The organism is Capnocytophaga sp. oral taxon 903 (genome assembly GCF_013394785.1).
Taxonomy (GTDB): domain Bacteria; phylum Bacteroidota; class Bacteroidia; order Flavobacteriales; family Flavobacteriaceae; genus Capnocytophaga; species Capnocytophaga ochracea.
Map to the genome: position 1 here is coordinate 835858 of NZ_JABXYW010000002.1, position 57671 is coordinate 893528.

Genomic DNA, 57671 nt, shown 5'->3' on the forward strand with positions numbered 1-57671 from the left:
CGAATTACGATTTTTTTAATGAGGGGGTGAAAAGAAGAATGTTAATTGTTAGAGAAGTGTTATTGAATAAAAATGGTGTATAGTAGCAATAAGATTGAAGAAAAAATGTTAAAGTTTGTTATATGGTAGATTTTTTTTCAGTATTAAACAAGGAAAATACTTTTAGGTACTTTATACTATAAAACATATTAATCAGTTGTAAAACAAACAAATAAATGTTTTACGCTTTCTGAAGAACAAGCGAACCTCAACCGAAGGTAAAGCGAAGCTAAGACGAACCTAAGACGAAGGAAAGACGAAGGAAGGGCGTTAGTTAGTTGAATTTCAATTGGTAAAAAGAGGGAATTTACTTATTGAAAAAAAAGTGTTAAAGGAGAACGATTTTCTTTTTAATTATCTTGAAGGCTACTGTTCGATATAGAGATACAACTGCAATCGGGCGATACGTTGTTTATCAAAACCCTCTATTTGTAAAAGGTCGTCGAAGGATTTGAGCGTACCGAGCTCGGAACGCAAGCCTACAATCTTCTTGCCTTCTCCGTATTTCACATAAGGAATTTTGCTGAGTTCGTACATATTGAGAGTATTGATGTCCTTCTTCTCTATCACGGGTGTTGTTTGTACCTCAAAGCGCTCGGCTACTCGTTCGTACACTTCCTTTTCGAGTCCGTAGACTTCTGCCACTTGGCTGATATAGGTAAAGCCGTGCAACTTGTTGCGGTATTTCAAGATGCGATTGGAAAAGCCTTCGCCTATACCGTAGATTTTCATCAGTTCTTCGGCAGTTGCGGTGTTGATATCTTGTTTGGGAAAGTGTTTTTGGGGGTATTTTTCATAGACATAAGAAGAAGTTCTGCGGTTTTTCACCCATTCGGGGAACTTAAAAGAAGGGGCTATTTTGTGCAGAAGACTATCAGGCACACCGGTTACTTGTTGGAACTCTTCGGCAGAATTGACATACTTATTTTGTGCGCGAAAAGCTTGCAAGCGGTCGATTTGCTCTGGAGTGAGTCCGAGTTTGAAGCCTTTGTAGTCTGTAATAAAATTGGGATTGAAGGGGTAAATGGTATCTTTTTTAGGCAAGGAAACAAGAGCTCTTAGCGAGTCCATCTCCCGTTGAAGTACAGTAGTTTCAGTAGGGACGAAAGTGCGATTAAAGCTGAGATTACGAAAGGCGAATTGTAGTGCTATGATGAGCAATAGCAAAAAAAGGACACCTCGGGTTTGTTGGCGGTTCATCGGTTTTAGGAGATAGGGGTTGGAGAATTAGAGTCGTTGTTTGAGAGCTTCGTACAAGAAAACAGCACAAGCTACCGAAACGTTTAGCGAACTAATATCGCCTACCATTGGCAATTTGGCTTTGCTATCTACTACTTTGAGTACTGCTGGCGATACCCCGACATCTTCCGCCCCCATAACAATAGCGGTAGGTACCGTAAAGTCTTCGGCGTATAGCAATTGGCTAGTCTTTTCGGTCGCTGCCACTACCCTAATGCCACTGCCTTGCAGGTAGTAGACCGCATCTACAAGGTTTTCGACCTTGCAAATAGGCACGCGAAACACAGCCCCAGCCGAGGTTTTGACAGTATCGGCGGTGATGCTTACACTGCCACGCTTAGGGATGATAATCCCCGAAACGCCTGTACACTCTGCCGTGCGGATAATCGCGCCAAAGTTGCGCACATCAGAAAGGTGGTCTAACACGAGGAAAAGTGGTGTCGCTCCGCTTTCGGTAACTGAGATTACCAAATCCTCAAAATTGTGATAATCTACGGGGGAGAGGTTCGCCACTACCCCTTGGTGGTTTTTCTTGGTAAGGCGGTTCAGTTTCTCAACGGGCACATACTGCACGGGCACTTGGGCTTCTTGCAGTAGAGGCATTAGCTCTCTAAACAAACTACCTTGTAAGCCTTTTTGCAAGAAGACTTTATCGATGGTTTTGCCTGCTTTAAGGGCTTCTATCAGGGCACGAATGCCGTATATTTGGGTTTCTTGCTGCATCTTTCAAGATGAGGCTTGCGCCTCAGAAATTTTACAAATCTTTTTCAAAATCAAACAAAGAATGATTGAGGGGACAAAGGTAGTGTATAATTAGCAAATGAGCAAATTTGGTCATTTGCTAATTAGTAGCGAACCAAAGCTGATATCACAAAAACGATGGGGAGGTTTATAACCATTTGATTATAAACCTCCCCTTATTCACATACTCACCTGCGCCAGCTCGCTGACTTCCTCAAAGAGGGGGAATTGTAGTGACTAAAAGTGACAACCAAGCTTTTTATGATACCTTATAGAGTGCTACTACGCATTGGCTAATTTACTCATTTTTAAATTTGCTAACTTCTTTGATGTCTTTCCTCTTGGAATAAGCTACGGGCTTCGCATAGCCGATGCGCAAGAGGATTTGTGGATAGGCTTTTGCTATGGGTAAATCGGCTTGCAGTTGCGCACGGAGTTCGGGCACTTCACACGGTTGATTGAGGTAAGCATTGGCGATGCCTGCTTCGGTAAGGACGAGCAAAAAACGTTCTAATAAACGACCTGTATTTATCCAGGTGCGGATATCGTCTTTCTCAGAAGTGATAAGCACTATATCGGAGGAAGATTGTATCTTCTTCAAGTCGGTTTTGTTTTGCTTATCGGCTTTTAGTGATGCCTTTACAATGGGCTCGGTTACCCAACGAGGGAGATTGGGAGCGCCGAGCACTGCGTAACTGAGTCCGTCGTGAGTGCTTTCAGAATGCTTTTTGTTGAAGCGTATCCACGAGAGGAGTTCGTTCTTGAAAGCGGGGTCAGCCATTTGCACGGCATTGCCTTGCATTACTGCTTCGGTGAGTGTTGCAAAAAGCGGAGAACCATTGGCGAAAGTGTAGAGCTTTGCCCCTGTATCGTCCATAGCTTTGCTTACTAAACTTTGGAGTAAAGAAGCGTCGATGCGTTTGCCGTCGTATACCGAACGGTTGGTTTGGCGTTTAGGAATGACAGCGGCTAAGGAACTGGGAGTTACATCTTCTCGTTTTTGCAAAAGCACGGTGATGACACCTTCGCTGGTGAGTTGTACCTGGGTGTGATAGTGCAATTCGGTGGCTTTTAGGCAAAGGTTTTCCAGAGCACAGCCCAAGCTCATAAACAGTTCGCGGTGTTTACCGTCTACGGCAGGGAGCGCTTTGGTAAAATCGGGCGTAATAATGATGCGGTTGTTCTCAACAGTGAAGAACCAAGGTTGAGAATTGTGACCTGAAGGGGCTTGTGTAGCCGCAGTGACCAATGTGAGGAGGTCAGGATTTTGACCGTTGGACTTTAAGGCAGTCAACGTCATAAGAAGTGTGATACTAAACATTTTTAAGTTCATTTTTAAGTTGTTTTTGTTTTACAGTGCAAAGTAACGGTGAAAAAGCGATGAAAAAATGAACTTGGGTTAAGAAATGCGTGAATGGCAATGAGAGAATTAGAAAATGAGGTGCGAGCCGCACAGGCAAAAACTTTGGCAAAGTGTATACCCCTAAAAGTGACATATCTGAACTATCGAAAGGAAACGGAATTTTTCAGAAGGAGGCTAAGGGGGTTTTTGGTGAAAAAAGGCTGTTAGGAGGGTGGGGTTAGCTTATAGAGAGCTTATACGAAGCTTATACGAATCTTGGACGATTGGTATAGAAAGGGTATATAAGTTGTTGATAGTGAATAGTTAAAAGTGAGTGGTTAGAGGATGAAAAGTGAGAAGAAAATCGAAAGAAATCGGTATTTATAAATAAAGAATATTCATAAGAAGTAAATGGATTAAAAAAAGCTGCTCCAATTATAGAAGCAGCTTTTTTGTTAATTGTTCATTATGAATTGTTCATTAAATTAAACCACGCCTTGATCGAGCATCGCGTGCGCTACTTTCATAAAGCCTGCGATGTTAGCACCTTTTACGTAGTTAATATAACCATCTTCCTGACCATATTTGAGGCAAGCGTTGTGGATAGACTCCATAATTTGGTGTAACTTAGCATCAACTTCTTCAGCTCTCCACGCGAGGTGCGCTGCATTTTGAGTCATTTCAAGACCTGAAGTAGCCACCCCTCCTGCATTCACTGCTTTACCTGGGGCAAAAGGCAATTTAGCATCTTGGAACACTTTGATAGCCTCAGGAGTACAACCCATATTCGATACTTCGGCTACGAGTTTTACACCATTTTTGATAAGCATTTGAGCATCATTGCCATCTAATTCGTTTTGGAATGCACAAGGCAAGGCAATATCGCAAGGGATAGTCCACGCTTTTTTACCTGCGGTAAACTTACTTTCTTTAGCAAATTTTTCGGCAAAAGGAGCTACAATATTGCGGTTAGAAGCACGAAGCTCCAATAAGTAGTTAATCATTTCGTGAGTCATACCATTGGGTACTTCTACACAACCATCGGGGCCTGAAAGTCCGATAACTTTGGCACCCAACTGAGTTGCTTTTTGTGAAGCACCCCACGCTACGTTACCAAAGCCTGATACTACTACGCGTTGTCCTTTGATATCTCTGCCAAGTTTTTTAAGCATATGGTCTACAAAGTAGAGTGCACCATAACCTGTAGCTTCTGGGCGAATGAGCGAACCTCCCCAGTTGATACCTTTACCAGTGAGTACCCCAGTGTTATACTCGTGGGCTAATTTTTTGTACATACCGTACATATAGCCTATTTCACGTCCGCCTACACCCACGTCGCCAGCAGGCACGTCGGTATCAGGGCCTATGTATTTCCAAAGTTCAAGCATAAAGGCTTGGCAGAAACGCATAATTTCGGCATCGGATTTACCGGTAGGGTCGAAGTCAGAACCCCCTTTAGCACCTCCCATAGGCAGGGTAGTGAGTGCGTTTTTGAAAGTTTGTTCAAAACCGAGGAATTTAAGCATTGAAGGGTTTACAGCTTTGTGGAAGCGGATACCGCCTTTATAAGGACCTATGGCAGCGTTGAACTGCACGCGGTAACCGAGGTTGCTTTGCACTTCGCCTTTATCATCAACCCAATCCACGCGGAAGGTATGAATGCGGTCGGGCTCTACGATGCGTTCTATAATTTTAGCTTTGGCAAATTCGGGGTGCTGGTTATACACCTCTTGTACTGATTCAAGCACTTCGTGTACTGCTTGCAAGTACTCTTTTTCTCCTGGGTGTTTTGCCTCTAAGGAGGTCATTATTTTTTTTACGTCCATAATATATTTAATTAGTTATGAATTATGTGTTAATGAATTATTTAGTTACGCAAATATATTAATGAGCGACAAAAGTAGTTAATATTATTGAAATGCACAAAGAAAACGAAAGAAATTTTTATTAAAAAGATTTATTTTCAAAAGAAAATGAAGTTTTACCTCACATATAAAAAGCCTTTTTGTTGTTCTTCTTTTCCGTGCTTGCTGTAACAAACGATATAGAAATAAGTGCCGTGAAGAGCTTTGTTATTCCCTATAAAACCTTTGGTATTGGCATAACCTCTAAAATAATCGCCTTTTTTGCCATAATGCTCGTTTTCATATACTTTTAACCCCATTTGACCAAAGATGAGGAGATGAATAGGACTATTAGCTTCTGCTCCTTCTGGCAATTAGTAGTTAAAGAAAAACTCCCCCTACTTGATAGTAAGAGGAGTTTTAACTATGTCATTTAAATATATAAATTACAAAGCTACGCGTTTAAAAGCAGTAATCTCTACATTTTTAGATTTTACAAAATCGGATACTTTTTTGCTTTCATCGTAGATGTACACTTGGTCGAGGAGAGCTTTCTCTTGGTCGAGGGTAGTGTTATCGGAGATGAAGCGTTGTATCTTACCAGGAAGGATTTTATCCCAAATTTGTTCTGGTTTACCTTCAGCTTTCAATTCAGCTTTAGCATCGGCTTCAGCTTTAGCTAATACTTCAGGAGTGAGTTGTGCTTGTGAAACGTATTGAGGTACGTGTTTGAGCGGTTTGCCCAAGCGGTGTAACTCTTCGTTTTCTTTTTCGATAATTGCGATGCGTGCTTCAGTTTCTTTAGCGATGTACTCAGGAGAGAAATCTTTGTAAGAAAGGGTTTCAGCACCCATAGCAGCGATTTGCATCGCCAAGTTTTTACCTACTTCAGTAGCATCGGCGACAGCTGCTGATAAGCCTACGATTGCAGCGATTTTGTTACCGTGGTGAATATAAGAACCTACAAAAGGCGCTTCTACTTTTTCGAAAGCCCCGAGTTCTATTTTCTCACCGATAACGCCTGTTTGTTCGAGGAGTTTTTCGGCTACGGTAATACCTTTGTAGTTAAGGGCAAGAAGTTCGTCTTTGCTATTTACAGTAAGAGCGAGATCAGCTAAATCTTTAGCGAGCGCTACGAAATCGGCGTTTTTAGCTACGAAGTCGGTCTCACAGTTGAGAGAGATGATAGCACCTACAGTGTGGTTAGCATTCACTTGTGCGATAGCAGCCCCTTCTTTAGAATCGCGGTCAGCGCGTTTAGCAGCTACTTTCTGACCTTTTTTGCGCAATACTTCGATTGCTTTATCGAAATCGCCTTCGGCTTCGATGAGGGCAGCTTTACAGTCCATCATACCTGCGCCGGTAGCTTGGCGGAGTTTATTTACGTCTGCGGCGGTAATATTTGCCATTTTTATTAATGTTTAATGATTAGTGATTAATGATTAATTCAATGTTTAAATGATTAATGGCTAAACGCTATTAACCATTAATCATTTAAGTATTAATCATTGCTTTCAGCTTCTTTATTAGCTTCGGCTGTTCTACCTGAAAGACCTTCGTTTACAGCTTCGGTGATGTAAGAAAGTACTTTTTCGATAGCTTTAGAAGCGTCGTCGTTAGCAGGGATAGCAAAATCCACCTCACGAGGGTCGGAGTTTGTATCTACCATTGCGAAAATAGGAATGTTTAATTTTTGCGCTTCTCTTACAGCGATGTGTTCACGGAGTGTATCTACTACAAATAGAGCACCAGGGAGGCGAGACATATCGGCGATAGACCCTAAATTCTTTTCGAGTTTTTCGCGCATACGTTCTACGTGTAGTTTTTCACGTTTTGAAAGGGTATCGAAAGTACCGTCTTTTTTCATTTTGTCGATAGACGACATTTTCTTTACAGCCTTACGGATCGTTACAAAGTTAGTAAGCATACCACCAGGCCAACGCTCGGTGATGTAAGGCATTTTTACTGAAGTTGCTTTTTCGGCAACTACGTCTTTTGCTTGTTTTTTAGTAGCCACGAAAAGCACTTTTTTGCCAGAGGCTACGATTTTTTTGAGGGCTTCAGCAGCCTCTTCAATTTTAGCAGCGGTTTTGTACAAGTTGATTACGTGGATACCGTTGCGTTCCATATAGATGTAGGGAGCCATATTAGGATTCCATTTGCGGGTAAGGTGACCGAAATGTACGCCTGCATCTAATAAATCTTTAATTTCTATGTTATTTGCCATTTCTTTTTAAATAGTTTACGTTCCTACTATTAGCAATAGCTTGGAGAGGTTTTGTAAATTTTAAAATAACCGCCTGAGCCATTTGGATGCTAAACTAAGGAGCAAATTGTTTTTTTAGGTAAGAGATAAGAGGTAAGAGATAAGAATAAACATTCATTTTTAACTCTTTTCCTTTAACTATTAAATATTCACTAATACTAGCGTTTAGAGAATTGGAATCTCTTACGGGCTTTTTTCTGACCGAATTTCTTGCGTTCAACCATACGAGGGTCGCGTGTTAAAAGCCCTTCGGGTTTCAATACGGCGCGGTTTTCAGCGTCGAGTTCGCAAAGTGCGCGAGCGATAGCCAAACGAACGGCTTCGGCTTGACCAGTGATACCACCACCATACACGTTTACTTTTACATCGTAAGCATCTTCAGCACCTACAAGGCTGAGGGCTTGTTTTACTTTGTATTGTAGTGTAGGGGTAGTGAAATAATTGTTGAGTTCGCGTTTGTTTACGGTGATAGTACCGTTACCTGCTTTAAGGTAGATACGCGCTACGGCGGTTTTTCGTCTACCAATGGTGTGAATTACTTCCATTATTTCAAATCGTTTAAGTTAATGGTAACAGGTTGTTGAGCTTCTTGTTTGTGCTCGGTACCTGCATACACTTTTAAATTACGTAAAACTGCTGCACCCAATCTTGTTTTTGGCAACATACCTTTTACAGCTTTTTCGATGATACGTTCTGGGTGTTTGTCGAGGAGTTGTTTTACTCCTGTGAAGCGTTGTCCTCCTGGGTAACCAGTGTGGCGAAGATAAGATTTATCTTCCCATTTGTTCCCTGTAAGGTTGATTTTCTCGGCGTTGATAACAATTACGTTATCACCACAATCAACGTGAGGGGTAAATTCGGGTTTGTACTTACCGCGAAGTAGCTTGGCTACTTTAGAGGCAAGGCGACCCAAAGTCTGTCCATCAGCATCTACCAAGACCCACTTTTTGTTTACAGTGGCTTTATTGGCAGAGATGGTTTTGTAGCTTAATGTGTCCACTCTTTGTGATTTTTATTAAAAATTAAACATTCCTTGATAGTGTCATCAAACGACACTTTTATTTTTAGGGCGCAAAAGTACGACAAATATTTGAAACTGCAAAATTTTTGAGAGGTAAGAGGTAAGAGGTAAGGGGTAAGAGTATGGTAATTAGCAAATTAGGGAATTAGCAAATTAGCCAAAATTTAAATTAATACGAGGTCGGGGTAAGAAATCTAAAATATTGCATTTTATTTGTTAAAAACTCTATTTTATGATTTTTTCTTCAATAATTTATGAAGCACATTTCTTCTATTGATATTCAATATACTAACGTCTTTCCTTCGTCTTAGCTTCGCTCTTCCTTCGGTCAAACTCCTATTAAACGACAAAGAAGATATTCTTTTTATTTTATTAATATGCAGTGTTTTAGCCTTTTTGAACCCACAAAAGACCATTAAGTGTTCTGTTTTCTAAACTTTAAAATATTTTTAGGGATTTAAGAATCATTAACATTTTTCTAATATCTAAATTAGCAGTTAGTAAAAAAGAGCTTTTTTAAACAATAGAAAATTCAACCTTTTTATATTTAATCATTTATCATAAACATTAAAAAAAGCCGTTCAGAGAGTCTGAACGGCTTTTTTCGTTATAATTAAATGAAGTGTAAAACAATTTTATTATCGTATCAGTACCTGGGCTAAGCCAATCCCTACCAAACAGGCTACTGCTACACCAATGAGCCCTGGTATCATAAAGCTGTGATTAAAATAATACTTGCCTATTTTGGTTGTACCTGTGGGGTCGAAATTGACTGTGGCAATATCCGAAGGATAGTTAGGGATAAAGAAATACGCATAAGTAGCGGGCATTATACCGATGAGCAGTGGCACGGGTAAATTCATAGCAATAGCTACTGGTAACATCATCTTGGCAGTGGCTGCCTGACTGTTTACAACTACTGACACTGCAAAGAGGGCAAAGATAAACGTCCACGGATAAGCTTGTACCATTGCAGTAATACCATCTCGGAAATAAGGCATCGCATAAGAGAAATAAGTATCACTCATCCAAGCAATACCAAAGATGGCGATACACGCCACCATTCCCGATTTGAACACTACCCCTTCGGGCACTAACTTCACTGGGGTTTTACAAGTGATGAGAATAAAGCCTCCAAAGCAGAGCATTATCATCTGGATAATAATCCCCATTGGCACGGTAGTAGAGGTTGCTACACCATCTTCCATCACTTGAAAAGTACGCACTTCGGGCAAGAGCGCCAAAGCTACAATCACTACAATAGACGATAGGAAGATATACACTGCATTTTTAGACGATTGAGGAATGACGTCGTTCAAGGTTGTTTTACTGCTGTTGAGAATCTGTTCGCGATATACAGGGTCTTGCAAACGACGTTGGTACTCGGGGTCGTCTTCGAGCTCTTTACCACGGCGCAAACTGTAGAGCGACATTGCAAGCATTCCGATGAAAGTAGCAGGAATAGTAACTGAGAGAATGTTCACCAAAGTGAGATTGTGCCCTCCTTGCATATGGAAGAGATCGAGCAGTTCTTTGCCTAAATAGACGGTTACTACTGCCGAAATAGGACTGGCAGTAAGTGCCAGCTGTGAGGCTACAGAAGCTACTGCCATTGGGCGTTCGGGGCGTATCTTGTTCTTTAAGGCGATGTCGCCAATGATAGGCATCAGTGAGTAGACCGCGTGTCCTGTACCCAGCATAAAGGTGAGCATATAAGTAGCCATAGGACCTAAGAAGGTGATTTGCTTAGGGTTTTTCCTAAGTACCTTTTCGGCTACTTGAAGCATAAATTTCAGTCCGCCAGCAGCCTCTAATATAGAAGCACAAGTGACGACTGCTAAGATAATGAGCATTACCTCAATAGGGGCTGAAGCGGGAGGCATCCGGAAGATAAATACCTCAACAATGAGTCCTACTCCTGAAATAACTCCTAAACCAATTCCTCCGTAACGGCTACCAATATAGAGCATTACCAAGAGGAAAAGAAATTCGAGAACTAATACGTATGTATCCATAAAACCATTATTTTTATAGAAAGATAATTTCTTTCGTTAAGTTACTTTTTCAAGCAACAAAAGTATAAAATAATTACGAAATACGGATAAGAAAAGACGAATTTTTTCTGTTTTTATTTTTAGTTTAAACTAACACTTCTTCTATTACTTTTGGAAAATATTCATATTCTAATAAGTGAATTTTTTTGGCTAAGGTGTCGGGAGTATCGGTGGGGAGTACGGTTGTTTTGGCTTGGAAGATGATATTACCTTCGTCGTAATGTTCGTTTACAAAGTGAATGGTGATGCCACTTTCTTTTTCAGCATTGGCAATGACGGCTTCGTGCACGTGTGAGCCATACATTCCTTTGCCACCGTATTTGGGCAAAAGCGAAGGGTGTATGTTGATGATTTTATGAGGATAAGCCTCAGTGAGATAAGCAGGTACTTTCCACAAGAAACCTGCCAGCACGATAAGGTCGGGGTGCTGGGATTTAAGGATATTGAGGACGATATCCGACTCATAAAACGCTTGTCGGTTGAAGACTAAAGAGGGAATGGCTAAGCGTTTGGCACGCGTGAGCACGCCTGCCTGAGGGTTGTTGCAGAGTATAAGGCTTACCTGCGCAGTGCCTTTTTGGTGGAAATAGGTAGCGATACGTTCGGCATTGGAGCCTGAACCTGAGGCAAAAATGATAATCTTTTTCATAGGGGGTGATTTAAACATCTGCCTAACCCCTCTTCAAAGGGGGAAGGTGGAGCGCAAAAGCAATGGGTTATTCTTGGGTGAGTTGATGAGAAAAATCTTCTATGAGTTGGGTTACGGATTTATAAATAGTGGCGTAATCGGTGAGTTCTTTCCCTATATAGAGAAAGGCAAGGGCATACTTTTCGGTTTTTACGGGCAATAGGTGTTTTTGGAGTCGGTAGCTTTCGCGCAGGCGTCGTTTTAGCAAATTGCGATGTACTGCGCGCTTGAAAGTGCGTTTGGGCACACTGATAAGCAGTTGGTAAGGAGCTTCTAAACTGCTAACAGGGGCGTACAACAACCTAAGCGGATAGCAGGTAAATGCCTCGGCTTGGGCAAAGAGTTGCTGAATGGCTTCACGCTTGCAGAGTTTTTCGGTTTTGGGAAAGGTAGGCAAAATAAAACATATTAAATTCGACGGCAAAGGTAAGAAAGAATTAACAAATGAACAAATGAGAAGAGTGCTCTTAGCTTATAGAAAGCTTATAGGAAGCTTATACGAATCTTGGACGATTGGTATAGAAAAGGCGTTAATTTGTTGAACATCACGTGTTAAACAAATGTTAATAAGAGAAGATAACAATCAAGGGAAGAGGTAAGAAACGAAAGGGTGGTAGATAGCTGAAAAATCTTTTTATTGCTATTTGCTATTTAATTTGTACATTTGCACCTTAATTGTTAAACTGAGATATTTAAGCATATGAATTTAACACCAGCAATCAGAAAACAATACACTGCTGAACAAAAAACGGCTTTGGAAGCTCAGCGCTTGGCTCAAGAGATTGCTTTTGCGCCTGTGGTGTTCCAAATATCACATCTAATGGTAAAACTCGACGTGTTCGAGGCTTTGTGCAATGCCCCTGAAGGATTGACAATGCAGGAGGTGGCTACTAAAACACAGCTGAGTGACTATGCTGTGAAAATACTTTTGGAGTCGTCGCTTTCCATAGGTACGGTACTCTTGAAAGAGGGTGACCGCTTTGCGATATCGAAAGCAGGTTGGTTTTTGCTTCGCGACAAGAGCACCCGTGTGAATATGGAATTCATTCAAGAGGTGTGCTACGAAGGGTTGTTTCACCTTGAAGAAGCCCTTAAAGAAGGAAAACCTGCGGGACTTAAAGTGTTTGGGTCTTGGCCTACGATTTATGAGGGGCTCTCACAATTGCCTCCAAAGGCGCAAGAAAAGTGGTTTGCTTTTGACCATTACTATTCTGATTACTCTTTTGAAGATGCTTTAAATATCATTTTTAAACGCCCTGTAAAGACGCTCTTAGACGTGGGAGGGAATACAGGACGCTTTGCGTTAAAGACCGTGAGCTTTAACCCCGATGTGCAGGTAACCATTATGGACTTGCCTCAGCAACTGGGTTTGATGAAAAACAATATCGCAGGCAAAGAAGGGGCTGACCGTATTGGAGGCTATCCGGCTAATCTGTTGGATGCTTCTGTGCCTTTCCCGAAAGGTTTTGACGTGATATGGATGAGTCAGTTTTTGGATTGCTTCTCAGAGGAGGAAGTAACGAGTATTCTCAGTAGGGCTGCTGCTGCAATGGACGCTCATACCGAGTTGTATATTCTGGAAGCCTACTGGGACAGACAACAACACGAAACGGGGGCTTATTGCCTTACCCAAATCAGTGTGTATTTTACGGCAATGGCAAACGGCAATAGCAAGATGTACTATTCGGGCGATATGATAAAATGCGTAGAACGCGCTGGACTAAAGGTAGTGGATATCTATGACAACTTAGGCAGTGGCAATAGCCATACGCTGTTTAAGGTAGTGATTAATGGTTAATGGTTAGTGGTCAATGATTAATAGTAGTTGCGCGACAGGTAGGTGGAAGCCACACGGGTGATTGATTTGGCAAAGTGTGTAACGTAAAAAAGATTGTAAGTCAGTGTTATATTATATCGAATTGATGTTAAAATAAGATTATGAAGCAAGAGATATCAAGTAGTGCTTTAAACAATGTTTTTCATAAAGCTGTTCAGAAAGCAATTCGTGAAAACAGAGCTTTAGGCCTGAGTAACCTCACAGTGAAAGACGGAGAGTTGGTGGAAGAAAAACCCGACGGTACTATAGTACATTTGGGTAGGAAACCTCGTTTTGGAATGGTGAAAGTAAAGAAGAAAAAATTTACTTTGAAATAGGTATGAAGCGCTTTAGAATGTTTGCAGGGCCTAATGGGTCAGGGAAATCTACCTTAATAGAAGATGTAAGAAAGGTGTGCCATATAGGGTATTTTATTAATGCTGATATCATTGAAGTACAATTAAAGGCTAAGGGATTTATAGATTGTGAAGATTACTTACCCGTTAAAGTTACTCAAGAAGATTGGTTTACCTTTCTAACAACCACTATTGAAAATAAGAAGATAGAACTGTTAGCCCTTGAAGGACTTCGCCTTGTAGATAATATTTTGGTGAGTGCTACTACTTTTTTTGATAGCTATGTAGCGGCAGTGATAGCTGATTTCTTTAGGAATAGATTATTGCAAACAGAAAGTACTTTCTCATTTGAAACAGTAATGTCTCACCCTTCAAAAGTAGATTTTTTGAAGAAAGCAAAAGCTAAAGATTTTAAAACTTACCTATACTTTGTGGGGACACAAGACCCTTCTATCAACATAGAACGGGTGGGTTTGAGAGTGTTAAAAGGGGGGCATAATGTTTTGGCTGATAAAATAACTAATAGATACTACCGCTCAATGGAACAATTAGCAGAGGCTTTTCTGTTAGTGGATAGAGCCTATATTTTTGACAATACACTTTCCAATAGTCGGTTTTTACTACTTGAAAAAGATGGAAACGAAGTGAAAATGCACTTAGAAACTGTCCCTGAATGGGTATATACTTATCTTTTGGAGAAAATAGATGTATAGGAATATTATAAAACCAGCGTTAGACTTTCTTATAGCACTGATTGCCTTTATTGTGCTGAGTCCTATCTTTGTGGTGGTGATGGTAGGGTTGTGGTTTGCTAATGACGGGAAGCCGTTTTTCTATCAGTTACGACCTGGGAAAGGAGAACGCATTTTTAGGATTATCAAGTTCAAAACAATGAACGACCGCTGTGATGCTAACGGGCAGCTTTTGCCCGATGCTGAGCGACTCACGAAAATAGGGGCTTTTGTACGGAAGACTTCGCTTGATGAGATACCACAGTTGCTGAATGTATTGAAAGGGGATATGTCGGTTATAGGTCCGAGACCGTTATTGCCTCAGTATTTGCCTTTGTATAACGAGACTCAGAAGCGTAGGCACGAGGTAAAACCAGGTATCACTGGTTGGGCGCAAGTGAATGGACGCAATGCTATCAGCTGGGAAAAGAAATTTGAGTTGGACGTGTGGTATGTAGACCACCAATCATTCGTATTAGACCTTAAAATACTGCTTCTCACGATGAAGAAAGTGTTTATACGCGAAGGGATATCGCAAGAAGGACAGGCTACAATGGAGGAGTTTAGAGGGTCGTAGCACGACAAGTAGTTTGTGGCACGACAAGTATTTTTTATAAATGAAAGAAGAAAATAACAAACCCAATATTATACTGATAGGAGGAGGAGGTCATTGTCTTTCTGTAATTGATGTTGTTGAACAAGAAGATAAATATAATATCAAAGGAATTTTAGACGACACAAAGGAAGGAGATGTTTTAGGTTATCCTATTTTAGGCAATAGAGATTTAGTGAAGGAATTATCTACTGAGGGAGTATTTTTCTTAATAACAGTAGGTCAAATCAAATCATCATCTGTAAGAGAAGATATTGCCTTGTTATTAGACTCTTGTAAAGCAAAATTAGCCACAGTGGTATCTCCTTTAGCCTATGTTTCAAAATATGCTACTATAGGCGAGGGCACAGTTATAATGCATAATGCCATCATCAATGCCAAGGCAAAAGTAGGGAAACATTGTATTATCAACACAAAAGCAAATATCGAACACAATGTGCAAATTGGTGATTTTTGTCACATTTCTACTTGTGCTACAGTTAATGGAGATACTGTAGTAGGTAAAGGGACTTTTATAGGTAGTAATGCAACCATTTCAAATGGCATAACAATTGCTGAAAAGAGTATTATAAATGCTGGAAATTTTATAAAAAGATAATAGTATGAAAGAAAAAATATGGTTATCTTCCCCACATATGGGGGGGAATGAACTAAAATATATCCATCAAGCCTTTGAGGAGAATTGGGTAGCACCCTTAGGTCCTAACGTAAACGGCTTTGAGGAGGATTTACAGCACTTTTTAGGCAATGGAGTGAAAGTATCGGCACTTTCGGCGGGCACGGCAGCCTTGCACTTAGCTCTTATAGAGTGTGGGGTGCAAGCAGGCGATGAGGTGCTCTGTCAATCGATGACTTTTTCAGCTTCTGCTAATCCTATCGTATACCAAGGAGCTACACCCGTGTTTGTAGACTCGGAAGAGAGCACCTGGAATATCTCTCCCGTTTTCTTAGAAGAAGCCATTGAAGACCGCATCAAAAAAGGCAAGAAGCCCAAAGCAGTGGTAGCTGTATCGCTCTACGGAATGCCTTTCAAAATAGAGGAGGTGCTCACTTTATGTAAAAAATACGACATTCCCTTAATAGAAGATGCCGCTGAAGCCTTAGGAAGTACTTATAAAGGCAAGCCTTGTGGCACCTTTGGTAGGTTTGGGGTTCTTTCGTTCAACGGCAATAAGATTATCACTACCTCAGGAGGAGGGGCATTGGTATGCCACAGCCAAGAAGAGAAAGATAAAGCCGTATTTTTGAGCACCCAAGCGCGCGACAATGCTCCTCACTACCAGCATTCGCACATAGGGTATAACTACCGTATGAGCAACATTACGGCAGGCATAGGTCGCGGACAGATGGAGGTATTGCCACAACGCATTGAAGCCCGCCGAAAGATGTATGCTTTTTATCAATCATTGTTTAAAGATATGGGGGGTATACAGTTACAGAGTGAGCCTAACAGCGATTTCTTTTCTAACCATTGGCTTTCGGCTATTACTATCGACAAGGCAAAAACAGGATTTGATAGAGAAGACTTGCGATTAGCCTTTTTGGAAGAAAATATTGAAACGCGCCCCTTGTGGAAACCTATGCACTTGCAACCTGTGTTTGCTACCGCCCCTTACTACGGTAAAAAGACCTGCGAGCGCCTGTTTGACAATGGATTATGTTTGCCCTCAGGTTCTAATCTTACTGATGCAGACCGAGAGAGAATAAAAGATGTTTTTAAGAAATTATAAAAGTATCTCTATAAAAATTAAAAAGAATTTTGTACCTTTGTGCAAAATTCCCCATTTATATTAAACAATGCCTCAAGCACATAATACATATAGTGATAGCACTTTGGTAAACTTAGCTACTGCTCGTTACACCCCACGTTGGATCGTGGTGTGTATGGAGGTGCTTTTGCTATTTATAGCTCTATTCTTTTCCTTTTTTGTAGTAGAACGCTTGGGGGTATATATTCCCGACAGTATTCCTCTTTACAAACGCTATTTATTAGTTATCGGGGTGAATATCTTCTTTATGTTCATCTTCCGTACTTATTCAGGGATTATACGGTATTCTACTTTTAGAGATTTGTTTCGCATTCTGCTTTCAAGTGGGTGCACGGTGATAGCAATGTTTATTGCCAACAAGATAAGTCTCCACGTTATAGGCGAAAAAGTATTGCTGAACCCTATTCTACTGATATATTTTACTGTATCGTTCATCATACTATTTGTATTTAGGTTATCGGTAAAAGAGTTTTTTTATTTGGTAAAAGAAATTAATAGGCGTACTTCTAAGAGGCGTATTCTTATATTGGGGGTAGATGATGAAGCAGTTGCTTTTGCCAATGGAATTATAGGTAATGCTGTGATTCCTTATTCGGTAGTAGGTTTTCTTACTGGGCGTACGAATCCTAAGCAGGCTACACTGTTGGGTAGACCCATTATCTCAAAAGATAAATTTATAGATACTCCTTGTGAAGAATTAGAGGCTGATGGGGTGCTCATAAACAAGAACCATCTTTCAAAAGAAGAGATTACTTTTTGGGTGAATGTGTGTTTAGAAAAAGATTTGCAAATACTCAAAACTCCTGCACTACAGAAATTACGTCCAGAAAAAGAAGGATTTAACCTTCATAAAATACAAATAGAAGACCTATTAGGGCGTAGACAGATAGTATTAGATAACGAAGAAGTACGAAAAAAACACTATCACAAAAATATATTGGTAACAGGAGGAGCAGGGTCTATTGGTAGTGAGTTGATACGACAGATAGCTACCTTCACTCCTGCCTTAGTAGTTGTGCTCGACCAAGCAGAAACGCCTCTATACGACATAGAGTTAGAACTTAAAGAGAGCTTTCCGGACATCGCTTTTGAGTTTGTTTTAGCCGACATTACCAACCGTGAACGTTTAGAAAGTGTGTTTAAAGCGCATAAGTTTTCAGTAGTCTATCACGCGGCTGCCTATAAACACGTACCGATGATAGAAGAAAATCCACACGAAGCAGCTTTAGTGAATATACAAGGCACCAAGAATGTAGCTCTTTTGGCTAACAAGTATGAAGTACCTCACTTTGTTATGATATCCACTGATAAAGCAGTGAACCCCACCAATGTAATGGGTGCTTCAAAGAGGGTGGCAGAGCTTTTTGTACAAGCCTTACAAAACAAAGAAGGCAACAAAACAACTTTTATCACCACTCGTTTTGGCAATGTGTTAGGTTCTAATGGGTCGGTAATTCCTCATTTTAGGAAACAGATAGAAAAAGGAGGTCCTGTAACCATTACCCACCCTGATATAGTACGCTACTTTATGACAATAACCGAAGCGTGTGAGTTAGTTCTCCAAGCAGGGACTATGGGCAAAGGTGGCGAGATTTTTGTTTTTGATATGGGTGAACCCGTGAAGATACTCAACCTCGCTACTCGTATGATTAAACTATCAGGCTTTGAACCTAATGTAGATATCAAGCTTGTGTACACAGGTTTGCGCCCTGGTGAGAAACTCTATGAAGAACTACTAAGCGACAGTACTAAAACAATGCCTACGCACCACAAGAAAATAATGATTAGCAAAGACCCTTCAATGTCGTTTACCGAGATAGAGGCACTCACTGTCCAAATGTATGAGGTAGCTACGCAAGGCGATAAGACAGAAGTAGTGCGTTTATTAAAACAAATAGTAAAGGAGTTTAAAAGCAATAACTCCGAATATGAAACCTTAGATAAGAAAATAGAATGAGAATAGCAGTCATAGGCAGTGGATATGTGGGGTTAGTATCAGGGACTTGTTTTGCTGAGATGGGCAATAAAGTAACCTGCGTAGATGTAAACACTGAGAAAATAGCGAAACTCAAACAAGGTGTGATTCCTATTTACGAGCCAGGCTTAGAAGAAATGATATTGAGCAATTTAGCTAAAACACTATTTTTCACTACTGACCTCGCGGAGGCAATCAAAGATGCTGAGATAGCTTTTATAGCTGTAGGTACTCCTATGGGTAATGATGGGTCGGCAGATTTACAATATGTGCTTTCAGTAGCCCAAGCCATAGGCGAAACAATGCAAGGAGAACTTATAGTAGTAGACAAATCGACCGTGCCCGTAGGTACTGCCGACAAGGTACGCACTACCGTGCAAGCTGCCTTGGATAAACGCGGAGTGAATTACAAATTTCACGTGGTGTCCAACCCCGAGTTTTTAAAAGAAGGTAAAGCAATTCAGGATTTTATGAAACCTGACCGCGTGGTAATAGGGGCTGATAGCGATGAGGCTTTTACTAAGATGAAAGCCCTTTACTCATCCTTTTTCTTACAACACGAACGCTTTATCACGATGGATATTCGTTCGGCAGAGATGACCAAATACGCCGCCAATACGATGCTGGCTACTAAGATTTCGTTTATGAATGAGATTGCCAATATCTGTGAGCGTGTAGGGGCTGATGTAAATAAAGTGCGTATAGGGATAGGCTCTGATAGCAGGATAGGCTATAGCTTTATTTACCCAGGATGTGGCTATGGAGGTTCTTGTTTCCCGAAAGACGTATTGGCACTTAAAAAATTAGCAGAAGAGGTAGATTACAAAGCAGAACTGATTGAATCAGTAGACAATGTGAATAACCGTCAGAAGATAGTGATCGCACAGAAAGTAGTTGCGAAATACGGGGAAGACCTCAGTGGTAGGACTTTTGCGGTATGGGGGCTCTCATTTAAGCCCGAAACCGATGATATGCGCGAAGCACCTGCGATTTACATCATCAAGGAACTCATAAAACGCGGTGCCAAAGTACAAGCGTATGACCCCAAAGCGGTACACGAGGCAAAGGTATGTTACCTAAAAGATATACCCGTTATTTATGTAGAGAGCAAATACGAAGCTCTTAAAGGTGCGGACGCTTTGTTGTTGCTCACCGAATGGAAAGAGTTCCGCGTGCCGGATTTCAACGAGATAGCTAAAATGCTAAAAGAAAAAGTAATCTTTGATGGCAGGAATCAGTATAATGCCTTTGAGTTACCAAGCAAGGGGTGGGAGTATGTACAGATAGGAGTTTAAGAAAGATAAGACGACATTATTTATAAAATATTTTGAGTAAGTATACCATACATTTAAAAAACGACAAATCTTATCCTTGTGATGAGAATACCTCTTTGCTAAGAGCCGCCTTAGATAACGATATCAGTTTAGAATATTCGTGCTTTCAGGCACGTTGCAGGAGTTGCCGTGTAAAAATACTTGAGGGTGAGGTAGAGAATTTGCAAGACGAACAAGTCCTTACAGCAGAAGAAAAAGCAGCAGGTTATGTACTCTCGTGCAATGTAGTACCTAGATCAGAAGTAGTATTAGATGTAGAAGACTTGGCAGTAACATTGCCTAAACCACAAGTAACACCTTGCAAGATCAATAGCATTACAGCAGTAGCCCCTCATATAGTAGAAGTAATTTTGCGCTTGCCCCCTAAGGTCAATTTCCAGTTTTTAGCAGGACAATATATAGATATCATCAGAAACGGACAAAAACGTAGCTATTCTATCAATCATAGCCAATGTGAAGGCAATGAACTAAGATTGTTTATTCGCAATTATGAAGGAGGTTTGTTTAGTCAGTACTGGTTTAGCGAAGCTAAAGCCAACGACCTTTTGCGAATAGAAGGTCCTTTAGGCACCTTTTTCTACCGCAACAATCCCGCTTGTGAAGAGATTGTACTGCTAGCAACAGGTACGGGGATTGCACCTATCAAAGCAATTTTAGAGCGGTTGCAATCTACACCTGAATTAACAACTCATAAAAAAATATGGTTACTTTGGGGAGGAAGAAAAAAAGAAGACCTCTTTTGGCAACCCGAAACAACGCTACCTAATTTCACCTATATACCCGTACTCTCTCGCGAAGAGCAGTGGCAAGGTGCTAAAGGTTATGTACAAGAAATAGCATTACAGCAACCTATCCTTTGGCAAAAAGCACAAGTATACGCTTGTGGTAGTGAAGTGATGATACAAAGCGCCCAAAAACTCCTCACCCAACAAGGATTAAAAGAAGAAAACTTCTTCTCCGATGCCTTTATATCAGCAAATTAACAAATTGACAAATTATCTTTATGAAAGCAGTAATATTAGCAGGCGGTCTTGGTACACGACTCAGTGAAGAGACCGTTGTAAAACCCAAACCAATGGTAGAAATAGGAGGAATGCCCATCTTATGGCATATCCTCAAAATTTATTCGCATTATGGCATCAATGAGTTCATCATCTGTTGTGGCTATAAAGGCTATATCATCAAAGAGTATTTTGCCAACTACTTTATGCACCAATCGGATATCACTTTCGATATGGCAAACAACGAGATGCACGTACACCAAAAACGTGCTGAACCGTGGAAAGTAACCCTCGTAGATACAGGAGAACACTCTATGACCGGAGGACGCCTTAGAAGAGTATTGCCTTATATAGCCAATGAGGAAGCTTTTTGCTTTACCTATGGCGATGGGGTAGCTGATATTGATATTGCTAAATTACTAGCTTTTCATAAAGCTCACGGCAAGCAGGCTACCCTCACTTCTGTCTACCCCCCAGGTCGCTTTGGAGCTTTAGATATAGTAGGCAATCAGATTATGAAGTTCCAAGAAAAACCAAAAGGCGATGGTGCTCTCGTAAACGGAGGTTTCTTTGTCCTTTCTCCCAAAGTGATAGAGCGCATCAAAGACGATAATACAATTTGGGAACAAGAACCTCTCAAAGGATTAGCTGCCGACGGACAGTTGATGAGCTACAAACACGAAGGATTTTGGCAACCTATGGATACCCTTCGCGACAAAATGCTCTTAGAAGAATTATGGCAAAACAATAAAGCTCCTTGGAAAGTATGGCAATAGGAAAAGTAAATCCACAATTTTGGAAAGGCAAACGCGTATTTGTTACAGGGCACACGGGCTTCAAAGGTTCGTGGCTATCCCTATGGCTACAGCTGATGGGTGCTGAGGTAAAAGGATTTTCTTTAACTCCTCCTACCCAACCCGCACTCTTTGATGTAGCTAAAGTAGGCGATAATATGCAAACTGAAATAGGCGACATTCGCAACCTGCAACAGCTATCGCAAAGCATTCGTGCTTTCAACCCCGATGTGTTGTTACACTTAGCAGCCCAACCTTTAGTGCGACTTTCCTACAAAGAACCTGTAGATACGTATAGTACCAATGTAATGGGCACTGTAAACGTTTTAGAAGCAGCTCGCCATACTCCTAACCTAAAATCAGTGGTAGTCATCACAACCGATAAGTGTTATGAGAACCACGAATGGGAATGGGGCTACCGCGAAAATGAACCTATGGGGGGGCACGACCCTTATAGCAATAGCAAAGGATGTGCTGAGTTAGTAGTGTCTGCCTATCGCCGTTCGTTTTTTTATACTAACGATACCGCAGCTGTTGCTTCAGCCCGTGCAGGTAATGTGATAGGAGGTGGCGATTGGGCTGACGATAGATTGATACCCGATATCTTGCGCGCTTTCGAAAAACAACAACCTGTAATCATCCGCAACCCACTATCCACCCGTCCGTGGCAACACGTTTTAGAACCCCTTTCAGGCTATTTAGTATTAGCTGAACGATTGTATAATGAGGGCAAAGCTTTTGCCGAAGGTTGGAATTTTGGACCTAAGGACGACGATTGCCAATCAGTACAATGGATATTAGAGAAAATGGTAAAATTTTGGGGCGAAGGAGCTCGTTATGAATGGGACAAAAGCGAACAGCCTCACGAAGCTAATTTTTTGAAACTCGACTGTTCCAAAGCTACTACCCGACTCAAATGGCATCCTCAATGGCGACTCGCCGATACTTTAGAGAAAATCGTACATTGGCATCGTGCGTGGCTACGAGGAGCAGATATGCAAACCCACTGTCTTTACGAAATCAAAGGCTATATGGAATCCTAAAACTATCAGCGTAAGCTGAAACATTCATGAAAATTCGTGCAATTCGTGGGCAAACCCATCAGCGCAAGCTGAAAACTTTTATAATCAAAAAATAAAATATGTCATTAGAAACAATCAGAGAAGAAATAGCAAAATTAGTAACCCAATATGCCCAAGAGGCTTACAAGCCCAAACCCTTTGAAGCAGGAAAAACCGTAATCCCTCCTTCAGGAAAAGTAATCGGTGAGCAAGAACTCCAAAACATGGTAGCTGCCTCTTTAGAAGCTTGGCTCACCACAGGACGATTTAACGCTGCTTTTGAACAGAAATTGGCTGCCTTTTTAGGGGTAAAATATTGTATTACGGTAAATTCTGGTTCTTCAGCTAACTTAGTAGCCTTTAGTGCACTTACTTCACCTAAATTAGGCGAACGTGCTATTAAAAAAGGTGACGAAGTAATAGGTGTAGCAGCAGGGTTCCCTACTACGGTGAATCCTATTATTCAGTTTGGGGCTATACCAGTGTTTGTAGATGTAGACTTACACACACATAATGTAAATGCTGACCTTATAGAGCAGGCCATTACCCCTAAAACAAAGGCGATAATGCTCGCCCATACCTTGGGGAATCCTTTCAACTTAGAGAAAATAAAAGCTCTTTGTGAGAAATATAACCTTTGGCTTGTAGAAGATTGCTGCGATGCTTTGGGTGCTACCTATAATGGACAAAAAGTAGGTACTTTTGGTGATATTGCTACCCTGAGTTTCTATCCAGCGCACCATATCACAATGGGTGAGGGAGGAGCAGTATTTACTAATAATGCAGAGTTAAAAACCATAGCAGAGTCTTTCCGCGATTGGGGACGGGATTGCTATTGTGCACCAGGTTGTGACAATACTTGCAACTGCCGTTTTTCGCAACAACACGGCGATTTGCCTTTTGGGTACGACCATAAATACGTGTATTCGCACTTAGGTTACAACCTAAAAATTAGTGATATGCAAGCAGCCTGTGGCTTGGCACAGTTAGACCGAGTAGAAGAGTTTATAGAAAAACGCCGTAAGAATTTTGCCTACCTCAAAGAGCGACTACAAACACTTACTGATTTTCTATACCTACCAGAGGCAACCCCTAATAGCGACCCTTCTTGGTTTGGCTTTCCTATTACCCTCAAAGAAGAATCAGGCACTACACGTGTAGATTTGCTTCGCTTCTTAGACCAACAGAAAATAGGCACACGCCTGCTCTTTGCCGGTAACCTTATCAAACAACCTTATTTCCAAGTAGTAGAATACCGCGTAGTAGGCGACCTTACCAATACCGATATCACAATGAATCAAACCTTTTGGGTAGGTATCTATCCCGCCTTAGGTGAGCAAGAATTAGATTACATAGCGGAACAATTAGAGGAATATTTTGGAGTAAATTTCTAACTTTAGCACAAATAAGTAAGAACTGATGAATCGGTTTCTTTACGATATCAACCCCATCAGCGCAAGCTGAAACGTGCCTTTCGTAGGAGCTTTCAATCCTACATAGAGCAAAAAATTGAAGTAGCAATATAATTATGACAGTACTTTTAACAGGCGCAACAGGATTTCTCGGCAGTCATTTGCTGAAAGCCTTGGTAAGCAAAGGGTATAAGGTAGTAGCACTCAAACGCTCCACCTCCGATATATGGCGTTTAAAAGGCTTTGAAAACACTTTTAAAAGCTATAATATAGACCAAGTACCTTTGGAAAAAGTTTTTGAAGAGCAGCCTATAGATACTATCATTCATACAGCTTGTGTGTATGGTAGGAAAGGTGAAAGTATGCAACAAATACTTGAGACCAACTTAATGTTTGGTATAGAGTTGCTTAACACCGGGACCTTTTTTAACACCGGAACCTTTTTTAACACCGGAACCTTATTATATAAATATTTAAATTATTACGCTTTATCGAAAAAACAATTTGAAGAGTGGTTGCAATTGGCGTCTGATAAAATACAAGTGGTAAACTTAAAATTAGAACATATGTTTGGAGAACAAGATGGCAATGACAAATTTACCTCTTGGATCTTGAATGAACTCCAGCAGGAAAAAAACATCATCCCACTCACCGCAGGCACACAAAAGCGTGATTTTATTTATATAGATGATGTGGTAAGTGCCTACCTTACTTGTTTAGAACAAGCTCCACAACTAAAATCCTTTAATGATATAGAGGTAGGTACAGGTGTACTCACCCCCGTAAAGACTTTTGTAACACTTGTAAAAGAAACATTAGAAAAAATCAAGGGCAGCCCTATAGAAACACAGTTGAATTTTGGCGCTCTCCCCTACCGAGAGGGGGAGATTATGGAGCCCCAAGTAGATAATAGTAGGTTGTGCTCTTTAGGGTGGCAACCTAAAAGAAGTTTAGAAGAAAATATAGAACGATTTGTAAAACACGAGATACAATGAAATATTTGATAACAGGCGGTTGCGGCTTCGTAGGAAGCAACTTAGCTCAAGAAGTATTAAAACGAGGAGAAGAATTGGTAGTTTTAGACAATCTTTTCCGTTATGGTAGTGCCCAAAACTTAGATTGGCTCAGAACGCTCGGTAAATTCTCTTATTATCCTTATGATATACGCAACACCAATGATGTAGAAACTGTGATCAAAAAAGAACAGCCTGATATTGTGTTTCATTTGGCTGGACAAGTAGCAATGACTACTTCTATTGAAAATCCACGTTTGGATTTTGAGGTAAATGCAATGGGTACCTTCAATTTATTGGATGCTATTAGAAAATATTGCCCTAATGCTTCCATCTTATATTCATCAACCAATAAAGTGTATGGCGATTTTGCTAACCTTACCTTCAAAGAAGAAAAAATGCGCTATACCTGCCAAGAGTACCCCAATGGATTTCCCGAAACTTATCCTTTAGATTTTCACTCCCCTTACGGATGCTCTAAAGGAACAGCCGACCAATATTTATTAGACTTTCATCGTATCTACGGACTCAAAACAGTAGTATTCAGACATTCATCAATGTATGGAAGTCATCAGCACGCTACCTTCGACCAAGGATGGATAGGGTGGTTTGTACAAAAAGCTATTGAAATTAAACAGAATATAAACCACGAACCATTTACCATTTCTGGCAATGGCAAGCAAGTACGCGATGTGCTTTATGCCGAGGATGTAGTAAACCTTTATTTTCAAGGAGTGAAATATTTAGAACAAGCCAAAGGGCAAACTTTTAATATAGGAGGAGGCATTGAAAACAGCCTTTCTCTATTAGAACTCTTTGCTATGTTAGAAAAACTTTTAGGTATAAAAATGCAATATAAAGAGCTCCCTTTTAGAGAGAGTGATCAATTAGTATTCGTAGCCGATAATACTAAAGCTCAAAAAATATTACAATGGCAACCTAAAATGACCTCTGAACAAGGTATAGAAAAAATGGTAGAATGGGTAAAGAAAAAATAGATGAATATAAAAAGAATACGAGAGGTTGTCTTTGATAAATTAGGAATAGATGGAGCTATACTCTACACCACTTCTGCAAGGATTATCCAAGCAGGAGGGGGTATTGTTACTGCTTTTCTGATTGCTAAGTTCCTTTCAAAAGAAGAACAAGGGTTCTATTTTACTTTTGCTTCTGTATTAGCTATTCAAATATTTTTTGAGTTAGGGTTAGGAGGTATCCTTACCCAATTTGTAGCTCACGAAATGGCTCATATAAGAATAAAAAATAATACTTTTGAAGGGGACAAAAAACACATTTCTCGATTAGCTTCTATTTTACATTTTTCACTAAAATGGTATACCGTTTTTGCTTTCTTATTGCTATTAACACTTACTTTTGGAGGGGGCTATTTTTTTTATAGAAACACTGTGGGTATCGAGCATATCCAATGGAAGGCTCCTTGGCTAATAGTAGCTTTTTTTGCAGGAAGCAATCTGTTGCTATCTCCTATAATGGCTATTCTGCAAGGAATGCATAAAGTAAAGGAAATGGCTCGGTTAGCACTCATTCAGCAAATTACAGTAATGAGTATTTCTTGGTTGAGCTTACTATTGGGTGCGAAATTATATGTAGTGGCGATCAATGCAATGGTAGGGTTTATAGTGCTTGTAAGTTTATATTTAGGAGGGGGTTATGCTAAAATCCTATATACATTGTGGAAGCAACCTCTCTTTGAAAAAATAAGCTATTGGCAAGAAATATTTCCATTGCAGTGGAAAATAGCTCTTAGTTGGGCAAGTGGCTATTTTATTTTTCAGGCTTTTAACCCTATTGTTTTTGCTTTTTATGGACCAGTGGTAGCGGGACAAGTAGGGATTACCCTCACTATTCTGAATGCTATTCTCTCGTTAGTAGTAAGTTGGACGTCTACTAAAATACCTTTGTGGTCTTCTTTGATTGCTAAAAGGGAATATAAAGAATTAGATAATTCTGTAGAGAGGACTCTTATCAAATCGAGTTTAGTGGCTATGTTAGTAATCTTAGGGGCGCTTGTTTTTATTGCGGGACTACAATATTTTGATTTCAGTTTAGGATATCGTTTCTTGCCTTTACCGTTATGTACTGTGTTTTTTCTATCAGTACCTTTTAACAATATCATTAATACGTGGGCAACAGCTTTGCGATGTTTTAAGAAGGAGCCTTTTTTGTTCCAAGCCTTTTTTATTGGGCTCTGTTGTGTATTTGAAATGTATTTTACTGCTAAATATTTTACTATTGAGGCACTTATTTGTGGATATCTCATAATAGTAACTTGTGTGAGCTTGCCTATGAGTTACTATATTTTTAAAACTAAAAAACATAAGTACTATGAATCAACATAAAAAAATATTGAGTATCTGTATTCCTACTTATAATAGGGCAAAGATATTAGACAACGCTCTAAAAGCTATACAAAAGGAGTTGAAAACAATTGATTGTAGCAAGATAGAACTTATTGTATCTGATAACTGTTCTCCTGATAACACTGAGGAGGTAGTAGAGAACTACATTCAAGCGGGAATGCCTATCGTTTATAGCAAAAATCATACTAATTTAGGTATGGATGGCAATTTTGTACAGTGTTTTAAAAAAGCAAGCGCTCAATATGTTTGGGTATTAGGGGATGATGATTTTTTAAAAGAAGGCGCTCTGTCCTTCTTATTGGCTAGCCTCAAGAATACTGATTATGGATTGATTCACCTCAAGGTTTTTCCTAAAGGAAATGAAGAAATACAAATATATCAAACTATTGAAGAATATTTGAGCGATATCAGCTATTGGATAACTTTTATAAGTGCCAATATTGTAGCTACTAATTTTGTACCTACTATTGACTTTGAAAAATATATGGGGACGTGGTTTACCCTTATTCCTCTTTATATAACAGCAGCTAAAGAAAGTTCCAAAAACCTTATGATTAATAGACGGATTTTTGAAGATGCTGCTGATGGGGCTACTAATGGTGGTTATAACTTTTTTGAAGTATTTGTGGTAAATTACCTCACCATTCGCCGAGAAATGTTGGCAGACACTAAAAATGAAATGTATTACTACAAGAAAGAAAAGAAACGTTTGTTTAATGAATTTTTGTTAGGAAATATATATAGATTTTATTTCAAAAAAGATATAGGGAGATATAAAGTAGAAGGAGGTTGGAAAATCTTATTCCAGTACTTTGGAGGAAATTTCTATTTCTATAAAGGAATATTGAAATTGACAATTAAGAGATTATTTCCCCCTCAAATTATACAAAGAATAAAGAAGATGTTGTCATAGTATATGCGGGTATCTATTATCATAATTAACTATAACACTAAAGACATTACACTGAATTGCTTGAAATCTATCTATGAACATACAATAGAGATAGATTTCGAGATTATTGTAGTAGATAATGCTTCCTCTGACAATTCAGTAGAAGCTATAAAGGCAAGTTATCCTTTGGTGAAAGTAATAGAGTCTAATAAAAATTTAGGGTTTGGTAGGGCTAATAATCTTGGAGCAAAATATGCTCAAGGTGATTATTTGTTTTTGCTTAATAGTGATACTTTACTCATAGAGAATAGTATTAAAAAATTATATGATTTTTATGTAGAAAATCAAGAAAAACTTCATATAGGAGTCTTGGGATGTACTTTAGTTGATAAAGAGCTAAATTTAATACACTCTGGAGGAGATTTTCCTACTATTTGGAGATATATTTTTGATAATCCATTACGAGTTCTAAATAAGATTTTTAAAACAAATAAAAGTACATTTAAAAAAAATTCTTACGATGACACCTTGACTAAAGTAGATATGGTAACAGGAGCTGATATGTTTCTATCAAAAAAAAGTTTTGATAAGGTAGGAGGATTTGATGAGCGCTTTTTTCTTTATTATGAAGAAACAGATATGGAGTACAAACTTATGAAGTTAGGATACTCTCATTATATTACAAATATTACAAAAATAATTCATTTGGAAGGTGGAAGTATGAGTTATTCCAATTGGAAGCGAAAGATTGTTCAAAATAGTCAAACACTTTATTTTAAACTTAATCATTCAAAGTTTTTTTGGTTATATGGACTATATGAGTTTTTGATAACTCCAATAAGATTTTTACAATTCAAATATTCTTTCAAAGATAATTTAGACTTTGTCAGAAGTAATATAAAAAATATTTTTTAAAATTAAAATAGTACAAGTTTGATAAAAAAAGAGGAAGCATATAAGGGAGTACGTGTTATTTTCTACTTAAATGTTTTTTACATTTTAGTAAGTTATCTTTATGCTATATTTGTAGGCTCTTATAATGGTGATTTTTTGAATGTTTCAGTAAATTTAGGATTAAATTTTTTAACCCTTATAGCTTTTTTTTGCATATTACCTTATTGGGTTCAATGGAAGATTTACAAATATTTTAAAAAAAAGGTAAAGAATAGAAAAAGTATATATATTGATATCCACTATGTCAAGAACTTTGTCTACATAATTTTATTATTACACGTATTTATAACTATTATTTTTGGTGTAAATAGAGTTGGCGCTCCTCCATATGAAGCTCCAGCAGTTATTAAGATTTTTATACAAATTCTTTTGAGGTTCAATTCTTTTTTATGGGGCTCTTTTCTATTTTTTCTACTCCCTAAAAAAAACAAGGGAGCTTTGATTTTAACAATATTTTTAATGCTTTCAATAGGTGTATTGAGGGGCTCTTTTGGGATAATCTATAATATATTTTTATTGTTTTTAATAAAATACTTCAATAGTATTATAAGAATTATAAAGAAAAAAATGATTTTTATTCTTATGGGGATTGCTTTTTTCCCAGTTATTGTGGAATTTGCTTATTCACAAAGAGATATCATAAGGAATAGTAATGAAAAAAAGATAGAAAATGAAAGTCTTATTGCAGGAAAATTGATAGGAAGAATGTCTAGCTTTTCTAATACTGCAATTTTAGTAGATAATGTTTTTGTATATTTTTTGTTAGCTCGAACATTTGATAATTATTTTTATCAAAAAGGAATGCTTGTTGCTATAAGCACTTCCTATGAAGAAAGAGGGTTTAAACCTCCTGAAAAAGTTTTGTTACCTGATACTCCTGATGGGTCCTCATTTATGTTAGGGACAACTGGAATTCTAATTTTTTCTTTGTATAATTCACCAATAGCTTTTATTTTAAATCTTTGTTCTATCATCATTGTATCGCTAATAATATATGGGATTTTATTAAGAATTAAATTTAAATACAATAAAGAGCTAGCATATCTATTATTAGTTGCCCCTACATTAAGTGGTGTAGCAGGGGAATATGCTTTTAATCTGATAATAGTAGTCATATTTTTTATAACTTTATTTATATTTAGATTTTTACAAAAACTTATTAAATATGAGAATCAAATATATAGACACGATCTGCACAAATAAGATGCATGTTATTTTTAATGCGTCACTATTGGCTATGTTAATCAATTTGTACTCTAATATTATTTTTTTTGGTGAAAAAAGAAATGTGAGTGATGTGATAAGTATTTTGAAAGAAAACTATATTGATGTTGAGAAAGTTAGAAGAAGAAATCTATATCTAATTACAACTCTCTCTGGTATTCGTACCTTTCTAACATTTTGTTTAAGTTTTTTTTACAATTTATATTTCATAATTTTCAGTAGAAAAAATGATCTTTTGGTATTTAATTATAATAATTTATTTTCTGTAAGAAGTATAAATTTTTTCAATAAAATTTTTAATAGAAATATTCTTATTTTTTGTCATGGTGAAATGGAGTTCTTAATATCTGACACAAAACAATATGGACTTCTAAATACAATTCTGACTTATTTTGGAAAAAATTTTTTCTTAAATAAGCAAATACAAATACACCCAAAAATAAAGTTTGTAGTAATGGGGGACTCTATATTATTAAACATAAAAAGTGTAATTCCTAATAATATTTCAAAATCTTTTATCGCTATAGATCATTCTTATTTCTTTAGAAGAAAAGAAAACTTAGATCTTTCATTTAATAATAAGAAAATAAAAATTGGAACTGTTGGTACTTTTTCAAAAATAAAAGGAGGCGAAGACTTTTTTAAATTATATAATCTAATAGGCCCTGATAAAGTAGAATTTTCTATAACAGGCAGAATCTTCTATGATTCATACATTATTGATTCTATGAAAATAGATATCCCTAAAAATAAGGGAAAAAATATGATACCAAGAAATGAATTAGAAGAAAGAATACAAAAATTAGATATTATCTTATTTTTTTATCCTAAAACTTCCTATAAATTAATAGCTAGTGGAGCTATTATGGATGCAATAAATATGAGAAAACCTATTTTAGCTATTAAAAATGATTATTTTGACTATATTTTTAGAAAATTTGGACGTTTTGGTTTTTTAGTTGATTCCGTTGAAGAAATGGCGACAATTTTGAAAAGAATTAGAAAAGAAGATTTATTATTTGATTTTGATTCTATACAAAAAAAAATGAATATTTCTAAAATAACCGAACAACTTGAAAGAAATCTTATTGATATTAATTTTTTTAGGAAAAATTACAAGTGTTACTAATTGATGCTATATACATAAATACTGGAGGAGGAAAAATTCTCTTAGATTATCTCATCGAAGAATTAGAGAAAACAGATAAGCAAATTTTTTATCTGTTAGATAAGCGTATTGAAAAGGAAAAATATGTTGTAAAATCTACAAATGTTATACTATATTTAAAATCAGGTTTTTTTGATAGGATAAATTTTTACAAAAAAAACAAAAAAAAATTTAGTAAAGTGTTTTGTTTTGGCAATATCCCTCCTCCTATTAAATTAAAAAGTGATGTTCTCACATATTTTCAAAATATAAATTATATTTCTTATTCTAAGAAAGATTTTTCTTTAAAAAATAGATTTCTTTTTTTCTTAAAAAGGAAAATTCTTTCTCTATGGAAAAACAACACTGACAAATGGATTGTACAATCATTGTATGTACAGCAAAAAATGATAGAGAAGTATGGAGAAAACAAAAATAAAATAGAAATCATTCCTTTCTTCAAATCTATCAAAAAAAAGAAAGATATTAATAATCTTGATAAAATCTCTAATTCCTTCTTATATGTAAGTAATGCTTATTCTAATAAAAATCATATACGATTGATCGAGGCATTCTGTAATTTTTATGACAAGTATAAGATAGGAAAGCTAACACTTACTGTAAGTGAAAAATTTAATGAAATAAAAAAACTTATTGATAGTAAAATTCAACAGGAGTATCCAATAGAAAATTTAGGATATGTATCTCAAGATGTACTGATTAAATCTTATATACAAAGTGAATTTGTCATTTTTCCATCAACTTCCGAAAGTTTTGGATTGGGTCTTATTGAAGGGATCGAATTTGAATGTAAAATCATTAGTGCTGATTTACCTTATACTTATGCTGTATGCGAACCTTCCATTGTTTTTAATCCTTTAAGTATTGAAAGCATTGAAAAGTCATTTGATTTAGCAATACATAATAATGTAAAAAATTCTATATTAAAAACTAAAAATAGTATTAGTGAACTCATAAGCCTATTAAAGAGTTGAAATGAAAGAAAATTTAGTATCTATTATTACCCCAATGTATAATGCTGAAAAATATGTTGGCTTGACTATTGAGTCTGTAATTGCTCAAACATATAAGAATTGGGAGATGATTATCGTAAACGATGGTTCAAAGGATAGTTCAGCTAAAATCGTAGAAGACTATGTACAAAAAGACTGCCGTATTAAACTAATCAATCAAACCAATGCAGGCTCTGCTACGGCAAGGAATAACGCCTTAAAAAATGCACAAGGTCAATATATCTGTTTTTTAGATGCAGATGATTTGTGGGACGCTGTTTTTTTAGAAAAACAAATTAACTTTTTAAAAGAGAAAAATGTAGCTTTAGTTTTCTCTTCTTATAGAAGAATTGATGAACAAGGAGAACAAAAATTAGAGCCTTTTATAGTCCCAGAGTCTGTAACATATAAAAATTTGCTTAAAACCTGTTCTATTTCTTGTCTTACCGCTTTATACGATAAAGAACAAGTAGGGGAACAATACTTTAAGGATGAATTAAAAAGTCTAAGAGATGACTTTGTTTTTTGGTTACAAGTACTTAAGAGAGTTAAAATTGCCTATGGAAATAATGTTATTTTAGCTTCTTATCGTGTTTTTGCAAGTAGTACTACAGGAAACAAAAGAAAAGTAATTAAACCTCAATTTATGGTTTATTATAAAGTTGAAAAATTAAGTTTTATAAAAAGCTTATATTACTTAGGGCATTGGGCAGTAAATGGATTTTTTAAATATAGGAAATAAAATGGATTTAATAATAGGTGCTGGAGTGTCAGGCATCTCGTATGCTACATTCTCAAATAATGACTATTGTATAGTAGAAGCCTCTGATGAAATAGGAGGCTATTGTAAAACTGTAAAAAAAGGAGAGTATATATGGGATTACTCAGGTCACTTCTTTCATTTCAGAGATGAAAAATTAAAAGAGTTAGTATGCCGACATATCGACCCTAAAACCCTAAAGATAGTCAAAAAGAATACCAAAATCTTGTATAAAGGTAGGTATATTGACTTTCCTTTTCAAAAAAACATACATCAGCTTGAAAAAGAAGAGTTTATAGACTGTCTGTATGATTTGTTCAAAGCAGATGACTATGGAAATATAAAGTCTTTCAAAGATATGGTATATGCTAAATTAGGCAGAAGTATTGCTGAAAAATTTCTCATTCCATACAATGAAAAACTTTATGCTTGTGATCTAAATAGTTTGGATGCCGATGCCATGGGAAGATTCTTCCCTAAGGCTAATAAAAAAGAAATCATTTTAAATTTCAAAGAGCAAGGAAGCGCTTCCTACAATGAATATTTTGTATATCCAACAGGAGGAGCTATTGAATATATTAGTTCTCTTTATAAAAATGTAGATGATGCTAAAGTCTCCCTGAATGAAAAAGTAATAAAAATAGATATTCATAACAAAGTTGCTTACACAAACAAACGAGAAATAAAGTATGATAACCTAATTTCCACTATACCTTTTCCTTTATTATTAGAACTTTGTGATATTTCCTACATAAAAGAATATTTTACTTGGAACAAAGTATTAGTTTTCAATTTAGGTTTCAATAAAAAAGGATCTGACACAGAAAGTAGTTGGGTATACATTCCTGATAAAGATATTTGTTTCTATCGTTTGGGATATTATGATAACATCTTAGATACTTCAAAAATGTCCCTATATATAGAAATGGGATTCCCTAAAAATTTTATCATAGAAGATGAACAGAAGTATCTACATAGGGTACTTGAAGATCTGAAAAAAATAGGTGTAGTAAAAGATGAAGAACTTATAGATTATCACTCTATGGTAATGGATCCTGCCTATGTACATATTAATCAGAAAGGTATACAAACTGTAGAAAAATATAAAAAACAATTGTACCAAGATAATATTTATTCTATTGGGCGCTATGGAAGCTGGACATATTGTTCTATTGAAGATAATATTATAGAGGCAAGAAGTTTAGCTGAAAAAATAAAGATTTTACACTCCTATACAAACTAAAACAATATTTTTAAAGATGATTTATAAATTTCTTAGAAAAATGTGGTAAGCCTTCAAAAACATTTAGTGTATGAAAAAATAAAGAACCTGCCAGTTTTAGGTAGTTTTTCTATAGGTAGGAGGTAGATGTTTATACCAATGGGGTAAAAACATTCTGAGAAGTTATCGTAATTAGAATATTCTTTGTAACTTCACACCTTGAATAATATAATGTCAGTATGATACAACAGAATATTGATTTACAACTATATTTACATCACAATCCGTATAAATCTATGTCATCTGTGCAAAACGTCAAAAACAGTCACAAAGTTGCCCATCTATCTCTTATCTCTTTCCTTAGAGTAACCTTGGAGCAACCCTATCAAAATATGGTACCATCATCAAAACAGTTACCTTATGGGGTATACCATCAAAGAACTTGCTTATATGATAAAGGAAGTTATTAGCTATCAAGGAAAAATAGTCTTCGATAGCACCAAACCCGATGGCACAATGCGTAAACTCACCGATCCTACTAAGCTACACCAACTAGGGTGGAAACATTCCATAGAACTCCAAGAGGGAATTAAGTTAATGTATGAGTATTATTTGCAAAATCAAAACTTCTTATAATTAATTTTTTTCATATTCTTTAATATGAATTTGGACTAAGAATTTTAAGATTTTGCTTAAAAAAGATATGTGAAACGATAAAAAAGCTGTCCTGAGATAGGACAGTTTTTTTATCGTTTTAATAGATATACTATACTATTTGATAGCTTCGTAAGCACGAATAGCTTTGTCGAAACGGTCGTTTACACTTTCTAACGTGTAGAGACCATCGGCATTAGCTTTCACACCTTTAAGCTTTAGAGGGAATACTACTGGTGGATTTTGCATATCCAATAGTTCCATTCCACGCAATTGCTCGGTGGTTTGGTATACGATGTTTACTGATACAAACTCTTTACCGCTGTTGTCTACCCATTTTTCAAATACGAGTTTGCTTCCTATTGGGGTCTTCTTCTCAATAGATTTAGGCAAACTGTATTCTTCTACTTCCAAAGCGGCATTCACGCTGGCAATGTTAGAATCGTGACCACAAAGAAATGTGAATTTGCGGTTTTTGGCGTTGAGTTCGTCTTTCATATACACCAATAGTGGGTGCGCTACGTTCACCGCTACAATAGGAGCGGCGAAAAGCACATCGCCATAGACATCTTTTACCTTAGCGATTTTCTCCCAATCGGAGGTGGTGAGGTTGTTGCCAAATGCTGCTTGCACAGGGTCTTTATCTTCATAGTATTGCAAAATAAAAGCATCGGAAGCGGAGTTAGCTAACTTCAACGAACCTTTCATATTAGGTTCATCACCTTTTTCGAGTTTCAACTGGGTGTTGTAATCGTTGAAAGCACACACTTCACCGGATTTACAAGCGGGTGAGTTCTTCAAATCGAGTACTTTTTCCAAGAGTTGGTAAGAGTCTTTCAACCCCTCGTTGATGCCTACAATGCCTTTTTTACCTCCCATAGCAGCAATTTCTTTTAAGGCTTGTGCTTTGAAAGCAGGGCTACTTTTGGTAAGCGCAGGGAAGAACACAGGGTCCATTTTGCTGGGGGTAAAGCGGTGGTTGATATGCAAATTGGCTACGGGCATAAATCCTGAGGAGAAATATTGTGCCGTCGCAATGGTGCGTTGCATACTATTAGCATAGAAATTCACTTCATCAACAGAGGGAACAGCGTTTTCAGTAAAAAGTCCTTCGGCTACTGTCCATTTGCGGAAAAACTGACCCATAATGGTTTCGAGTGCTCCTCCACGAAGGGTGAGTTCACTGGGGGCTGCGCTCCATTTTATCCACTCGTGAGGCGTCATTTTTTGCAAGGTACTCCCGTTCACTGATAGTGAGGAGCGAATGTTATGACGGCTGAGGATCACCACTTCTTTGAGCTTGTATTGGTTTTTGAAGCTTTCGGAGCGGTTGAGTTGTGCCATCGCTAAGAGCGGACACAAGAGGAGTAGTAATGCTTGTAGAGTTATGATTCTTGTTTTCATACCGTATTTTAATTAGAAAATTTGTTAGGTTCAACTTTGCCAAAGTTTTAATTGCTCGTCGTGCTACGACCTTTGGCAAAGTTTTAATTGCATCTCGTGCTACGAGCTTTGGCAAAGTTTGTGACTGCTATATGGTGGGAGGTCTTTTATAACTATATGATAATAAACCTCCCCCGTTCCCCCTCCAAAAGGGGGACAATCCACAATTATACCTCTATAAAAACTTTTCAAACAGTCCCTTTGCAATTGCCCGTGCAATTCACACTTAGAATTTAATTTGCAAACGTGTTTCGATAAGACTTAGATTGGTGTCGGGAACTCCAGCACGGTAAGTAACACCGGTGTAGGAAGCACGTACACGCCAAATCATATACTTATTGATATAGTAGTTGAAAGTGAGCGAATAGTCGTTGAGGCGACCTCCCAAAATACCTGCTTTAGGGTCGGATAAATCGGTATAGTTATAATCGGCAACGAGTTCTAACGCGCCAGGTCTGGGGGTAGCAATACCTCCATCGATTTCATTGTACTCATAAGGATTTCCTTTCACAATAGCGCGGAACATTCCATACCCACCACTTGCTTTGAAATTCTCAAATCCACTCTTGCGGTTTATGTTCACATAGTAATATTGCGCTTCTACACCAAAACGACCCCGTGCAAAGAGCAATTCAGGAGAGAATTTGTAGAGGAAAGTAGCGTTGTCAATAGTTGCTTCTTGGGCAGTCACTTTGGCGATACGAGTAGGGAAAGGGGTTTTGAGCACATAAGAACTGTGGTTAAGGGCAACATCTTTGTTGTAACGAGGGGTTTCAAAAGCACCTGAAAGTCCTACGTGAAAAATTTTACCTTCTTCGCGTTGTGGGCGATAGAGCAAGCGCGACATCATACCCATTCCTTGGTCGCCAGTAACATCGGGACTTTGTTTCATTGATTCACTTTCGGCAAAAAGGCTAAGTGTACCCATAAAGTCGTTCTTTTGGTGCAAGAGCATCAACCCGACGAGACGAGAATTGAAGAAAGCCTCGTTACTTTGGGGTTCTTCCATCGATATTTTGAAAGAAGAACTGGTAGCGCTTTGCATACCAAATTGGTGTACGAAATAACCTCCGCGCAAGAGCGTATGTTTACTGAAACCGTATTCAATAAAGATATCCTTAGGAGAGAGTTTTCCGTAGGCATAACCTATATCTACTTTGGCTTTCCAATTGCCATAGCGCACGCCTAATCCCATACGCATATCGGGGATGGCCATCCCACTCACAAACATATCTTTTTGTTCATTGGCATTGAAATAGCCAGCGTCTATCAAGATACGTCCTCCGGGTTTTACTTCTAACTTTTCTTCGGGTTTAGGAGCTTCTTGTACAGGTGTAGCGGGCATAGGTTCGGTGGTATCGGTAACGGTGGTTGGTTCTTCTTGGGCATAGGTATAGCCCACAGCCATTAGGCTGAACATCATAAAATATATCTTTTTCATAGTTTTAAATTTTATTTAGTCATACGTTCACTTTTCTTTACTTTGCCTTTCTTTACAAGTCCTTCAAACTCTTTTTTAGCTTTTTCGAGTTGTTTCATAAAAGCTTCATTGGCGTGCAAACGTGCTACTACGGCACTGGCTACAAGGCGTGCCGCATCTACATCACTTTGGAAGTGGTAACCACAAATCACGCGACTTTGTCCCATTTCATATCCGCGTTTGAGGATTTCGTTTTGTCTATCCACGTTGATTTCGGCAAGCACCAAAGCAGTAGCCCACCCGATAGCGGTGTGTCCTGAAGGATAAGAACCATTAGTAGAAAGTTCTTGTTGTTGCTCGGGGTTGCAAGTGGTCTTTTCGTAGAAAGCAAACGGACGCACGCGCATATAGTGTTCTTTGGCGGCACGAGTAGCGAGATCGCCAGCATCTTCGCGCATATTTACTACGAGTTTGTAGATTTCGGGAGTGGTTTCCTTAGAAATCTTGATGCCAAAAGCTTCGGAAAAAGCATTAGGCACGCCAGGACCGTCTACACGGGCATCGGATGCGGCTTGCTCACCACGAGGGGTACGGCGTTGCATTAAGCCCCATTGGTATTGGGCTTGGTCATTTAAAAAGAGGATACTACCTGGTTGAGGAGGAGGAGGTAAGAGTTCAAGGCTATTTGCCACATCACCTATTTGCAAGAAATAGAGGTCGGGTTTGGTTCTTACGTCTTTAATTTTCTCTTGTGCGAATGTAGTTGCCATCACCGATAGCAAGGCTACGAATAATAATGTTTTTCTCATCTTATTATACAGTTTAAAATTATTGTATTCTCTTTCGGTAGTCTTTTAGGCTTTAAAAGACTCTACAAATGTAGGGAGGAAATAATAAATATGCAAATTATTTCAAAAAAATATTTACTAAAAAAGAAAGAAAGAAAAACAAAAGAGGTGATTTTGTGGTTTTTAGGTGCGAGGTCGGTCGTAGCACGACAGGCATTTATTAATTAGCAAATTAGAAAATGAGAGAATGAGGAAATGAGGAAATGAGGAAATTAACAGATTAGTAAATGGAGTAAATGTCAATAATACCAGAAATGTCAATAATTCCAGAAATGCCAGAAATGCCAATAATACCACCAAGGGGAATAGGCGGGGTGGGCTTTTCAGATGAATCGGACAGTTTAGAGGAGGGGTTAGAGAGTTCGGAAGGAAACGGAAATGAACGGAAGAGAGCTGAGAGAAGATTTGGTGAAAAAAGGGTGTAAGATGGGTGGGGTTAGCTTATAGAGAGCTTATAGGAAGCTTATACGAATCTTGGACGATTGGTATAGAAAGGGTGTGTGAAAAATTGATTAATAGCTTAATACAACAATGCCAAAAATGTCAAAAATGGGGTTTCGAGGCGAAAGAAAAGGAATCCTCACCCCGTTCACATACTCTCCTATTCGGAGACTTCTCCCGAGGAGAGGGGGAATGTAGCGACGGAAAGGAGAAAGTATAATTAGAGAATTAGCAAATTTGGAAATGAGAAAAAGGGGAAGCGTGAGGTCTTAGGCAATAGGCACTAGGAAGGAAACATCCCCCTAATCCTCTTCAAAGAGGGGAATGTGGTGACGGAAAGGCGAGGCTAAGGCAAAGTTATTGCTTGTAAAAAAGCCTTAGTAGCGCCTTGTTTTTCGTTTATATATTGGCGATTGATATTGCCTATGGCGAAGCGCTTTTCGGGTGAAGCTACAAGGTTATTCATCACCTGGGCAAATTCTTCTTTACTGCTTACGGAGAGAACGCCTCCTAAGGTGACTAACTCCCTTGCTTCATTGAACTTTTCATAATTCTTACCGATGATTACAGGTATCCCAAATACGGCGGGCTCTAAGACATTGTGTAAGCCCGTAGTGCCCATTCCGCCTCCTACATAGGCTATATCGGCATAGCTGTACACTTTGGTGAGAATGCCTATGGTATCGATAATGAGTACGTCGTAATCAGAAAGGTTGAGAGAGTCTTTCTCGGAGAATAGGGCAACTTTACGGTTTAACTTCTGCTGGTTGTGTTTGAGTTCTGCGATATCGGTAGGGTGAATATTATGAGGGGCAATGATGAACTTCACTGGGGCAGTGCAAGTGTTGATATACTGCAAGTAAATGTCTTCGTCGGTAGCCCACGAACTACCGAAGACCACACATAGATTGTTTCCTTTGAACTGCTCTACAAAATCTAAATGGTTGTCTCGTTCCAATATTTCAGCCACACGGTCGAAACGGGTGTCACCACTGACAGTTACATTATTGAAGCCTAAGTTTTTAAGTAGTTGTTGAGAAAGCTCGTTCTGCACGAAGAAATGAGTAAAGCAATGCAGGGCTCGGCGCATCATTCCGCCGTAAGGCTTGAAGAAGATTTGATTTTTGCGAAAAATACCGGAGAGCAAATAAGTGGGTACTTGTGCTTTTTTGAGCTCGGTAAGGTAATTGACCCAAAACTCGTATTTCACAAAAATAGTCATTGCAGGATTTACCATTTGCACGAACTTGTGGGCATTAGCAGGTGTATCAAGCGGAAGATAGACCACTATATCGGCATCGGGGGTGTTTTTGCGCACCTCGTAGCCTGAGGGAGAAAAGAAGGTAATGAGTATTTTATAGCCTTGTTTTTTCAGGGCTTTAACAACGGGCAAGCCTTGTTCGAACTCGCCAAGAGAAGCGGTATGTATCCACACATAGCGGGTATGAGGGTCGAGTTTCGCGGTAAGGGTAGTCCATACGGTTTTACGTCCGCTTACAAAGAGGTGTATTTTTTTGTTGAATAGGGCAACGAGGGGGAGGATTGCCTTGACGATATAAAGAGAGAATGTATACATTTTAATGACGAATTACGAATGAGAAATGACGATACAAGGCGCAAAGGTAGTAAAAAAGTAAAAAGTATCGTCTTTTTAGTATTATTTTGTACTTTTGCAATCTCAGAAAGCGAATTGCTTAAACTCTATTGATAGATGAAAAAATATCTTTTTGAAATACTGTTATTGCTCTTTTCGGTAGCAATACCGTTGGCTTTAGATATGAACTTAGCAGTCTATGGAATGCTTGCTACTTTCTTGCTTTTTTTGACGCTTAGGCAGTTAAACTACTGGTTGTTTGCTATTATCTTTAGTTTTGTACTACTCACTTGTGTGCTCTTCCTACCTCAAATTATCTGGTTTGGTCATCCGCCTGCTACGATGATTGGCGCCTTCTTTGAAACAGATTTCCAAGAGTCTAAAGAGTTTATGCAACAATTACCTTTTTATTCCTATGGAGTATCGGTACTTACTTTATTATTTGGGAGTTTTATTCTTTACTTAGGCAAGAAGAAAAAGCCAATATACAATCGCCAACAGTGGTTTATTACTTTGGGAATAGCTACAATAGGGCTGGCACTTACAGCCTACCGTCCTTTTACAAAGATTCAGGAGGTGGGCGGTTTCCAATGGCAAAACACGCGCACAGCACCTATTGCGTTCTATGCTTCTATCTATCACAATGTGAAGAACTACAAACAATTGCGCAAGGAGCTGAACCAAAGCATTGAAGGCACGCCTTCTTGGCAGGTGGTGAGTGCCAAACCTAAATATATGAACTATGTGCTTGTGATAGGCGAGAGCGTACGGAAGGACTATATGTCGTTGTACGGATTTCCAATAGAGAATTCCTCTTTCTTGAAGAGTGTTAAGGGGACAATAATAGATGGCTATACAGCCACCGCTCCCAACACTACTACTGCCCTCTTGCGGATGTTCTTAAAGCAAAAGAACGGTGATTTTGTTTATGCTGATAATCTCATCTCTTTGGCAAAAATGGGAGGTTTTGACACCTATTGGTTTTCAAATCAAGGGTCAGTAGGCGAATGGGATACGCCTATTGCTAAGATAGCCTCGCTATGCGACCACAAGGTTTTCACAAAGAAGGGTGATTACTCATCAATGAATATCTACGACACGGCTTTACTACCCGTACTGCAACGCTTTTTAGAAGAAAAGAGCACACGCCCGCGTTTGTTTGTACTACATATTATGGGCTCGCACATTTACTTTCCTGAACGCTTAGAGCAATCGGTACATTACAACTATTACAACCGTAATTTTTCGGCTTACTTACAAACGATTGAGCAGACTGACAAGTTCTTACAACGCGTTTACGAGCTTTTAGAAGCACAACATCGCCCCTTTTCTATGCTTTACTTTGCCGATCACGGACTGATGACCAAAGACCGATCGTCATCGTTTTTTGCCACTCTTACTCACGGCGATACTCATCCTAACAAAGCCGTTTACCGTATTCCGTTTGCTTTGCTAAGCAGTGACGACAGAGAGCACAAGGTAGTAAAAGTTCCTAAATCGGGTTTTTACTTTCTAAAAGGTTATGCCCACTGGTTAGGAATAGACGAGCCGACACTTAGAGGATATGAGTTTTTATCAGCGACGCCTGATTCTTTAAAAGTATTCAACCAATATGAGAATGTTCCTTTTGAGAGTTTAGAAGAAGACAATATAATAACTAATAACAAGTGAAAAAGCGCAAGCCGACGGCTTGCGCTTTTTCACTTGTTTTATTTATCTGTTTACAATGAGTTTTCTTTAGTGAATTTTACGATTTCGGAAATACGTCCGAAAGCAACGCCCACTACTGTATCGGCAGCACCGTAGTACACTGCTACTTTGTCTTCTTCGATAGAATGCAAGGCAGCGCAAGGGAATACTACATTAGGCACATCGCCGGTAGTTTCGTAGAGAGTGGCAGGCGCCAAGAGATAAGGCTGTGTACGAGCTATTACCTTGCTTGGATTGTTGAGGTCTAACAATGCAGCCCCCATAGAGTAGCGGAAACCATTGCAAGTGTTGATTACTCCGTGATAGAACAATAGCCATCCGTCTTTTGTTTTGATAGGCACAGCTCCTGCTCCTATTTTGGTACATTGCCAAGCGCTATCTATAAAAGGCGTTACTTTCATCACGCAGCGGTGCTCACCCCAGTATTTCATATCGGGGCTATAGCTGATGAAAATATCACCGAAAGGAGTATGTCCGTTATCACTTGGACGGCTAAGCATTGCGTATTTACCGTTGATTTTCTCAGGGAAGAGTACCCCGTTGCGGTTGAAAGGCAAAAAGGCATTCTCGCATTGGAAAAACTCTTTGAAATCAAAAGTATAAGCAATCCCGATAGTAGGGCCACAATAGCCATTACACCAAGTTACCCAATAGCGGTCTTCGATAAAAGTAACGCGAGGGTCGTACTTATACTCAGAATGTAAGAAATCAGTATTACCACCTTTCATCACAATAGGTTCGTGGTTGATTTCCCAGTGAATAGCATCTTTACTGAATCCAGCAAAAATGTTCATTTGTACTGCTTTGTTGTCGCAGCGGAAAACCCCTGCATAGCCGTCGCCAAAAGGCACTACAGCACTATTAAAAATACTGTTAGAGGTAGGGATATCATACCTACCGATAATAGGGTTTTCTGAGTAACGCCACATTACATCAGTACAGCCGGCAGGGCGTTCTTGCCAAGGAATTTTTTGACTCATTATTTTTGTTTTAGTTATTAAATTTTTTAAAATATTCATCAATTTCATTATGTAACTCTATCCCTACACGTTCAAAGCAATCTAACAAACCTTGATAGGCATTCTCACCTGCAAGAAAATCCCAAAACTCTTGGGCTACTTTTAGCTCGTTATCTAAATCTAACATTCCCGCCATCGTCCAACGTGAATAGGGCTTAGGCTCATACGGATTGTAAGGTATAGCAATAAGGGTATGTATTTTTCTGTTAGGGTTTTCAGCTAACACACAGCCTACCCATTCTAATAAAGTGCGTTTAAACTCTTTAAAGCCTCCTTTGTTAGGCTTAGCAGTTTTAATGTCAAACAAGAAAAGCTCATCTGAATGACTTTCTAACCATACATCTACTTTGGTAGGCTTTACCGTGTTCATTTTTCCTTCCTGACAAACTGCCCTAATAGCTTCTATTTCATTTATCTTATTAGGGTTACCATTTACAGTGAGATTGTCCATAATATCTTGAATAACCCGTTGTGCTTTTTCACTTATTTTATCACCAGCTACCGCTTGTAGTTTAGCAACCTTAAACCGAGATTCAGCTAATGATTTAGCCACAGGCTCAAAAATGCTCGTGCCAAAATTAGTATTCAAAGAATGAATAAACGAAAACAATGCCATACGGTCTTTACCCAATAAGCGTGTATGGAAAGGCATTACTGCAGGCTCAGGGTTATAGTGCTGAAACTTTGTTCTAAGACTATGCCTAAGGGTGTTTTCTACATTAGCTATTTGTTGTGGAGTTAGTGCCATTTTCTGTCGTATTATTTAGAATATTATCAATATTTTTATTGAAAATTCTCTCAAAATTCTCAAAAAGTTTTTCTCCTCTTTGATTTTTATCAACTGTTTTATAAAGTATTTTCTCTTTTTCTTTAGTATCAAGGTTATTCAATAAAGGATAATTGTTTTGTATTGTTGTAATTATGTAATCTACAATTTTTTTAAATGATTCCTCATTTTGTAAGATATATAAATTAGAGTATATTTTATTTATAAGTTGAGTTTGTTCTTGTAAACTTTCTCCTTCCAACTCTTCAAAATCTTTTTTGTTTTTATCCTTAATAAAATATTTTTCAATAAAATCAATGTCTGTATCTCTGTTAATAAACTTATATAAAAGATATAAAATGTGATACCTTAATTTTCTATACTCAAAATGATAGCTTTGAATATAATCTTCCAAAACTTTATATAGAGATACTATTATTTGGTATAGCTTTATAAACCTATCTTCAAATACAACATCAATTAACTTACTTGTAGTAGTATCAAAATACCCTGAAACCTTATGTGGAAGATATAATACAGAGGAAAAGAAAGCTCTTAGAATATCATTGATATTCACAATATAATCAGTATCACCTGAAATAGTATCAATAGAATTTTGTCTTTTATACAAAAAAGATTTTTCTTGAAACTTATTTTTTTGCAAAAAGTCCTCTAAATCTTTTAGAATATTTTTAATTGATAATAGATCTTTCTCAGAAATACCATTTTGACTATTTGTTCTGATTGTTATCTTTTCATATTCTTCATCATTTGCAATAACAATTTTAACAGGTATTTTAACCAATTCTATATTAGACTGATTGTTTTTAAAAATGTTGTAAATACTATTTGCAGTTTGGCAACCATTAACTATATTTACAGGGGTGATAATATAGTTTTCTAAAACAGTTTTTATCTGCTTAGTTGTAATGGTTAGTCCATTATTATATAAATGAAATTTGTTAGGTTCTTCAATAAGTGTTTTTTCAATATTCTTATTTACTTCTGTATGACCTAAATAAAGTCTAATATTATTTTTAAAAACATCAGGGTACAAAGCTCTTATTCCACTTTCTTGTATAGGCGCAATACTATCAAGCAATTCTTTAGCATTTACAAAACCTATTAAGAAATTATTACTCTCATATTTACAATTATTTCTTGGAATTATTAGTTCATATTGATTAGAATTGAATTGTTCATATAGCTCATTAAGTTTTTTAGAACCTTCTAAATGTATTTCTACAGAACCATAGTCAGCATACTGATTTTTAACATAAGTAATATCAACATTCCAATCTTTTCTTAAACTTTCAATGTCATTTTCATCTTTTTGTGTATAAAAAGTAAGAATAAAGGATGCTTCTAATTTTGGGTTTGCTTTTATCTCTCTGATGAAATTAACTAATTTCATTAAATTTGTGTCTGTTTCAGAAATTCCCTTATCTTTTATTACTTTTATAGGGATTTCTACAAACTTTTTAAAATCACCTAAGTCTGCTTTTAGACTTTTTTTTGTTTGAATGAGATGAAATTCTATTTTATTATCATTATTTGATATAGCATCTTTTATTTCTTGCATATTATCTTCTAATGAATATATTTTATTAGCAATCAATAAAAAAAATGCATCACCTCCTTGAGCAGAACCTAAGGATATTTCTTTCCCTATTTTTTGTTTAGAATTGTATGATTGACTTGAATATTCCCAACAGTGTAAGGAATTAGCAAACCATTCAAATTTCAGATAATCTTCCTTTCTTCTTTCCCTTTTATCGAAGTTGTTATCTATAAAATTATCAGTATATCTCTCTATCTTTGTTTTCATCTTTTTACTTTTCTTTTAAATGAAATATAATCTCAGCATACGCGTTTTTGTCTTTTTCGGTGCGATTGAGTACAGGGCGTTTGTATTGATTTACAATGCGCATTCCTGCTCGCTCGGCTATTTCGGGGTATAAACCGTATTTGTCATTAGCTACCAAAAACACGTCATAATCATCGGCTAAAAAGCGTTTGCTATTGGCAAGCACCTCAGCAATACCCGCTACATACATACGTTTGGCTTCCTGCCCTTGTCCTTTGTAAAGGGGGCCTATCTCTTTATCGTCATTGCGCTCAAAACCAAAAAGGTCGTAAGCATAAGCGTGTTGTTCGTGATAATCAATCAGCCCTACATAAGGGGGTGATGAGAAAATCCCCTTTATTTTCTGCTTTCTTGCCAAAGCAGCAAACTCAGGGTTCTTATGCTCTAATGCCTCAAAGATGTCAATAGTACGACTATCGCCTTGTAAACACTTTTGGTAGGTATTCGTACGCAATTCTTTAAATTGTTGCAAACGCTTGATAGTGTCTTTAGTGTAGGTCTCCCACCATTTCAATATAGAAAAAAGAGGTTTGCACACCTTGCCGTGTTTAGCACAATAATAAGTGGTAGTTACTGGCTCTATCAAGGTTGCTAAATCGGCGTGAGTGGTGGCGCGACAGCTGCGAATGGTACGGCTTAATATGAGGGTAACAATACGCTTGGTAGCGGGATTAGCTATCTGTTTAATAAGGTTAAACACAAAATCTATCTCCTCGCGTACGTGTTGTATATACCATTTGTCTAAAAACGTATCGGCTTTAGCTTGTTTTAGCTGAATGTGATACTTTTCTATGAGACCCTGATAAATAGGTAAAAACTGTTGCTCTTTCTCAGCCCCGTATACTTTTCCGTCTATCTCTTTGCGTTGTAGGCGATATTTATAGTCGGGCACGGGGAAGTACTCTTTATTGAAATTATTGAGCGCTTCGGTAAGTTCAGCATCAAAAGCAAGTATGTGTTTTTCTGCTAAAAACTCCTTTAAGGCTTGGGTAATGCGGTGCGTTTCATTATACGCATCTACCAAATCATAATGTCCTACCTTAGCATTGCCTATGAGCGCATTGAAAGCCGACACATCTACTCCTATAGCATGCATACCCAGTTCTGAGGCTTGCACCATAGTAGTACCACTACCCGAAAAAGGGTCGAGAACTATATCGCCAGCTTTAAAAAAGACTTCTTTTTTGAAAGTATCGGTATGGGCATCTAAAAAGTATTCTACTAACTGTGGAATAAACTTCCCTTTGTAAGGGTGCAATCGATGTACGTGTTTAGTGGTTTCTGCTTCTTTATATTGCTCAAATGACAGGCTCCAGTTGAGATCATTACCTAATTTCTCTTTCCACTGTGAGGCGCGATTTCCACCCAAAGCATCGTAATAGGCTTTAAGTTCCTCTTTAGCGATTTGAGTGATGCCATTGTTTTCAAATTTCTTTACTTTACCATACTGTACTAAATAGGAGATATTTGAGGAAGTAACATTCTTCCCCATATATTCCGTTGCCCACAATGAGGCTTGTTGCAATGTAAAGTATTGATTTGTATTTGGCATATTTTTCTAATCCGATGGATATTACTGCCTTTTTGCCTGTCCTACCACGATCTACAATTACACTGTTTTCTTTATCAATTCTGTGATAAACGCTATTTGCTCGTCGTCAAGCTCGGTGTGCATAGGCAGAGAGATAACTTCTTGTACTAATTTATTAGTAACACCAAAATCAGCTTCGTTATAAGAGTTGCGGGTATAGGCTTTTTGGGCGTGCAATGGTATAGGGTAGTAAATACCAAAAGGCACTCCATTTTCACCAAAAACCTTAGCGAGTTCATCGCGTTTGCCATTGGTAATGCGGAGGGTATATTGGTGGAATACGTGGTCGTTACCTTTTGCGATTATAGGGGTAATGATATGAGGATTGCCTTTAAGAGCTTCTGTATATTTGCGAGCAGCTTCACGTCGACGGGCATTATAATCGTTTAAGTGAGGGAGTTTGGCGCGCAAAACTGCTGCTTGTAAAGAGTCGAGACGAGAGTTTACCCCTACTACATCGTGGTGATAACGCACGTACATACCGTGATTTACGATACCGCGAAGAGTGTAAGCGAGGTCGTCGTCGTTAGTGAAGATAGCTCCTCCGTCGCCGTAGCAACCGAGGTTCTTAGAAGGGAAGAAAGAGGTTGCCCCTACGTGACTGATAGTGCCTACTTTTTGTTTATGTCCATCGGCAAAAGTATAATCAGCACCAATGGCTTGCGCATTGTCTTCAATCACGAAAAGGTTGTGTTTTTTAGCCAAAGTCATTATGGCTTCCATATTAGCTGGCTGACCGAACAAATGCACGGGTACAATAGCTTTCGTGCGGGGAGTAATCGCTTTTTCAATAGCCTCGATGTTGATGTCGAAAGTATCGTCATACACATCTACCAATATAGGGGTGAGTTTCAGTAGGGCAATCACTTCCACAGTTGCAGCGAAGGTAAAATCGGCAGTGATAACTTCATCGCCTTCTTTGAGTCCGAGACCCATCATTGCTATTTGTAGGGCATCAGTACCATTGGCGCAAGGGATTACGTGTTTTACCCCCATATAGTTTTCCAATTCCTTTTGAAAGGCTTGTACTTGGGGACCGTTGATAAAAGCGGTGGTGTTGAGTACTTCCTCAAAAGAGGCTTGTACGTCGTTTTTAATTCTTTCGTACTGACCTTGTAGGTCAACCATTTGTATTTTTTTCATATGTCGAATATTATTAATCGTTCGTTACAAAAAACTTATTAAATCAAGAAACATTAATCTTGTTTCTTCTCCTTCATCTAATTTCGTTAGAAATTCAAACCCTATCTTTTGATAGAAACTTACTGCTTGTGCATATGCATCAACTGTAATAAGACGACAAGCCTCATCTTCATTCAAATCTACACAGTGATTGATAATAGTATCAATAATAATTCTTCCTAACCCCTTACCTTTAAAAGTTTTATCGATAGCCAATCTCCCTATTTTTAGAGAAGGAACGTTGTTTAAATGCCGTTTAGGATAGGGTAATAACTCTCTGCGAAATTTGTTATACTGACTTTTTGATGAGAACATCTCTTCTTTGAGTAATAGACTATCATTCAATAGACTGTAATAACCTAAAGTACGCTCATCATTTTCAATAACAAAAGTGGTGGCAAGTAATTGCTTTCGGTAAGGAACTGCTTCCTCAAAAAGAAACTCATTTAAATCGTCGTCTCCACAATCAAAAGGCTTTATTGTATGTCCTTCTTTAAGTCGAAAAAAGATAAGCCTTTTAAAAGTTGTGCAAAATCATCTGTTTGCATTATCCCTATCGTCTTTAAAAATTGACTTCAATAGCATAGCATTCTTGCGAACGCTCTCACGTGTAATTCCTTTTTCAGCTAAGCTTCGTCTAAAACCTGCTAATTTTTTGTAGAACTCTATTACATCTTGCCCTTCTAATACAGGTGTTGGTTTTATTTCTCTTGCCATAATACTTATTTCTTAGTTTTTAATCCTTAATAGTTAGTGTTGCTTTGCCTCGACTTTTGTCAAAGTCCTAATAGCCCGTCGCACTACGACTACGTAATGCCTACCGCGCCACAGTTCTATAGTCATTAAACACAGCCTTCCACAGTGCAAAGATACAAAAATATTTTGAATTATATAAAAATACCCCCTTCTTAACACATAAGGGTTGACTCACCTTCGTAAGCCAACCCTTATGCTATTAAAAAAACTTCTTATTCCTAAAAATATTTCAACTTCTGTGTGAAAATCGTTACACGCTGACCGTTAACCGACATCGTTTTCTTTGTCCAGTTGTTCTTCTTGTCATACACAAACTCGTAAGTCTCTGTTTTAGTAACGTTACCATCTTTGTCAAAGTATTTAACCTCCACCTCATTGTCATTTTTGTCAAAAGCTGAAACAACTCTCTGTTTCAAAGCGTTATCTTTGTCAAACACTTGTTTTTCTACCATATTCCCTTTGGCATCGTAAGTATATACCGTTTTGCTGGTAAGCTCGTCCTTTGTGAATTTAGACTCTTCCGATAGTTTCCCCTCAGGAGTATACTTATAAGTAGTTTTATCTTGGCACATTCCTGCTATACAATCCGTGCGTTCTACAAGCTGATTTTGTTCGTTATAAACATTTATTCGGCTCATAAAAATATTCCCGTCGGGCGTCTCTACATCGTGCTTGGTAAGGTTCCCTTTTTCGTCGTACTCATACACATTCTTAGAAAGCAATGTGTTCGAATCATCTCTCGAAGCCGACTCTATCATATTCCCGTCTTTGTCATACACATCTACGAATTTAATCGTCATTCCATTTTGCTTCGATTGCATTTTCACAACAGTTCCCTTTTTGTCAAACTGCGAAAAAAGCTCAGAGTTCATCGGTATTTCTTCTCCGTTTTCACCAATTTGAATACCCGATTGCACAACCGTTTTTACTTTCCCTTTCAGCTGAGCACGCTCCCAACCATTCTTTTTCTGACTCTGCCCAAAAGCGACAGTAGTAGCTAATAAGGCAATAGCTATGATTCTTTTCATAATAATGTTCTATTTAAAATAATACTTTTTTGGGGTGCAAAAGTACAAAAGATTTCTAAATGTACCAATACGCCATTTCTACCTATTCACTAAAACTATGCCAAAACAAAGTAAAATAAGAATAACAAAACTCCTATTGTTATATTTATAACTAAATAGCCATTATTTGTTTCTCTTTTTAAAGAAATTTTCTATCCTTATTTAACCTCAATTCGATATAATAAAATACTATTTTCAATCACCCGTCGTGCTATTTTCAATTGCCTATCGTGCTACTTTCAATTGCCTGTCGTGCTACGACCTCACCCCCTTTTCCGTCCCTAATTCCCCCTTTGAAGATAGCCAGCAAGAGATTTTCATCACATTTCCTTCGTCATTCGTCTCTCGTCATTCGTCATTCCTTCCTTTTTCCGTCATATTCCCCTCCTATTGCCTATGGCCTAAGGCCTAGTGCCTCTTCCCTTTTCTTTCGCCTCGAAACCCCGTTTTTACCATTTTTTGCATCGTTGTATTATACTATGAGTCAACCACTTATATACCCTTTCTATACCAATCGTCCAAGATTCGTATAAGCTTCCTATAAGCTCTCTATAAGCTACCCCCACCCTCCTTACAACCATTTTTTACTAAAATTCCTCTCACCTCTCTTCCGTTCTTCTCCGATATCTTTTGAAAGCTCCTATGCGTCATTTTTTACGGCACACACTTTGCCAAAGTTTTTGCCTGTGCGGCTCACGCCTCTCACCTAATTTCTTTCGGACTCCTCCCAAACTTCTTCTTAAAGGCAGTCGAAAAATGCGATATATAATCATATCCACAGGTAAGGGCAATCTCACCTATACTTTTATCGGTGTGAAGGAGCAGTTGTTGTGCCAATTCCATTTTATAATCGTATAGATAACCAAAAACAGTAGTGCCAAATACTTCTTTAAAACCATAACACAACTTCTTTTCGTTCACACCTACGGCACGTGCCAGTTCAGCTATCGAAGGCGTAATGTCCAACTGAGCCGTAAGGCGGTCGCGCACTTCGTACATCTTCTGCACGTCGGTTTGGGTTTTGCAGTATTGGTATACTTGTAGCTGTTGCTGTTCGTATTGATGTAATTGTAACAAAAAAAGTTCCTGCACTTTTAGGTCGGCATAAGGTCGTGCTGCTTTGCCCAAAAGAGAAGCGTGTTGCAGTTGGTCAAGGGCAGTTTGCATAGCAAAGTCAGTAGGAAGTGATTGTTCAGGCGAAAGAATAAAGTTACCACCCCGCTCATAGCGCTGGTACCACGCCATAAAAGTTTCGGGGTATTGAGTAGCTATTTGCGCAAATTGCTCAGCACTGATAGCAACCGTAATCACTTCTATAATATCATCTTTATGCAACAAGTCTTTGCCCAAGCATTCTTCTTTACCAAAAAAGATATTGTGAGTCCCCGCCTTACTGATACAATTTCGCCCGTCTACCTGCACTGTCATACCTTTGTGGGTTCGGGTTACGAAATAGAGACGCACTGAGGGGATATCCATACCTCCCTCAAAAGCCACATCTTCTTTCATTTGTGCTTGCCATCGGTAGTAAGTATGATTGCCTAAGGTTTGTTGTTCCAATTGAAACACCCCTATTTGTTCACTCACTCTTTCGTAATAATTTTGCACCTCTTCTTCGTTGGTTGCCAAAGGTAATGTTATTTCGTTTATCATATTCATCAGTCGTTTATCACGTTCATCAGCCGTTTGCCGTCAGCACCACCGGCCGGCTACGAACAACTAATCACATTATTTGCTATTCAGATGTAAAACTTTGCTAAGGAAATTAAAGAATCGTACTTCCTTTTTACTGTATTTTTGCATTCTGAAATCTGTTGTTTAGAACAAAAGTAAATAATATGAATGTATTGACCAAATAAATTTGCTTTTTTGTTAATTATGAACAATATTTTTCACTTATTACTTATCACCTACCCTACCTTTCTATGATTAAATCGCTTAAAATATAGAATATTATACAATAAATCCATCAACTAAAATGAACAAAATACCCGAAACAATGCTCATTACTTTATGGGCAAAAGCTACTGAAAATAAAGAACCTCAACCGCTGTTGCGCGATGAGAAGGCTGCTGAGATTATAAACAAAATAGACTATGATTTTAGCCGGTTCAAGAAAGCTAAATTCTCCCAAGCAGGCGTGTGTGTACGCGCTCACCTGATAGACGAAGAAACACGCGCTTTTATAGAGCAACACCCCGATGCAGTAATAATACAATTGGGTACGGGTCTCGATGCTCGTTATGAGCGTTTGGGCTGTCCGGAACTTACCCATTGGTACGACCTCGATTTGCCTGAGGTAATTGCTATCCGGCGTCAGTTTTTTGAGGAGAGTGAAAGACGTAGTTTTTTAGAAATGTCTCTCTTTGATACCGAATGGATAGAAAAAGTAAAAGCTCACCACAAGCCTGTACTCATTATTGTTGAGGGGGTACTGATGTATTTCCCTCCGTTTGAGGTAAAAGATTTTATGATACATCTCTGTGAAGCATTTACTGAGGCTACTCTTCTCTTCGATATGCTCGCTTATGCTTTGGTAGGGCACGCTAAGAACCACGATACACTAAAAGCAATGGATAAAGACAGGCGCCCTGAATTTCAATGGAGCGAAAAGTATAGCGAGGCGATGGAGCAGTGGCACCCTAAGTTGCACGTAGCGAAAGAGTATTTTATGAGTAAGTACGACCAAGGACGCTACCCATTTATATTCCGTATGCTATATAAGATTCCGTATTTTTATAGGCGATTTAACCAGAGAGTGGTGAGATTAGAGATAAGGTAAATAACATAATAAATATCTGATATATAACGTTTTAAATAATATATAGAAAATAAAAGTAGTAAAAAAATTAGGAGATTAAATAATTATTATTACTTTTGTGCTTTCAAAACAGAAATTTTAGTTATATACCTTATTTAATAAATATAAATGAGAACAATACAATTTAGAGAAGCCGTTTGCGAAGCGATGAGTGAAGAAATGCGTCGCGACGAGTCTATTTATTTGATGGGTGAAGAGGTAGCCGAATACAATGGTGCTTATAAAGCCTCTAAAGGAATGCTCGATGAATTTGGGCCTAAACGTATTATTGATACCCCTATCGCTGAAGGCGGTTTTGCAGGTATCTCAGTAGGGGCTGCTATGAATGGTAACCGTCCTATTGTAGAGTTTATGACCTTCAACTTTTCATTAGTAGCGATTGACCAAATCATTAACAACGCGGCTAAAATGCGCCAGATGTCAGGAGGTCAGTTTAATATTCCTATCGTTTTTCGTGGTCCTACCGCTTCTGCTGGTCAGTTGGCGGCTACCCACTCTCAAGCCTTTGAGAACTGGTATGCTAACTGCCCTGGATTGAAAGTAGTAGTTCCTTCTACGCCTTACGATGCAAAAGGACTCTTGAAGTCGGCTATCCGTGATAACGACCCTGTTATCTTTATGGAATCTGAGCAAATGTACGGCGATAAAGGTGAAGTGCCAGAAGAAGAATACACTATTCCATTAGGCGTTGCCGATATTAAGCGTGCGGGTACTGATGTAACTATCGTTTCTTTCGGTAAAATTATTAAAGAAGCGCATAAAGCTGCTGATATTTTAGCCAAAGAAGGTATTGAGTGTGAAATCATCGACTTGCGTACTGTACGTCCGCTTGACTTTGACACGGTATTCGCATCGGTTAAGAAAACTAATCGCTTAGTGATTTTGGAAGAAGCGTGGCCTTTTGCCAGTGTGTCTTCTGAAATTACTTATCAAGTACAAGAGCACATCTTCGATTATCTCGATGCGCCTGTACAACGCATTACTACCACTGATACGCCAGCACCATTCTCTTCAGAACTTTTGAAAGAGTTTTTGCCAAATGCTGACGACGTAGTAAAAGCGGTAAAAAAAGTACTTTATAAATAAGAATTTGCTATCATTTTTATTTTTTTAAAAGTTATATTTTATTTTTTAGTCTTCACGATTTTTCCTCATCGTGAAGACTTTTTTTCGTTTAAGAGCGTTAATCTTTTGTTAAACTTTTGATAGGAAAGCAAAAGAATAAAAGTTATGTTTGTAACACAAATTAACGTCTTCATTGTTTATGAACTATTAAAATGATGCTAAATAAGCTCATTATAAGGGCGTTGTTTTAACATATTATTGATTTCTGAAAGAAAAGAAAAAGATACAGAGGTGGTTTATATAACTTGTAAGAATTAAGAATTTTTCAGTATCTTTGTGCGAAATTAGGAGGGGAATTATATATGCCATTAGAGAGCACCATAAAAGTAGATAAAAAAACCACCTTGTACATTTGGGAGGTAAGGGAGGAGCTTGCTGTGTTGGAAGAAGAAACTCCTCTTACTCCTGAACAAAAGGAGAGTTACAATGCTATTAGCAATGAGAGGGCTAAAAAGAACTTTTTAGCTACGCGTTTATTGCTAACTCAGTTAGGACACGCCCCCAATTCTTTGCATTACAATGCTTACGGGAAGCCTTTTTTAAAGGGAAAAGATTTTATTTCGATTAGTCATTCGTTTGATAAAGTTGTGGTGATGATAAGTAATAAACCTGTGGGGGTGGATATCGAGAAGAAACGAGAGAAAATATTGCGTATTGCACATAAATTCACTCAATGGAATTACCGTTCAGCGGATTACTCGATTCAGAACATCATTCAGAAACTTACAATGACGTGGTGTGCTAAAGAAGTAGGTTTTAAAATTCATAACAAACCTACACTTACCCTAAACGATGTGAGGGTAAAAGACTTTTTTCCTAATGACAAGGAAACGGATATTAAGATAGGAAACACTATGTATAAGGTCTTTTTTATTTTGATAGAAGATTTTGTTTTAGGATATTGCAAAGCCAATAAATAAACGTTTTGGTTATATACAAGAACAAATGGTAGATTTTGTAGCTGTACAAAGTTTGCCATTTGTTTTTTTTTATGCCAATGAACGTGAGTTGAGCGTAAATCTCAGAAAATAGAAAAATGAGAAAATGGAGTAAATGCCAATAATGCCACCAAGGGAAATGGGCGGGTCGGACAGGTCAGAGGAGAGGTTAGAGGATTCGGAAGGAAACGGAGGTTTCCAAAAGTAGGTTGGGAGGATTTTTGATGAAAAAAGGGTGTAAGGAGGGTGGGGTTAGGATATAGAAAGGATATAGGAATGATGAACGAATGATGGACGATTGGTATAGGAAGGGTATATAAATGATTGATTAATAGTATTATATAACAAGGTAAAAAATGGTGAAAACAGGGTTTCGAGACGAAAGAAAAGAGAAGAGGCACTAGGCATTAGGCCATAGGTAATAGGGGGGAGTATGATGGAAAATCAAAAGAAACCTCCCCCTTACACATACCCAGCTATCGCTGGCTACCTCCAAAGGGGGAATTGTAGGGACGGGGAAGCGAAAAAAACCTCCCCCTAACCCCCTCAATGAGGGGGAATATAGGGACGGAAAAAGGAAGAAATGACGAGGGACGAATGACGAATGACGGAGGTAATGTGGGGAAAATATCCTTCTATACACACACTCGGCTATTGATAGTCACATACTCGGCTAATGTTATCTTAAGAGGTTTTTAGGGGATTTTTGGAGATTGCCTCTTTGAGTATGGGGAGGGCACTTTTTTCAATGAGCTTAGAAGCGGTGAGGAGAGTGATTACTTTATGAGGTTTAAGCATCTCTAAGAAAGATGCAAAAGCGGGATTTGCCAAGAGTTCTTGGGTATAATCTGCTTTAAAATCTTCGAAATTGCCGTCTTGATGATAGCGTTTGCGCAAAGCTGTGGAAGGAGCTACCTCTTTTGCCCAAAAATCTAAATGAAGTGCTTCTTTTTTGATGCCACGAGGCCAAAGCCTATCGGCTAAGATACGAAAGCCGTCATCGGGGCTTTCTGCTTCGTATACGCGTTTTAATTGTATTTTCATAGTAACAAGACCATTGCAAAAAATATACCAATTAGGACTTAATGATTAGTGATTAATGGTTAATGGTTAATGAGTAAGAAGCGGAGAAGGGGTGGTTGTGAGTGGTAGGAGTGTTGTAAGCGGTATGCTTTAAGGATTAAAACCTGCCCTTAATTCCTAAGGCTTTGGCTTTACTAAGCGCAACTTTGGCTTCTGCCTCGCGCCCAAGTTCGTTGTAGAGCAAATACAAATCGTAATAGATTTGGGCGTTTTTGGGTTCGTACTTCAAGGCTTCGTTTAAGAAGCTTTCTGCCTTGTCGTTTTGGGCTTTGCCACTGTAAAGAACGGCGAGGTTTAGGCGAATGTAGTTCAGCTGTTTGTCTTTCAGCAGAGCGCGCTCGTAGAAACGAATGGCGTTATCGGTATCGTTTATCTTCACAAAATAGTCGCCTGCCGTAGCACTTCCTAATGGAAAATCGGACTGTGAGAGCACAAACTCCTTGTACTCTTGGTGTGCTTGTTCAAATCGGTTATAGACCCTGCAAGCCTCTAATCCTTTTTGGGTGAGTAAGGCATTAGCCGCGAGCATACGCACTGCCTTCATCTTATCGGTAAGTAAGGGTAACAAATCATTTTCATAGAGATTCAGAGGATATTCGCTAATAGCCACCACGGCACGATAACGCGTTTGTGGGTCGGGATTA

Annotated in this window: 53 protein-coding genes and 2 pseudogenes (1 of these 55 running past the window's edge); 28 read left to right on the plus strand and 27 right to left on the minus strand. The window is 38.1% G+C overall.

All coding sequences use genetic code 11. The annotated features are described in order from the left end of the window. Positions 1-405: 405 nt before the first annotated feature. From HW279_RS03490 to HW279_RS03545, 12 genes and pseudogenes are all read right to left on the minus strand, one after another. Positions 406-1239 (minus strand): helix-hairpin-helix domain-containing protein, encoded by an 834-nt coding sequence (locus HW279_RS03490; RefSeq protein ID WP_178957976.1) that lies wholly within the window; start codon positions 1237-1239, stop codon positions 406-408. 27 nt (positions 1240-1266) lie between these two features. Next, entirely contained in the window at positions 1267-2001 is a 735-nt protein-coding gene (gene rlmB / locus HW279_RS03495; protein ID WP_178957977.1) for a 23S rRNA (guanosine(2251)-2'-O)-methyltransferase RlmB, read from the minus strand. Between the two features lie 316 nt (positions 2002-2317). Further along, positions 2318-3352, minus strand: a complete 1035-nt coding sequence (locus tag HW279_RS03500) for an Acg family FMN-binding oxidoreductase (RefSeq protein ID WP_178957978.1) — start codon at positions 3350-3352, stop codon at positions 2318-2320. A gap of 494 nt (positions 3353-3846) precedes the next feature. Beyond that, entirely contained in the window at positions 3847-5187 is a 1341-nt protein-coding gene (gene gdhA / locus HW279_RS03505) for an NADP-specific glutamate dehydrogenase (protein ID WP_015781988.1), read from the minus strand. Positions 5188-5342: 155 nt separating this feature from the next. Beyond that, positions 5343-5573 (minus strand): annotated as a pseudogene (locus tag HW279_RS03510) (gliding motility-associated C-terminal domain-containing protein); the annotation flags it as partial. Between the two features lie 78 nt (positions 5574-5651). Beyond that, entirely contained in the window at positions 5652-6614 is a 963-nt protein-coding gene (gene tsf / locus HW279_RS03515; protein ID WP_178957979.1) for a translation elongation factor Ts, read from the minus strand. 92 nt (positions 6615-6706) lie between these two features. After that, entirely contained in the window at positions 6707-7432 is a 726-nt protein-coding gene (rpsB, locus tag HW279_RS03520) for a 30S ribosomal protein S2 (RefSeq protein WP_009410960.1), read from the minus strand. A gap of 197 nt (positions 7433-7629) precedes the next feature. Next, complete coding sequence (rpsI, locus tag HW279_RS03525; RefSeq protein ID WP_002674299.1) at positions 7630-8016, minus strand: 30S ribosomal protein S9; 387 nt, start codon at positions 8014-8016, stop codon at positions 7630-7632. After that, positions 8016-8471 carry a 50S ribosomal protein L13 gene (gene rplM, locus HW279_RS03530; protein WP_002674296.1) on the minus strand — a complete coding sequence of 152 codons (456 nt, stop codon included), beginning with the start codon at positions 8469-8471 and terminating at the stop codon, positions 8016-8018. Before rplM ends, rpsI begins: the two co-directional genes overlap by 1 nt. A gap of 659 nt (positions 8472-9130) precedes the next feature. Beyond that, the gene (locus tag HW279_RS03535) at positions 9131-10507 is read right to left on the minus strand and encodes an anaerobic C4-dicarboxylate transporter (RefSeq protein WP_178957980.1); all 1377 of its coding nucleotides are present in this window, start codon (positions 10505-10507) and stop codon (positions 9131-9133) included. A gap of 124 nt (positions 10508-10631) precedes the next feature. Next, positions 10632-11195, minus strand: coding sequence for a phosphoribosylglycinamide formyltransferase (gene purN / locus HW279_RS03540; RefSeq protein WP_178957981.1), 564 nt, complete (start codon positions 11193-11195; stop codon positions 10632-10634). 67 nt (positions 11196-11262) lie between these two features. Beyond that, entirely contained in the window at positions 11263-11643 is a 381-nt protein-coding gene (locus HW279_RS03545) for a ribonuclease P protein component (RefSeq protein WP_178959023.1), read from the minus strand. 291 nt (positions 11644-11934) lie between these two features. Here HW279_RS03545 and HW279_RS03550 point away from each other — a divergent pair, with 291 nt between their 5' ends. The 23 genes and pseudogenes from HW279_RS03550 to HW279_RS03660 all read left to right on the plus strand — a co-directional run. Then, positions 11935-13032: a class I SAM-dependent methyltransferase gene (locus HW279_RS03550; protein WP_178957982.1), complete on the plus strand. Its 1098-nt coding sequence runs from the start codon at positions 11935-11937 to the stop codon at positions 13030-13032. 140 nt (positions 13033-13172) lie between these two features. After that, positions 13173-13388 carry a hypothetical protein gene (locus HW279_RS03555; protein ID WP_178957983.1) on the plus strand — a complete coding sequence of 72 codons (216 nt, stop codon included), beginning with the start codon at positions 13173-13175 and terminating at the stop codon, positions 13386-13388. A gap of 2 nt (positions 13389-13390) precedes the next feature. Then, entirely contained in the window at positions 13391-14119 is a 729-nt protein-coding gene (locus HW279_RS03560; RefSeq protein WP_255495763.1) for a hypothetical protein, read from the plus strand. Then, the gene (locus tag HW279_RS03565; protein ID WP_178957984.1) at positions 14112-14714 is read left to right on the plus strand and encodes a sugar transferase; all 603 of its coding nucleotides are present in this window, start codon (positions 14112-14114) and stop codon (positions 14712-14714) included. The genes HW279_RS03560 and HW279_RS03565 overlap by 8 nt, the downstream gene beginning before the upstream one ends. Positions 14715-14754: 40 nt before the next feature. Beyond that, on the plus strand, positions 14755-15348 hold the full coding sequence (locus HW279_RS03570) for an acetyltransferase (protein WP_178957985.1): 594 nt from the start codon (positions 14755-14757) through the stop codon (positions 15346-15348). Between the two features lie 4 nt (positions 15349-15352). Next, on the plus strand, positions 15353-16480 hold the full coding sequence (locus HW279_RS03575; protein ID WP_178957986.1) for a DegT/DnrJ/EryC1/StrS family aminotransferase: 1128 nt from the start codon (positions 15353-15355) through the stop codon (positions 16478-16480). A 67-nt stretch (positions 16481-16547) separates the two neighbouring features. Beyond that, positions 16548-18476, plus strand: a complete 1929-nt coding sequence (locus HW279_RS03580; protein ID WP_178957987.1) for a nucleoside-diphosphate sugar epimerase/dehydratase — start codon at positions 16548-16550, stop codon at positions 18474-18476. After that, on the plus strand, positions 18473-19789 hold the full coding sequence (locus tag HW279_RS03585; RefSeq protein WP_178957988.1) for a UDP-glucose dehydrogenase family protein: 1317 nt from the start codon (positions 18473-18475) through the stop codon (positions 19787-19789). Before HW279_RS03580 ends, HW279_RS03585 begins: the two co-directional genes overlap by 4 nt. A 32-nt stretch (positions 19790-19821) precedes the next feature. Further along, positions 19822-20811, plus strand: a complete 990-nt coding sequence (locus tag HW279_RS03590) for a 2Fe-2S iron-sulfur cluster-binding protein (protein WP_178957989.1) — start codon at positions 19822-19824, stop codon at positions 20809-20811. Between the two features lie 20 nt (positions 20812-20831). Beyond that, the gene (rfbF, locus tag HW279_RS03595; protein WP_178957990.1) at positions 20832-21605 is read left to right on the plus strand and encodes a glucose-1-phosphate cytidylyltransferase; all 774 of its coding nucleotides are present in this window, start codon (positions 20832-20834) and stop codon (positions 21603-21605) included. Next, positions 21596-22666, plus strand: coding sequence for a CDP-glucose 4,6-dehydratase (gene rfbG / locus HW279_RS03600; RefSeq protein WP_178957991.1), 1071 nt, complete (start codon positions 21596-21598; stop codon positions 22664-22666). The genes rfbF and rfbG overlap by 10 nt, the downstream gene beginning before the upstream one ends. Positions 22667-22764: 98 nt before the next feature. Then, positions 22765-24078, plus strand: coding sequence for a lipopolysaccharide biosynthesis protein RfbH (gene rfbH, locus HW279_RS03605; RefSeq protein WP_178957992.1), 1314 nt, complete (start codon positions 22765-22767; stop codon positions 24076-24078). A gap of 134 nt (positions 24079-24212) precedes the next feature. Then, on the plus strand, positions 24213-25091 hold the full coding sequence (locus HW279_RS03610; protein WP_178957993.1) for an NAD-dependent epimerase/dehydratase family protein: 879 nt from the start codon (positions 24213-24215) through the stop codon (positions 25089-25091). Next, complete coding sequence (locus tag HW279_RS03615) at positions 25088-26107, plus strand: NAD-dependent epimerase/dehydratase family protein (RefSeq protein WP_178957994.1); 1020 nt, start codon at positions 25088-25090, stop codon at positions 26105-26107. Before HW279_RS03610 ends, HW279_RS03615 begins: the two co-directional genes overlap by 4 nt. Then, complete coding sequence (locus HW279_RS03620) at positions 26108-27469, plus strand: oligosaccharide flippase family protein (protein ID WP_178957995.1); 1362 nt, start codon at positions 26108-26110, stop codon at positions 27467-27469. After that, entirely contained in the window at positions 27456-28403 is a 948-nt protein-coding gene (locus tag HW279_RS03625; RefSeq protein WP_178957996.1) for a glycosyltransferase family 2 protein, read from the plus strand. Before HW279_RS03620 ends, HW279_RS03625 begins: the two co-directional genes overlap by 14 nt. A 3-nt stretch (positions 28404-28406) precedes the next feature. After that, positions 28407-29297: a glycosyltransferase family 2 protein gene (locus HW279_RS03630; protein WP_178957997.1), complete on the plus strand. Its 891-nt coding sequence runs from the start codon at positions 28407-28409 to the stop codon at positions 29295-29297. 18 nt (positions 29298-29315) lie between these two features. Continuing rightward, a complete protein-coding gene (gene wzy, locus HW279_RS03635) occupies positions 29316-30539 on the plus strand; it encodes an oligosaccharide repeat unit polymerase (protein WP_178957998.1) in 1224 nt (407 codons plus the stop codon). After that, positions 30502-31689: a glycosyltransferase family 1 protein gene (locus HW279_RS03640; RefSeq protein ID WP_178957999.1), complete on the plus strand. Its 1188-nt coding sequence runs from the start codon at positions 30502-30504 to the stop codon at positions 31687-31689. Before wzy ends, HW279_RS03640 begins: the two co-directional genes overlap by 38 nt. Continuing rightward, entirely contained in the window at positions 31680-32702 is a 1023-nt protein-coding gene (locus tag HW279_RS11245) for a glycosyltransferase (RefSeq protein ID WP_178958000.1), read from the plus strand. The genes HW279_RS03640 and HW279_RS11245 overlap by 10 nt, the downstream gene beginning before the upstream one ends. A gap of 1 nt (position 32703) precedes the next feature. Beyond that, complete coding sequence (locus HW279_RS03650) at positions 32704-33462, plus strand: glycosyltransferase family 2 protein (RefSeq protein ID WP_178958001.1); 759 nt, start codon at positions 32704-32706, stop codon at positions 33460-33462. 1 nt (position 33463) lies between these two features. After that, entirely contained in the window at positions 33464-34723 is a 1260-nt protein-coding gene (locus HW279_RS03655; protein WP_178958002.1) for a protoporphyrinogen/coproporphyrinogen oxidase, read from the plus strand. 408 nt (positions 34724-35131) lie between these two features. Then, positions 35132-35338: pseudogene (locus tag HW279_RS03660) on the plus strand (GDP-L-fucose synthase); the annotation flags it as partial. A 135-nt stretch (positions 35339-35473) separates the two neighbouring features. Here HW279_RS03660 and HW279_RS03665 read toward each other — a convergent pair. From HW279_RS03665 to HW279_RS03675, 3 genes are all read right to left on the minus strand, one after another. Beyond that, positions 35474-36760, minus strand: a complete 1287-nt coding sequence (locus HW279_RS03665; protein WP_178958003.1) for a histidine-type phosphatase — start codon at positions 36758-36760, stop codon at positions 35474-35476. Between the two features lie 265 nt (positions 36761-37025). Further along, entirely contained in the window at positions 37026-38240 is a 1215-nt protein-coding gene (locus HW279_RS03670) for an OprO/OprP family phosphate-selective porin (RefSeq protein ID WP_178958004.1), read from the minus strand. Between the two features lie 11 nt (positions 38241-38251). After that, positions 38252-39028: an acid phosphatase gene (locus HW279_RS03675; RefSeq protein WP_178958005.1), complete on the minus strand. Its 777-nt coding sequence runs from the start codon at positions 39026-39028 to the stop codon at positions 38252-38254. Between the two features lie 275 nt (positions 39029-39303). Here HW279_RS03675 and HW279_RS11250 point away from each other — a divergent pair, with 275 nt between their 5' ends. After that, entirely contained in the window at positions 39304-39492 is a 189-nt protein-coding gene (locus HW279_RS11250; RefSeq protein ID WP_178958006.1) for a hypothetical protein, read from the plus strand. A gap of 362 nt (positions 39493-39854) precedes the next feature. On the opposite strand, the gene HW279_RS03685 is transcribed toward HW279_RS11250, so the two are convergent. Further along, complete coding sequence (locus HW279_RS03685) at positions 39855-41084, minus strand: 3-deoxy-D-manno-octulosonic acid transferase (RefSeq protein WP_178958007.1); 1230 nt, start codon at positions 41082-41084, stop codon at positions 39855-39857. A 135-nt stretch (positions 41085-41219) separates the two neighbouring features. Between HW279_RS03685 and HW279_RS03690 the strand changes: the two genes are divergently transcribed. Next, positions 41220-42773 carry a phosphoethanolamine transferase gene (locus HW279_RS03690; protein WP_178958008.1) on the plus strand — a complete coding sequence of 518 codons (1554 nt, stop codon included), beginning with the start codon at positions 41220-41222 and terminating at the stop codon, positions 42771-42773. 50 nt (positions 42774-42823) lie between these two features. On the opposite strand, the gene HW279_RS03695 is transcribed toward HW279_RS03690, so the two are convergent. The 9 genes from HW279_RS03695 to HW279_RS03735 form a co-directional block, all read right to left on the minus strand. After that, positions 42824-43792 carry a glycoside hydrolase family 130 protein gene (locus HW279_RS03695; protein WP_009417204.1) on the minus strand — a complete coding sequence of 323 codons (969 nt, stop codon included), beginning with the start codon at positions 43790-43792 and terminating at the stop codon, positions 42824-42826. A gap of 10 nt (positions 43793-43802) precedes the next feature. Then, positions 43803-44579: a TdeIII family type II restriction endonuclease gene (locus tag HW279_RS03700; protein ID WP_178958009.1), complete on the minus strand. Its 777-nt coding sequence runs from the start codon at positions 44577-44579 to the stop codon at positions 43803-43805. Next, positions 44551-46425, minus strand: a complete 1875-nt coding sequence (locus HW279_RS03705; protein ID WP_178958010.1) for an AIPR family protein — start codon at positions 46423-46425, stop codon at positions 44551-44553. Before HW279_RS03705 ends, HW279_RS03700 begins: the two co-directional genes overlap by 29 nt. 4 nt (positions 46426-46429) lie before the next feature. Next, positions 46430-48016 (minus strand): DNA methyltransferase, encoded by a 1587-nt coding sequence (locus HW279_RS03710; RefSeq protein ID WP_178958011.1) that lies wholly within the window; start codon positions 48014-48016, stop codon positions 46430-46432. 57 nt (positions 48017-48073) lie between these two features. After that, positions 48074-49198, minus strand: a complete 1125-nt coding sequence (locus tag HW279_RS03715) for a DegT/DnrJ/EryC1/StrS family aminotransferase (protein ID WP_178958012.1) — start codon at positions 49196-49198, stop codon at positions 48074-48076. Between the two features lie 24 nt (positions 49199-49222). Then, positions 49223-49453 (minus strand): GNAT family N-acetyltransferase, encoded by a 231-nt coding sequence (locus tag HW279_RS11280; protein ID WP_410493743.1) that lies wholly within the window; start codon positions 49451-49453, stop codon positions 49223-49225. A gap of 318 nt (positions 49454-49771) precedes the next feature. Continuing rightward, complete coding sequence (locus HW279_RS03725) at positions 49772-49954, minus strand: hypothetical protein (RefSeq protein WP_009417229.1); 183 nt, start codon at positions 49952-49954, stop codon at positions 49772-49774. Between the two features lie 257 nt (positions 49955-50211). Then, positions 50212-51021 (minus strand): RHS repeat domain-containing protein, encoded by an 810-nt coding sequence (locus HW279_RS03730; protein ID WP_002674215.1) that lies wholly within the window; start codon positions 51019-51021, stop codon positions 50212-50214. A gap of 741 nt (positions 51022-51762) precedes the next feature. Beyond that, positions 51763-52719 (minus strand): helix-turn-helix domain-containing protein, encoded by a 957-nt coding sequence (locus tag HW279_RS03735; protein ID WP_178958013.1) that lies wholly within the window; start codon positions 52717-52719, stop codon positions 51763-51765. Positions 52720-53038: 319 nt separating this feature from the next. Between HW279_RS03735 and HW279_RS03740 the strand changes: the two genes are divergently transcribed. The 3 genes from HW279_RS03740 (at position 53039) to HW279_RS03750 (ending at position 55926) form a co-directional block, all read left to right on the plus strand. Next, positions 53039-53842, plus strand: coding sequence for a class I SAM-dependent methyltransferase (locus HW279_RS03740; RefSeq protein ID WP_178958014.1), 804 nt, complete (start codon positions 53039-53041; stop codon positions 53840-53842). A 147-nt stretch (positions 53843-53989) separates the two neighbouring features. Beyond that, on the plus strand, positions 53990-54967 hold the full coding sequence (locus HW279_RS03745; protein ID WP_009418524.1) for a pyruvate dehydrogenase complex E1 component subunit beta: 978 nt from the start codon (positions 53990-53992) through the stop codon (positions 54965-54967). A 341-nt stretch (positions 54968-55308) separates the two neighbouring features. Then, entirely contained in the window at positions 55309-55926 is a 618-nt protein-coding gene (locus tag HW279_RS03750) for a 4'-phosphopantetheinyl transferase family protein (RefSeq protein WP_009422383.1), read from the plus strand. A 702-nt stretch (positions 55927-56628) separates the two neighbouring features. On the opposite strand, the gene HW279_RS03755 is transcribed toward HW279_RS03750, so the two are convergent. Both HW279_RS03755 and HW279_RS03760 read right to left on the minus strand, forming a co-directional pair. Beyond that, entirely contained in the window at positions 56629-56988 is a 360-nt protein-coding gene (locus HW279_RS03755; RefSeq protein WP_178958015.1) for a DUF488 domain-containing protein, read from the minus strand. 136 nt (positions 56989-57124) lie between these two features. Continuing rightward, on the minus strand, positions 57125-57671 hold the final stretch of the coding sequence (locus tag HW279_RS03760) for a multiheme c-type cytochrome (protein ID WP_178958016.1). Its footprint extends 1409 nt past the window's final position; only the last 547 of its 1956 coding nucleotides appear in the window; the start codon falls outside the window, past its right edge — the gene reads right to left on this strand; its stop codon occupies positions 57125-57127.

Coding starts and splice junctions, on each gene's coding strand:
- HW279_RS03490 (WP_178957976.1), bottom strand. CDS start 1,239: ATGAACCGCCAACAAACCCGAGGTGTCCTTTTTTTGCTATTGCTCATC.
- rlmB (WP_178957977.1), bottom strand. CDS start 2,001: ATGCAGCAAGAAACCCAAATATACGGCATTCGTGCCCTGATAGAAGCC.
- HW279_RS03500 (WP_178957978.1), bottom strand. CDS start 3,352: ATGAACTTAAAAATGTTTAGTATCACACTTCTTATGACGTTGACTGCC.
- gdhA (WP_015781988.1), bottom strand. CDS start 5,187: ATGGACGTAAAAAAAATAATGACCTCCTTAGAGGCAAAACACCCAGGA.
- tsf (WP_178957979.1), bottom strand. CDS start 6,614: ATGGCAAATATTACCGCCGCAGACGTAAATAAACTCCGCCAAGCTACC.
- rpsB (WP_009410960.1), bottom strand. CDS start 7,432: ATGGCAAATAACATAGAAATTAAAGATTTATTAGATGCAGGCGTACAT.
- rpsI (WP_002674299.1), bottom strand. CDS start 8,016: ATGGAAGTAATTCACACCATTGGTAGACGAAAAACCGCCGTAGCGCGT.
- HW279_RS03535 (WP_178957980.1), bottom strand. CDS start 10,507: ATGGATACATACGTATTAGTTCTCGAATTTCTTTTCCTCTTGGTAATG.
- purN (WP_178957981.1), bottom strand. CDS start 11,195: ATGAAAAAGATTATCATTTTTGCCTCAGGTTCAGGCTCCAATGCCGAA.
- HW279_RS03550 (WP_178957982.1), top strand. CDS start 11,935: ATGAATTTAACACCAGCAATCAGAAAACAATACACTGCTGAACAAAAA.
- HW279_RS03555 (WP_178957983.1), top strand. CDS start 13,173: ATGAAGCAAGAGATATCAAGTAGTGCTTTAAACAATGTTTTTCATAAA.
- HW279_RS03560 (WP_255495763.1), top strand. CDS start 13,391: ATGAAGCGCTTTAGAATGTTTGCAGGGCCTAATGGGTCAGGGAAATCT.
- HW279_RS03565 (WP_178957984.1), top strand. CDS start 14,112: ATGTATAGGAATATTATAAAACCAGCGTTAGACTTTCTTATAGCACTG.
- HW279_RS03570 (WP_178957985.1), top strand. CDS start 14,755: ATGAAAGAAGAAAATAACAAACCCAATATTATACTGATAGGAGGAGGA.
- HW279_RS03575 (WP_178957986.1), top strand. CDS start 15,353: ATGAAAGAAAAAATATGGTTATCTTCCCCACATATGGGGGGGAATGAA.
- HW279_RS03580 (WP_178957987.1), top strand. CDS start 16,548: ATGCCTCAAGCACATAATACATATAGTGATAGCACTTTGGTAAACTTA.
- HW279_RS03585 (WP_178957988.1), top strand. CDS start 18,473: ATGAGAATAGCAGTCATAGGCAGTGGATATGTGGGGTTAGTATCAGGG.
- rfbF (WP_178957990.1), top strand. CDS start 20,832: ATGAAAGCAGTAATATTAGCAGGCGGTCTTGGTACACGACTCAGTGAA.
- rfbG (WP_178957991.1), top strand. CDS start 21,596: ATGGCAATAGGAAAAGTAAATCCACAATTTTGGAAAGGCAAACGCGTA.
- rfbH (WP_178957992.1), top strand. CDS start 22,765: ATGTCATTAGAAACAATCAGAGAAGAAATAGCAAAATTAGTAACCCAA.
- HW279_RS03610 (WP_178957993.1), top strand. CDS start 24,213: ATGACAGTACTTTTAACAGGCGCAACAGGATTTCTCGGCAGTCATTTG.
- HW279_RS03615 (WP_178957994.1), top strand. CDS start 25,088: ATGAAATATTTGATAACAGGCGGTTGCGGCTTCGTAGGAAGCAACTTA.
- HW279_RS03620 (WP_178957995.1), top strand. CDS start 26,108: ATGAATATAAAAAGAATACGAGAGGTTGTCTTTGATAAATTAGGAATA.
- HW279_RS03625 (WP_178957996.1), top strand. CDS start 27,456: ATGAATCAACATAAAAAAATATTGAGTATCTGTATTCCTACTTATAAT.
- HW279_RS03630 (WP_178957997.1), top strand. CDS start 28,407: ATGCGGGTATCTATTATCATAATTAACTATAACACTAAAGACATTACA.
- HW279_RS03640 (WP_178957999.1), top strand. CDS start 30,502: ATGAGAATCAAATATATAGACACGATCTGCACAAATAAGATGCATGTT.
- HW279_RS03650 (WP_178958001.1), top strand. CDS start 32,704: ATGAAAGAAAATTTAGTATCTATTATTACCCCAATGTATAATGCTGAA.
- HW279_RS03655 (WP_178958002.1), top strand. CDS start 33,464: ATGGATTTAATAATAGGTGCTGGAGTGTCAGGCATCTCGTATGCTACA.
- HW279_RS03665 (WP_178958003.1), bottom strand. CDS start 36,760: ATGAAAACAAGAATCATAACTCTACAAGCATTACTACTCCTCTTGTGT.
- HW279_RS03670 (WP_178958004.1), bottom strand. CDS start 38,240: ATGAAAAAGATATATTTTATGATGTTCAGCCTAATGGCTGTGGGCTAT.
- HW279_RS03675 (WP_178958005.1), bottom strand. CDS start 39,028: ATGAGAAAAACATTATTATTCGTAGCCTTGCTATCGGTGATGGCAACT.
- HW279_RS11250 (WP_178958006.1), top strand. CDS start 39,304: ATGTCAATAATACCAGAAATGTCAATAATTCCAGAAATGCCAGAAATG.
- HW279_RS03685 (WP_178958007.1), bottom strand. CDS start 41,084: ATGTATACATTCTCTCTTTATATCGTCAAGGCAATCCTCCCCCTCGTT.
- HW279_RS03690 (WP_178958008.1), top strand. CDS start 41,220: ATGAAAAAATATCTTTTTGAAATACTGTTATTGCTCTTTTCGGTAGCA.
- HW279_RS03695 (WP_009417204.1), bottom strand. CDS start 43,792: ATGAGTCAAAAAATTCCTTGGCAAGAACGCCCTGCCGGCTGTACTGAT.
- HW279_RS03700 (WP_178958009.1), bottom strand. CDS start 44,579: ATGGCACTAACTCCACAACAAATAGCTAATGTAGAAAACACCCTTAGG.
- HW279_RS03705 (WP_178958010.1), bottom strand. CDS start 46,425: ATGAAAACAAAGATAGAGAGATATACTGATAATTTTATAGATAACAAC.
- HW279_RS03710 (WP_178958011.1), bottom strand. CDS start 48,016: ATGCCAAATACAAATCAATACTTTACATTGCAACAAGCCTCATTGTGG.
- HW279_RS03715 (WP_178958012.1), bottom strand. CDS start 49,198: ATGAAAAAAATACAAATGGTTGACCTACAAGGTCAGTACGAAAGAATT.
- HW279_RS03725 (WP_009417229.1), bottom strand. CDS start 49,954: ATGGCAAGAGAAATAAAACCAACACCTGTATTAGAAGGGCAAGATGTA.
- HW279_RS03730 (WP_002674215.1), bottom strand. CDS start 51,021: ATGAAAAGAATCATAGCTATTGCCTTATTAGCTACTACTGTCGCTTTT.
- HW279_RS03735 (WP_178958013.1), bottom strand. CDS start 52,719: ATGAATATGATAAACGAAATAACATTACCTTTGGCAACCAACGAAGAA.
- HW279_RS03740 (WP_178958014.1), top strand. CDS start 53,039: ATGAACAAAATACCCGAAACAATGCTCATTACTTTATGGGCAAAAGCT.
- HW279_RS03745 (WP_009418524.1), top strand. CDS start 53,990: ATGAGAACAATACAATTTAGAGAAGCCGTTTGCGAAGCGATGAGTGAA.
- HW279_RS03750 (WP_009422383.1), top strand. CDS start 55,309: ATGCCATTAGAGAGCACCATAAAAGTAGATAAAAAAACCACCTTGTAC.
- HW279_RS03755 (WP_178958015.1), bottom strand. CDS start 56,988: ATGAAAATACAATTAAAACGCGTATACGAAGCAGAAAGCCCCGATGAC.